This window comes from Haematospirillum sp. H4485 (assembly GCF_012102745.1).
In the GTDB taxonomy this organism is placed as follows: domain Bacteria; phylum Pseudomonadota; class Alphaproteobacteria; order Rhodospirillales; family Rhodospirillaceae; genus Haematospirillum.
This window is the reverse complement of the sequence record NZ_JAAVSY010000015.1, coordinates 1-57,671: the sequence shown is the minus strand read 5'-3', so window position 1 is coordinate 57,671 and position 57,671 is coordinate 1. Positions and strand designations below refer to the sequence as shown.

Genomic DNA, 57,671 nt, shown 5'->3' with positions numbered 1-57,671 from the left:
TCCGCTTCCGCGCTGATGGCCCCCACATATACCGCTCCGGAAGCAATGCGGTACGGGCCTCGGTTACCGTTATCTATCCGGAACATAAACACGATGCTCCGACCGTTTTTGATGTCAGCCTGCCATGGCCGGATAACGGTGAGGACTGGCGCATTGTCGGTAAGTTGCTTGAACGGGCCCATATCGAGGTACAGAACGGCGTGGACATGCGGCGGATCCTCTTTACCGGGTGCCCGCTCGATCAGGATGATGCCATCGAAAATCTGGAACAATACGTTCTTGAACACAGAAGAAAGAAGGGAAGCCCTGCCTTGCAGGTTCATGTCCTGCAACACCCTCTTCCGGGGCTATGCGTATTATGGCGGGGGAAACGGTTGAGCCCCCTCGACAAGGACAGCAGCCACACGGCATGGGACACGGCATACCGTCTGGCTCAGATGGCAGCAGACAACACCACCTCCCCTCACCTTGATCCTATAACAAGAGCGGAGTTGATGCAGATTGCAGGAACAGGTCCAACCCTGCACGCAGCCCTGGCGGCAGAGGCACTGACTTTGCACGACCTTCCCTCAACCCCATGCGGTATTTCGTGCAAGGATCCGGCTATTCGGTCAAGACCACGGACAGGGCGCGGCATCTTGTTTGAGGATCGAATTGATGTTGATGCATACGAAGCCTACGAACTGGTCCACCCCGCTTATGCCCGTCAGGTTCTGGCACTGGCCGGCGCTCTCCGGGCCGCAGGAGTTTCTCCACGCGCCCGTCTTCTGGATATAGGAACTGGCCCGGGCCTGCCTTTGGAGATGCTTCTACAGCTGATGCCGGATCTACAGGTTACAGCTCTTGATCCCAGCGAAACTGCTTTCCGGCACCTGCAAAAGCGCTTCTCGGGTCATTCCGGCGTTACCATGTTACAATGCGGCATTGACAGCTTTGAAAATACAGGGCCTGTCTTTGACGCTGCTATATCTGTGGGCGCGTCACACCATCTGGATACAGCCCTGTTCTTCCGCGCAACAGCCGATACCCTGGCCGAGGGTGCATCGTTTGTTGTAAGCGACGAAATGATAGCCCCGTTCAGAACGGTTGAGGAGCGACAGCTCAATCTGGTTGCGCATCACCTTTACTATATTGCTGACACGCTGGTCCCAATTCCGTACGCTCTTCTGTCTCCGGAAGAAGGTGAGGTTGTCCGTGCATTCCGCCGGCACGTACCAGTTTGCTTGTCCTTGGCAACTGCGCGGCTGTCCGGTGCTTTATCGTATGTACGGGATCTTTTCAGAATCGTGGACAAAATAGCCCTTCCGGAACCGGTCAGTCACCCGCTTATGGCTTTCTATCGCTTCCACATTCTGGAACTGCAGGCTCTGGTCGCAGGCCTTGACTACGAAGTTGAACAAAAAACATACGCACAACGCCTTGTCGCACTTGCTGACGCAGAAGGTCTCAGCTGTGTTCATCATCAACGGCTGTACAAAACACAGGGGAACGGAGAATGGGACGCAGGAACACATCTCTTCACATTCCGCAAGCAATGACGGGATATGATCACGCCTGGGTGCGTGGAGGGCGGGCATCTCTTCCTGTTGTGGTTGGCTACCTGCCGGTTGCCATGGCTTTTGGTACGGCAGGAACAGCTGCAGGGATTGAACCCGTTGTCACAACCTGCATCTCTGTACTTGTTTTTGCAGGCGCGAGTCAGTTCCTGATTCTCGCTGCCCTGACATCGGATGCATCCATTACACTTGTCATTGCACTTTGCACCGCCCTCAATGCCCGTCACCTTCTATATGGGTCCATACTGGCGCCCAGAATACCTGCCAGTCACCGAACTCATATGCTGCTGGCTTTCGGCCTGACCGATGAAGTCTTTGCCACAGCTATGAACGGTTCACATCGTGTAGATGCTGAACTGCGCAGTCGATGGCTTGCAGGACTGACATTGGGATCTTATGTCGCATGGGTTGGTGGAACGGCTGCGGGGGCTTGTCTGGGGGCTGCGCTTGAGTCCTTGGCCCCGCCGGTGGCAGAGGCAATGAGCTTTGCTCTTCCCGCTTTGTTTCTGGCTATTACAGTTTTGAATGTATCGCGAAATTCCGCAGGCCCGATGATGATATCAGCCGTAATCGCTGGTACAGCCGCTTGGCTGGATTATACAGCAGCAGGAATACTCTTGGGTACAGGGGCAGGTGCGTTAAGCACCTGGGTAAGAAAATGAGCTGGACAAACAATCAGCTATGGCTTGCTATCGCCATCATTGCAGTCCTAACATACGGCAGCAGGGCATTGCCCTTTGTATGGCGCAACATTTCGATCTTGCAGCCGACATCCCCTCTCGGACGGCGCTTGCCTGTTCTTGGATCTGTCCTGCTGGCCGCCCTAGCTGCTGTTACCATTACACCCGCCTTCCAGAATACGATTGACGGAGAACGGCACTGGATTTTTGTCTTCAGCATGGTCGTAACCTTAGCAACTGTCCTGCGATGGCGTGAGGCTGGACTGGCTGTTCTTGCAGGTGTACTTGCATTTCTTGCGTGCTTGACGGTTCCTATGCATGGAGAAGCCCTATACAGCTTGTTGCCCTGAATAAGGATCTAGCATGAGACTAATGAACGCATACGTAGAGATGTTGAGGTCATGAACATCGCGCGAATACACGTGGATTCTATGCGGGACGTACACGGCATGACTGTACCACTCACGAAAAACAGAACCATCATATAGCGATGATACATAAAGCATAAAATTTATAGCTGTACATATAATTTTAAGAGGCGTAGAGTCGCCAAACCTCATTTTACCTGTATCAAGAACAGGGAAAAGAGCATCCTGTCATTAATGGAGGAGAAAATGACACAGAGGTATCTTCCAACAGCAGCTAAAATTGATGCCACAGCTTATAGCGAATACGAAGCACAGGCAGCATCTGTAGGATCAGCATTTGATATCGAAAACCGCATTGTTCTGGATGGCTCTGACATAGAGTCTGATGACTATCTATATGAAATCTTCGGCTATCCGGATGATATAGATGAAGCGGCAGACACCGTACTTGTCGGCACCGCAGAGTTCTCAGGCGCTGATGTGTGCTGGCGTATTGATATACAATAATGTAGTACACTCAGGAAATCATTCGCAGGGCACAGCAACACCCTTGTGGGACGCAATCATGGATGCTGCTGTGTCCTGTTCTTGAGTAGAGGCATCAGGGGAACAATCACTCACGCTCGTCAAGCGCATAACCGGCCGATCGCACCGTACGGATCAGATTCACTCCGTTCCCCTTGTCCAAGGCCTTGCGCAAGCGTCGAATGTGAACGTCTACTGTCCTGACCTCGACATGAATATCTTGCCCCCATATCCGGTTCAGAAGCTCTTCACGCGAGAATACACATCCGGGGTTTTCCATCAGGAAGCGCAACAAACGAAATTCAGTCGGTCCCAGATGAACAGGCTGCCCTGATCGTTCCACCCGCAGTGAGACAAGGTCCATCACCACATCACCATACGACAAGGTATCGCGGCTGCGAGCCGGTTGTGCCCGCCGTAAAAGCGCTTTGGTCCGTGCCAGAAGCTCGGGCACAGAGAATGGCTTGGTCAGATAATCATCAGCTCCCGTATCAAGACCACGTATTTTGTCGGCTTCTTCCCCACGGGCCGTAATCATGATAACCGGAATATGTGCTGTTTCCGGGCGGCGGCGCAAACGACGACACACTTCCAGACCCGATAGTCCAGGCAACATCCAGTCCAGAAGGACAAGATCAGGCAGACCGGCACGAATAGCCGTCACAGCCTGTTCCCCGTCATAGGATTCGTCAACGGCATATCCTTCCTTCTCAAGATTGTAGCGCAGCATGGTCACAAGAGAAGGTTCATCCTCGACAATCATAATCCGGAACTTCATTGCCCTATGTGTCCCGGGAAGAACCAGAAGACTGAACCGGGGCTATAAATTCACCAGTCTGATCGCCCTTGGGCCGTGCCATGGGCAACACGCGCCCCACAGTCAGGAAATGCACGGTTTCGGCAATGTTCGTCGCATGGTCCCCGATCCGCTCTATGTTTTTGGCAACAAACATAAGGTGCGTGCACGCTGTTATATTGCGAGGATCTTCCATCATCAGAGATACCAGTTCCCGGAACATACTGGTATGAAGCTCGTCAACCTCCTGATCCCGGTGCCATACGCCCAAAGCTTTCTCGACATCCCGCTCGACATAGGCGTCAAGAACTTCCTTGATAATTTCCTGCACCAGACGCCCCATCAGGGGAATAGAGGCCAAGGCCGGAACAGGCGGCAATTGGTTGATGACCAGAACTCGCTTGGCAACATTGGCTGCATAATCCCCAATCCGCTCCAGGTCGGCTGAGATTTTCAGGGCGCTGACAATGGCCCTCAGGTCATCGGCCATGGGCTGGCGCAGTGCCAGGATACGAACCGCAAGCGCGTGGATATCCTGCTCCAGGGCATCAATACGATGATCTGCAACAATAATACCTGTCGCTGCCGGAGAATCTCGCCGGACAAGAGCCTGAACCGCCGCCGTAAGCTGCGCCTCGGCCATCCCACCCATCCGCAAAATAATATCGGATAATTGGTTCAGTTCGTCTTCAAAAGAGCGAACTGTGTGCATCTCGGTACCGGACATAGCTGTTTCCCCGCACTGTGGATACCGTGGTCTATCAACCAAAGCGGCCTGTAATATAACCTTGCGTCAACTTGTGTACCGGATTGGTAAAGACCTGTTCGGTATCGTTACATTCAACCAAGGTACCCAGATGAAAGAAGGCCGTTCGCTGTGACACACGGGCTGCCTGCTGCATGGAATGGGTCACAATAACGATGGTAAAGTTCTCACGCAGCTCATCGATCAATTCCTCAATCTTCGCTGTCGCAATGGGATCCAGGGCCGAACATGGCTCATCCATAAGGATCACTTCAGGACTGACAGCAATAGCACGGGCAATACACAGGCGCTGCTGTTGCCCCCCCGACAACCCGGTTCCTGGTGAATCAAGGCGATCCTTGACTTCATTCAGCAGACCCGCACGCTCCAGACTGGCAAGCACAATTCCATCCAGTTCGTCGCGCGTTCCCGCCAAACCATGAATGCGCGGACCATAGGCTACGTTCTCATATATTGATTTCGGAAAGGGGTTAGGCTTCTGGAACACCATGCCGACACGGGCCCGCAGCTGCACAACATCAACACGACGATCATAGACATCTTCACCGTCAAGGGTAATCAAACCCGAGACCCGACACCCGTCAATCGTATCATTCATCCTGTTCAGGGTCCGCAGGAATGTTGATTTTCCGCAGCCCGAAGGGCCAATAAAAGCCGTGACCTCGTTTTCACGGATGTCAAGGCTCACCCCATTGATGGCATGCTTGTCTCCGTAAAAAACATGAGCATCACGGGCCGCAACCTTGGCCACCTCCCCCTCCAAGGCCAAGGGAGAACCTGATGTTATATGGTTTTCAATCATGTCAGCCATAACCTACCAACGTCTTTCAAATTTCTTGCGCAGCAAAACCGCAGCTGCATTCATGACAATCAAGAAGCCAAGCAAAACGATAATAGCTGCAGATGTCCGCTCTACAAATGCCCGTTCGGGGCTGTCGGCCCAAAGATAGATCTGAACAGGCAGAACTGTGGACGGATCCGTGATCCAGCCCGGAACATCGGCCACAAAGGCCACCATCCCGATCATCAAAAGAGGCGCGGTCTCACCCAATGCCTGTGCCATCCCGATAATGGTACCAGTCAGCATGCCCGGCATAGCCAAAGGCAAGACATGATGGAAGATCATCTGCAATTTTGACGCCCCCATCCCCAGCGCCGCCTCTCGAATAGAGGGCGGAACAGACTTCAGAGCTGTACGCGCTGCAATAATGATGGTGGGCAAGGTCATCAGCGTCAGAACCAGACCCCCTGCCAAGGGAGCTGAACGCGGCAGACCGAAAACCTGAAGAAATACAGCAAGCCCCAACAAGCCGAACACGATAGAAGGAACAGCGGCCAGATTGTTGATGTTCACCTCAATCAAGTCTGTCCAGCGATTACGCGGAGCAAACTCTTCAAGATAAATCGCCGTACCAACCCCGACAGGAAAGCTGAGAGCCAACGTCACCGCAAGGGTCAGAAGGGAGCCAATCAAGGCACCCCGAATCCCCGCCAGTTCCGGTTGCCTGCTGTCACCGGCCGTGAAAAGCGTCTGATTGAAAACCCGCGCGATACGGCCCGTATTCGACAAGTGATCAAACCAAGCTATTTCCTGATCACTAACCCGGCGGGCACTTTCAGGAATATCACGGGCGATATTGCCTTTGGCCAGCATATCCATATCAGCAGAGGCCAGAACATCAACGCGCACCGTCTTCCCGATCAGCAGCGGATCTGCCAGAACCATATCACGAAGCTGGTAAGCTGCACCGGTTGAGACAAGCGAATACAACTCACGTCGGTCACGGCGGGCCTGAACATCCGGGAAAAGATCCCGCAAAGCGGTCTTGACCAAGGCGTCATAATCCGCGTCAGACAAAGCCGCGATATCAAGGGCCCCATCCGGATCAATCACAGGTGCATCAAACGTAATGTCCAAGGATATCCTGGTTTGCTGGAAGGCCCCGAGACCAGATCCCAAGATACTGGAAAACAGGACCCCCAACATGACCAATGACACGGCAACGGCCATCAAGCCACAAAGGCGGAAACGCATCTCAGCAGCATAGCGACGACGCAGGCCAGCATTGACAACATCGGCAATGCGGTGTTGTGGCAGCCTGCGCCCCATGGAAACACCCTGATCAGGTACAGTGTTGGACATACTCATCTACTCGTACTGTTCCCGGTACTTGCGTACCACGTGAAGGGCAACAACATTCAGGGCAAGGGTCATGACAAACAGGACCAGTCCAAGAGCAAAGGCCGCAAGGGTCTTGGGACTGTCAAACTCCTGATCACCGACCAGAAGTGTCACAATCTGCACCGTCACGGTCGTCACGGCCTCGAAAGGATTGGCCGTCAGATTGGCAGACAGACCCGCAGCCATCACAACAATCATGGTTTCACCAATGGCGCGGGATACAGCCAGCAGAATTCCGCCGACAATACCGGGCAATGCTGCCGGCAACAACACGCGCCGGATGGTTTCCGAACGTGTCGCTCCCAAACCATAAGACCCCTCGCGCATGGCACGTGGCACGGCTGTAATCACGTCATCCGAAAGCGAGGACACAAAGGGGACGATCATGATTCCCATCACGATCCCGGCAGCCAAGGCACTTTCCGATGAAATGGTCAGGCCGATGTCCTGCCCGATCCCACGAAAAAGAGGCGCAACAGTCAACGCTGCAAAAAATCCGTACACAACCGTGGGAATGCCTGCCAAGATTTCCAAGACGGGCTTGACCACACCACGAACGCGAGCTGGTGCATACTCCGACATATAAATGGCAGCCATCAAACCCACAGGGACCGCCACCAACATTGCGATCAATGAAATCAGCAAAGTGCCGGCAAACAGAGGAACAGCGCCAAAGCTTCCCGATGAACCGGCCTGATCCGCACGCATGGCGGTCTGAGGACTCCACTCCAGCCCAAAGAGAAAATCAACAGGGTCCACATGGCCAAAAAACCGCCAGCTCTCAACCAAAAGTGACAGGACAATACCCACCGTGGTCAGGATCGCAATGACCGAACAACCAATCATAAAAGCCTTTACGGCATTCTCAACGCGATTGCGCGCACGGAACAGGGGCGTAACCCATCTGAGCGCAAGAAAGCCGCTGATAACCCCTGTGGCAAGCGAGACCAGAATAACCAGTGCAAAGCTTATCTGCTTGAGGAAAGCATAACGCAGGGCTGCGGACTGAATCTCGGGGACAGGCGAGAACGCAGAAGCACCTGAGACAATATTGCGAATATCATTCAAGACCAGACTCACGCGGGCCGGATCGGGGCCACTGGCACCGGCCAAGATATCCGGCGACATTTCCGCCAGAACAAGGCTGGTTACGACCTTGTCTTCCGCAAAGAACCACGCGAGAAGCAAGAGCAGTGCGGGGATACCAACCCATAACGCCACATAAAGACCATAGTACACAGGCAGACTGTGTAGTCTGCGGGTTTCCCCACTGACCAGGCGAAGGGAACGTCGGCGCCCAAGCCAGAAACTGCTCAAGGACAGCAGGAAGATAATGAGAACCAGTATGAATATTTGCATGGAAGCCTTGTTTGCCGTTTGCGGGCACATTGACCGATAGCCCCGAAGGTCTACTCTCTGCCACAGAGTATCACCGGGAACAAGTGAACATACCCGCAAACGGCTTTCGCCTTGTTACTTTCAGAAACTGCTGATGTCGAGCTTGGTCAAAGACATAACCGAGGCAGCCCAGCGTGCGCGCTCTACATCAGGCATCGGAACCAGTCCCTTGTCACTCAGATACCCTTCAGGGCCCCATGCCTTCTCGGATGTAAACTCCTTGAGAAAAGCCTCGATCCCGGGAATGGTGCCGACGTGGGCCTTCTTCACATAGAACTGAAGAGGACGGCTGACCGGATAAGTACCAGACGCAATATTTTCAAACGTTGGTATCTGGCCATCAATCCGGGCACCCTGTACCTTGTCCCCATTCTCTTCCAGGAACGAATACCCGAAAATACCAAAGGCATCTGGATTAGCTCCCAGCTTCTGGACAATCAAGTTATCATTCTCCCCGGCCTCGATATAGGCACCATCCTCACGCAGCGCCTGACAAGCCGCTTTGACATCACGACCAGCTGCCTTCAGGGCGTGGGTTTCTGGTAGCTTCTCGCATGCCACATCCATGACGAGCTCAACGAAAGCATCCCTGGTCCCCGATGTTGGCGGTGGCCCCAGAACCTCTATGGGTTTTGCAGGAAGGGCAGGATCAATATCAGACCACATCTTGTACGGATTGGCGACCCAAGCTCCCTTGACCGGAACATCCCGCGCCAAGGCAAGAAACAGCTGTTCACGGGTTGCGGACAAAGGGGCGGAAGCCTTGGAGTTGGCCAGTACAATGCCATCATAGCCAATCTTGACCTCGACAATGTCTGTAACGCCATTGCGGGCACAGGCATCTATCTCGGATCGCTTGATCCGGCGCGAGGAATTGGTGATATCAGGATGCGATGGGCCAAGCCCCGCACAAAACAACTTGAAACCACCACCGGACCCCGTCGCCTCTATGATCGGTGTTTTGAAATGGCTCCTTTTGCCAAAGTTTTCGGCCACAACCGTCGAAAAGGGATAAACCGTGGATGATCCGACAATGCGGATCTGGTCGCGAGCAAAAGCTGTACCGGACAAGGTTGTCAAGGCTACAGCCGCAGCAACCAGAGCACGTTTTCCAGAACTCACAGGAGCCTCCTGAAATACACCCAAAACGCAAGGCCCGGTATCAGCAACAGCCTGTTTTTATTGGTATCACCGGACCTGCCCCACTATAGCGCCTGTCCGCGTCATATTCATGACAGGATCATGACAGTTTTGTTAAAGATTATTTAACTATTTAATATCAATGAATTAATATGAATATCCGGGCCGTGGGGAACGCCGGGGCATTTCACAGCTGTACAAAAACAATGTACTTTCTCGCAAATAGCACTTGATTCTGCCGCAGGGTTGGTCATGGTGCGCACCATGACTGACTTACCGAAAAATCGCTCTGTTGCCTTGGCCGTGTTCCAAGCTGTCCTGAGAGACAGCCGTCCCCTTGATGAACAGGCCGATGCGCTCAGCCAGGCTCTTGAATCAAGAGACCGGGCCTTTGTCCGCATGCTTGTTGCCACAACATTGCGGCGCCTGGGGCAGATTGACCTTGTCATCAATCAGTGCCTGGACAAACCCATGCCGTCCAAACTAGCTACGGTACGGGATGTACTCCGCTTGGGGGCAGCTCAGCTTCTGTTTCTGGAGACCCCGGTCCACGCCGTGGTGGATACATCGGTCGAGCTGGTCAAACGCGGGCGTTTCGCGCCTTATGCCGGCCTGACAAATGCAGTCCTACGCCGCATATCCAGAGATGGGTCCCGTATTTCAGACTCTGTCGACGCTCCACGCTTCAATACACCCAAGTGGCTCTGGCAGAATTGGAGCAAGACATGGGGAGAAGAAACAGCCCGCCAGATTGGGCTTGCACACCTGTCTGAAGCTCCCTTGGATATTACACTCCGTCCGGACCAGGATCAGGCCGTATGGGCAGAGCGACTGGAGGCGACCGTTCTGCCGTTTGGTACCCTGAGGCGTACCATGGGTGGCAATGTTGCTGACCTGCCAGGCTTCAATGAAGGCCAATGGTGGATACAGGATGCAGCCGCCTCGCTGCCCGCCCGTTTACTGGGTGATGTCCGTGACAAGACAATCATTGATCTCTGCGCTGCACCGGGTGGAAAGACCATGCAGTTGGCTTCTGCCGGGGCTACAGTCACCGCGGTTGACCGATCAGCACGCCGTCTTCGTCGGGTTGCCAGTAACCTGGAACGACTGGGATTGAGCGCAACGCTTGTCGATGCGGATGCAACCCAATGGAAGCCGGAAACACTGGTTGATGGTGTATTGCTGGATGCCCCCTGCTCGGCAACCGGCACCATCCGCCGTCATCCGGATGTTGCCCGCCATAAGCGGCCTGATGATGTGCAGAACTTGGTCGCAACGCAAACAGAATTGCTGCGTGCTGCGGTTGACATGGTTCGCCCCGGGGGGCTTGTTGTATACTGCACATGCTCCCTGCAAAAAGCTGAAGGGGAAGAGCGTGTCGTGCATGCCCTGTCAGCGGGCCTACCTGTAGAGGGTGTCCCCGTTACCGCCCAAGAGATAGGAGGGTTAAGCGCCCTGATCACGCCGGAAGGCTGGTTGCGAACCATGCCTTTCCACAACAGTGAGAACGGCGGAATGGACGGATTCTTTGCGGCACGGCTGAGAAAACTGGAAGCCTGAAATCCTCATAACAGCACTTACAGGACAATACGACCGTCCTTCATCGAGATTGTCCTGTGTGCCCGTTGTGCCTGCCGTTCATCGTGTGTGACCATCACGACTGTCTTGCCGCTGGCGACTATGCCCTGCAGCATATCGAGAATTTGTTCGCCATTCTGACTGTCGAGATTTCCGGTTGGCTCGTCAGCCAGAATAATGGAAGGGTCCCCCACAAGGGCTCGTGCAATGGCAGCTCTTTGCTGCTGTCCACCCGACAACTGGGCCGGGTAATGTTTGGCGCGGGCCTCCAGCCCCACAGCTTTCAGTACATCCAGACTGCGCTTGCGGCGTTCTGCCTTCCCGACACCCCGATAGACCAACCCCAGTTCCACATTCCGTTCGATACTGAGGTGCGGGATCAGGTTGAATGCCTGAAATACAAACCCGATGTGTTTCCGGCGCAGTTCCGTCAGCAGGCTGTCACGTTCTTTGCTGATCGTCGTGTTCCCGAACTGGATCATCCCCTCACTCGGGGTATTCAGAAGCCCGAGAATGCTGAGCAAGGTCGATTTTCCCGAGCCTGAAGGCCCCATAATCGAAACAAACTCACCACCTGCAATATCCAGGTTCACATTTGTCAGGGCCCGGGTTTCCATCTCCGACGTCCGATAGGTCTTTCCGACGTTTTTCAATCGTATCATGCTGCTGCTTCCTAGTTCAGGGTCAGGTTCCGGTAGTCGCCAAAACCTTGATAACTTGATGTTATGATGCGCTCTCCCTCTGCAAGCCCCTCAAGCACTTCCACGGCATCAACCGTCCGGCGGCCAACCTTGATATCCCTGCGGGTGGCCGTGGATCCGTCGACAACAAAGACCCAGTTGCCTCCGGTTGTTTCCCAGAAGGCTCCAAGGGGAATTGTCAAAATGCTGTCGTTATGCCGCGCCAGCTCCAGTCGGCCGGTCATCGCCTGCCCCAAGCCCCATAAAGAAACGTCTCTAAATAAAGCACAGCACTTAGTTACCGTATTATCAAAAAATGGCAGTGCTGTGGCGAGCACAGATACCTCCACCCACAACAGACTTGCCCCACCACAAAACAGGTGGAATCCTTCACAAGAGAAATGCCTTACCCGCCAACAATACGTGGAACAAGAACCGATGACTTCCTTGCAGGATTCCCTGTTCCAATCTGTTGTCACCGCGTTGGAGAAACAGCGACACCAGGAAGCCCTGCAATACCTGACAACGTTGATAGACAAGGAGCCACGGCACATAGAGGGGCGACGCCTTTTCGGCCTGCTCCTGTCCGGGTCAGGGCAACAGGAACAAGCACTCCCTTGGTTGGTAGGTGCAGCGCAGGATGCCCCAACCCATCCTGTCTTGGGATACGAAGCCGGCGAGCTTCTGCTGACGCTCCAGAAGCCGGAACAGGCCATATCCATGCTGGAAACATACCTGCAACACCACCCAGAGAATGCTGCCGCTCATTTTTCACTGGCCATGGCTTTGCGCAAGACCGGACAAACAGATGCTGCCATCACACACTACAATCATGTCCTGGCCCTGGATCCCGGCAGTGGTCATGCCTGGTTCAACATTGGCAATATCCATCACGAGGAAGGACACAAGGAAGACGCCATCAAAGCCTGGGAAGAGGCACTCCATGCTGCCCATCCATGTCAGGAGGCACTCTTCCACCTGTGTCTGGGGCTGATTGACGTGGGACGGATACAGGAAGCATCCTCCTTGCGCGGTACAATCAGCATACTGATGCCTGATCATCCCCTGTGCGAGCGCCTTGATGCCGAGCTTGCAGCAACACATGGTGACACGGTCGGAGCCATTGCTCATCTACGCCTCTATCTTCAAAAAGCGCCGGATACGCCGGAGGCTCTGATGCGGCTTGCCCGGCTGGAAGCAAAGGAAGGCAACCTTGACGGCGCCCGTGCGCAGGCCAAAACACTGATCAGAAAAGTGGGCGAGACGTGGCAGACGTGCGCGTTGACAGGTGAAATCGAGGCACACTTCGGCCATACCACACAGGCTAGGCTGGCATGGAAACGTGCAGCAGAGCTGCGACCCCTTGACTGGCAACTGTGGAGCAATGCCCTGTTCCTCAGTCTGCATGACAACAAAACAAGCCCCGAAGATGTGTTCCAAGATCACCGTAATTTTGGACAGTTCTGGGAACGGCAGATCACGCCCCTCCCCCACCACATGGCAGCAGGTCCCAAAAAGCGTCTGCGTATCGGGTATGTTTCACCTGATTTCTGCCACCATGCCATCAGCTTGTTCGTAGAACCGCTCTTTATACGACATGATCGCTCAAAGTTTGAAATTGTTGGGTTCCACATTCCACGCCGGAGTGATGAGACAACCCAACGACTGAGAAAGATGACGGACCAGTGGTACACTCTGCCACAAGACCCTGAAAAAGCTGCACGTTTGATACAAAGGCACAATATTGATATTTTGGTGGATCTTGCGGGTCATACTGCGGGTAACATACTGCCACTGTTTGCTTGGAAGCCGGCACCCCTGCAAGTCAGCATGATCGGTTATCCCGGAACAACCGGACTAACCCGGGTTGACAGCCGTCCTCTCTACGGCAATCCCCCCAAAAGGACCGACGAGCAGAAATACAGCGTGGAACGTCTGTGGGATCAAGCAGGACCATCCGAAATTAATGCACCAAAAGAGTGCTGGTGCCCGAGCCCCCTTCCTATGCTGCAACGGGGGTGGCCACTGTTTGGCTCCGTCAACAAATATCTGAAGGTTGATTCTGAAACCCGGCGCTTGTGGGGACGCATCCTTGATGCATGTCCAACGGCACGCTTAACCGTCATTGCTCCAGGAGCAGACAACCCGGAAACACGGAAAGTCATTCTGCACGACTTCGCTGCCGATAGCTGTCCTGTTGATCGGATAGACCTGCGCGAGGAAATGCCCCTAAAAGATTGGATTACATTCTGTCGAGGCATCGATGTTGTTCTCGACCCCCTGCACTATCGCGGCGGTACAACAATCAAACTTCTCATGGCAATGGGGATCAAGATTGTGCACCTGTATGAAGGTGATAATACAGAAGAATACAATAATCCTATCCATGCCAAAGATCTGGATGATTATGTCAGACTGGCCTGTGGGCTGGTATCGGATCCAGAAAAGCTAGCAAGGCAAAGATTGTACGATCAAGAGTGTGAAAAACGACATGGAGATGAATTACAGCGACTCTTTCTTTGGATCATAGAAACAGAATTCCTCAGAAGCTGGGAGCAATACCTCCGTACAGCTCCCAGCAACGTCTGAAGCTAATTCACAAGGCAGGCTCAGGCACGCCCGTCAAAACGGAATATACCCGCCCCCTCTTCCGCGCCACCAGCCAACTGTCTGAAGGGTGCAAACAGTTCACGCCCGGTACCAAAACGCTGATCCACAGGGGCAGATGGAATTGAGCGGGCATGCAGAAGAGATGGCTCAACCTTAAGCTCCAGAACACCGGCTACCGCATCCAGCCGAATGATATCGCCATCCTGGACATATCCGATCATACCTGAGTCCAGCGCTTCGGGCGTTACGTGAATGGCGGCCGGAACTTTGCCCGATGCCCCGGACATACGCCCGTCGGTTACCAGCGCAACCTTGTATCCAAGGTCCTGAAGAACCCCCAGCGGCGGGGTCAGCTTGTGCAACTCGGGCATGCCATTGGCCTTGGGCCCCTGAAAACGGACAACGCACACAACATCACGGTTCAACTCACCAGCCTGGAATGCTTGTAGCATCGCCTCCTGGGAATCAAAAACACGGCATGGAGCCTCAACAACACGGTTCTCAGGCTTGACAGCCGATGTCTTGATAACAGCGCGTCCCAAATTCCCCGACAGTACTTTCAATCCCCCATCCGGGGCAAAGGGACGCCCAACTGTTGTTAACACAGCCGGATCAGCGCTGTCACGGGCAAGATCCACATAAGCCAGAGCACCATCCCGGAGTGCAGGAGTCCGCGTATAGCGCTCAAGACCAGGGCCGGCAACCGTCATGACATCCCCATACAGCATCCCATTTTGAAGTAGCTCCCGGATCAAGAACGCCATTCCACCTGCCTCATGGAAGGCATTCACATCTGCCTCTCCATTCGGATAAACCTTGGCCAGAAGAGGAATAATGGCAGACAGGTCGGAATAATCCTGCCAGTCCAGAATAAGCCCGGCAGCACGGGCCATAGCAACAAGATGCAGGGTGTGGTTTGTAGATCCACCTGTCGCAAGCAGACCAATCAGGGCATTGGTGATAACTCTCTCGTCGATTATTTCGCCAATCGGAGCCGTTTCCTCACCACGGGCCATAGCAGTTACGCGCCGTCCGGCCTCTTCCGTCAGGGCATGTCGCAGCGCTGTTCCCGGGGCAACAAACGAAGCACCAGGTAAATGCAGGCCCATAATCTCCATCAGCATCTGATTTGAGTTGGCCGTGCCATAGAACGTACAGGTCCCCGGTGCATGATAAGCAGCCATTTCCGCAGCCAGCAGTTCATCGCGCCCGACGCGGCCCGCAGCAAACTCCTGCCTGACCTTGGCTTTTTCTGCATTGGAAATGCCGGAAGGCATAGGACCTGCCGGTACAAAAATCATTGGCAGATGGCCAAAGCACAAAGCACCGGTTACCAGTCCGGGCACAATCTTGTCACAAACCCCAAGCAACAAGGCACCGTCAAACATATCATGCGACAATGCCACCGCCGTGGCCATGGCAATGACATCCCGACTGAACAAGGAGAGTTCCATACCCGCCCGCCCTTGGGTAATCCCGTCACACATTGCGGGAACCCCACCGGCAACCTGGGCGAACCCACCGGCTGACGCAACAGCCGCACGCAGAATCTGCGGATAGGTCTCAAAGGGTTGATGGGCAGACAGCATATCGTTGTATGACGTCACAATGCCGATACCCGGAGCCTCTGGTGCCATCAGAACCTGCTTCTGATGGGACTCGCAAGCCGCAACGCCATGGGCAAAGTTGCTGCAGCCAAGCTCCATGCGTCCGGGACGGGAAACACCCCGGGCGGCACGCAGGCGCTGCAAATAAGCACGGCGAGTTTCCCGACTGCGTTCGGCAATACGCCGGGTAACAGAAGCAATACCAGGATGGATAGTCATAACGTCCTCTGAAACAACACCAGAACCATATGTGTCAAGGGCACCAAAGGACCGTCAACGGACAACGCACACTGGCCTGCAGGGCACCAATCGGCAAGGAAGCTGACGGACCACCCGCCTCCATATCTTCCCACAGGCGCCGTTTGGTTTCCCCTGTTGCAAGCACAACAACAGAACGGGCATTCACCAGACGCCCGAGCGTGAGCGAGATCCGCTCCGGACCACCAAGAATACCCATTGCAGGGACGCAAAACTGGCCTGCGGCGATGCCTTCAGCCGGATGTGGCCATGTCGGCTCACCGGGGAAGAGAGACGCAATATGACCATCTTCTCCCATACCCAAGACAACCATATCAAAGGCATCATCAAAAGCCCCAAGGGCACGGTCTACCGATGCAATGCCCTCAGCTGGGGAGCTTTCCCCGGTATAAAGAGGAACCAGGTGTGCACACCGGGCAGACGCTTTCAGGAAACTGCGACGGACCATGGCCTCGTTGCTGCCGGCATCATCAAGACCGACCCAACGCTCGTCTGTCAACGTGACAGACACACGATCCCATGGCAAAACGGCCGTAGCAAGGCACGACAGGAACTGTGCCGGCGTACGCCCCCCAGGCACAACCAAAGAAGCCCGGCCACGGGCCGAAACAGCATCGATCAGCGCATCAGCCACCAACGAAGCCGCTGATTCAGCCAATGACATTGCGTCCGGAAAAACAGCCAAAGCTGAAGTCATGGTGTTGCTCATCGGTGCATCTCCGCATCGTCATGCCAAGATCTTAGATCGCGTTCAATCATTGCAACAGACGCAGAAGGCCCCCACGTGCCCGCTGCATAAGGACGGGGAACCATGTCATGGCGGGCCCAGCCATCGAGAATGGGCTCAATCCATTGCCAAGCGGCTTCAACCTCATCACGCCGCATGAACAGGGTAGGGTTGCCGCGCACGACGTCCAGAAGCAAACGCTCGTAAGCATCCGGCGTTCTCTGCTTGAAGACATCGGAGTAACTCAGGTTCAGGGGCGTCTCGCGGAAGCGCATTCCACCCGGTCCCGGCTCCTTGGTCATCATGTGCAGCTTGATCCCCTCATTGGGCTGCACGCGCACGACAAGACGGTTCGGCTGCAGGTCACGCCCGGCTGCCCCCGGGAATATCGAATGCGGAACAGGGCGAAACTGTATGACAATTTCGGACGTCTTCACGGCCAACCGTTTTCCGGTACGCAGATAGAAGGGCATCCCCCCCCAACGCCAGTTATGAACCTCGGCCTTCAGGCTCACAAAGGTTTCCGTCCGGCTGTCGGCATCCACACCCGGTTCTTCCAGATAGCCCGGTACAGCAACACCGCCAATTGCACCCGCAGCATATTGACCACGAATGGTGCGGGTCAACACATCCTTGCCTTCAATCGGAGCCAGGGCACGCAAGACCTTGAGCTTCTCGTCACGCACAGCCTCATCGCTCATCCGGGCTGGCGGATCCATGGCAACCAGACAGAGAACTTGCAGCAAATGGTTCTGCACCATATCACGCAGAGCCCCTGCCCGCTCATAATACCCGCTGCGCCCCTCCAGCCCGACAGTTTCTGCAACCGTGATCTGGACATGGTCAATAAAGCGGCTGTTCCAGAGAGGCTCGAACAAGGCATTGGCAAAGCGCAGGGCCAGCAGGTTCTGAACCGCCTCCTTGCCCAGATAATGATCAATACGGAAAATCGCCCGCTCGTCGAAAACAGCTCCGACATCATGATTGATGGCAAGGGCGGATTCGAGATCGCGGCCAATCGGCTTCTCAAGCACCACGCGGGAATCCTGCGTTACAAGCCCTGCCCGGTGGAGATTCCGGCAGACAGGCCCAAAAAGGTCCGGTGATGTCGCCAGATAAAAAACCCGAATGCTGTTGGTGCTGTCGGCCAACAATGATACCAGCCCTGCCCAGCCAGCCTCGCCGGCTGCATCAAGTTCTACGTATGCAATCCGGTCCAGAAAAGAGGCAACAGCTGCACGATCAAGATCTACCTCAGGCAAATAACGCTGCAGGGCTTCAGACACACGGACACGATAGGATTCGGTTGAAAGCGCTGAGCGTGCCGATGCCACAATCCGGCTCTCAGAATCAATCAGGCCATTGAGATGACAATAGTAGAGTGACGGCAGGAGCTTGCGGAATGTCAGGTCCCCCGTACCACCAACAACAACGTAGTCAAAACCGGGTACCGTTGGTTTGCGCAACGTCTGACCAAATCCAGACCGCGAACTGGCCATATCGGAAGAAACGTCTGCGTTAGGGGGGCAGATTGAACCTGTTTTTGCCATATTTCTGCATCCTGCGTACATCCAGCACCACAAGCAGAACCCGCTCTTGCCTCGGCCCTGCCGAGGGTGAATGTAGGATTACTGCGCGACAAGAGCAAAAGAAATTGTCTCAACGCATGCTGTCAGGGTGAAAAACCAACGCCTTGCCACAATCTGACTGGCTGTGTAAACAAGCACTCAGGCTATCGTCATGCCCTGCCCGCACCCGAACACCAAGGATCCAATCGTGACAATACCCGCACAGAACATGGCTGCCAAACTGATCCCGGCCAGCGAGATCATCGCCCAATTGTCAGGCTTCGGCGTTGTACCCGTTATCCGGACCAGCACACCGGATCTCGCCTTGACCGCTGTTGAATGGCTGCGCGAGGCCGGAATCAGGACATTCGAAATAACCATGACAACGCCGGATGCCATTTCCGTGATCCGGAAGCTGTCTGTGGCGTACCCCGACCTGTTGATTGGAGCCGGTACAGTGATCTCTGCCGCTGCTGCGCATGACGTAATTGCAGCGGGCGCACGATATGTCGTATCACCTTGGGTCGTACCCGAGGTCGGGGCTGTATGTAACGAACACGGCATTGCCTGCCTGATGGGCACCCTGACCCCGACCGAAGTTGCAAGCGCGCTGTCTGCCGGGGCCACAGCTATCAAAATTTTTCCGGCCTCCAGCGTTGGCCCGGCTCACCTCAAAGCCTTGCGTTCTGTCTTCCCCGGCGTCCCCATGATGCCAACTGGCGGCGTTGACGCCAGCAGCATCGGTGAATGGATCAAGGCCGGTGCCATATGTGTAGGAGCCGGGGGTAAACTGGTTGACGAAGTCTTGGTACGCAAGGGAGATCGCGAGGCCGTCATGCAGGCTGCAAGACAGATCATGGCCGCGTGCGAACACGCCCGGAGTGAGTTGGCCAGCTGACCCTACGGGGAACGCTTGATACCATGTTTCTTGACCCAGCTGGCCAACTCGAAGAGCACCATGCCGACCAGCATGGCTGACACAAAATAAAGAGCATCTGTAAATCCGTAGCCTGCCAGGACAAGAGCCGGGCCTGGACATATTCCGGCCAAGCCCCATCCAGCACCGAATATAAGGCTTCCGACAACAAGAGGGATATCAACAGCCCGTTTTGTCGGCAGGGAGAGGGCACAGCCGGCCACTCCGGCCCCCCTACGCTCGACAAAACGGAAAGCAGGCCATGATACCGCAATGGCTCCAACCATAACCAAGACCAGCGATGGGTCCCAATTCCGGAAAATGTCAAGAAAGCCCTGCACCTTGGCGGGGTTGGCCATGCCTGATAAAAGAAGCCCGATCCCGAAGAGTATGCCCGACAGACAGGGCGCAAGGTAAGCCATGCTTCATCCCCCTCGCCCGATGGGATTCAGGAGAAAAACAACGGCCATACCCGCTCCTATAAAACAGGCTGTGGCCACCACAGAGCGAATAGAGCAGCGAGCCAGACCACAGACACCATGACCACTGGTACAGCCAGACCCAAGGCGCGATCCAAGACCAACCGTAAGGCCGGCGAGAAGAACAAGAAAAAGATTTTGTGAGGAAAACCGGGGATCAGGAGAATATCCAGATAAATCGGCTGCTAGGGCAGAAAACACAAGCCCTGCAACAAAGGCTGTTCTCCAGCCCAAGCCTCCCCGACGGGGAGGCAGAAGTCCGCCAATAATGCCGCTGATACCGGCAATGCGACCACTGAAAAGCAACAATACAGAGGCGCCAAGCCCAATTAGGACCCCACCCATCAAAGACTCCCACGGCGTGAAATGCTCCCAGTCCACAGCCAGCTCCCCCAAGAATCTTTCCTGGACTCTGGCTTACCCCTATTATGCGATATCGCATAATTGTACGGTCAGGCCAGAATTACCCCCATGATTATCATCACATCATCCATCACTCTTGATGAAGATGAAATACAAGAAACATTCATACGGGCAACAGGACCGGGTGGACAGAACGTCAACAAAGTAGAAACAGCGGTCCAGCTGCGTTTTGATATTGCCCACTCAACATCCCTGCCCGATTACGTGAAGAACAGACTCCTGGGCATGGCTGACCAGCGGCTGACCAGTCGCGGCGAACTGGTTATTACGGCACAACGTTACAGAACCAGGGAAAGAAACAGGGCCGATGCCCTGCACCGCCTGATAGAACTTATTCGCGCCGCTTCTGTTCGACGCGCAATCCGGCGCCCCACAAAACCGTCACGGACGTCTCAAGAGCGACGGTTGAACCACAAGACAAAACATGCCAACACCAAGAAATTGCGAGAGCGCATTGTGCCCTGAAGCATCGGGACACCGCACTAGGCTTCCTTGATTTCTCTTGTACCTCTAGCGACTGGAGACTGCATAACAGGTTGAAACAAACTTTCTTGTTACCAAGGATACTGCCATGTCTCCCATATCGTCTTCCAGAGCAGACCTGAAAATCATGCGGTTACGCGTAGGAGGCATGGACTGCCCGGGTTGCGCGGGAGAACTGGAACGGACCCTGACACGTATTCCGTATGTTGAAGACGTAAAGGTCAGCTTCAGCAACAGCTCTGTTACCATTGCATGCTGGGAGGGCAAAGGCCCGTCCCTGTCAGACATTGAGGCCGAAATACGCAATCTCGGGATGTTTGTCACGCCACAGGAACCTGGCACGGAGCCAACGTCATACAGCTGGAAAAACAACAGGAACGTTCACCTTGTGGCTATAACCAGCGCACTGGTCGGAACCGCTGCCCTTGTGGGAACGATCGTCCCTGAACTGGCAGACAGAGCATGGACAATTGCGGCCGCACTCAGCCTCCTGCCCTTTGTTCGCCAAGCCTTCTCCCTTGCCGGGGCAGGCAATCCCTTCTCGGTTCAAATGCTGATGACTGTCGCTGCAACCGGTGCCCTTGTTATTGGTGCTGCCAGCGAAGCTGCAACCGTTGTGTTCCTGTTCTCGATTGGCGAGCTTCTGGAAGGACTGGCCGCAGACAGGGCAAGACGCAGCATCCGTGATCTGGTGGCCCTGATACCGCAGACTGCCATCGTAGAAGAAGATGGCTCGCACAAGATCATTCAGGCCCACAGCCTTGTGCCGGGACAAATCGTCTTGGTCCGGACAGGTGACCGCGTTCCTGCAGATGGAATCATGTCCGACGAAGGGTCACTTTTTGACCAATCTCCCATTACCGGGGAATCTATTCCTGTTATCCGTAAGCATAATGCAGATGTTTATGCTGGCAGCATTAATGTCGGAAACCCTGTCCGTATACGGGTCGAGAAAACCGCACAGGACACAACGATTGCCCGGATCGTCCAGCTGGTGGAGGAAGCACGCAGCACCAAGGCTCCGTTTGCACGCCTTATTGATCGTTTCTCGGCACGCTACACACCAGCGGCCATGCTGCTGGCAGGCATTGTTATCACAATTCCGCCGCTTGCCTTTGGAGAAAGCTGGGAGACATGGATCTATCGTGGCCTATCCCTGCTGTTGATTGCCTGCCCCTGCGCCTTGGTCCTTTCAACACCAGCCGCTGTTGCTGCCGGCATATCAACAGCCGCACGGCAGGGGCTCCTGCTCAAGGGAGGCGCTGTTCTGGAAGCCATCGGCAAAACCCGTACGGTCGCCTTTGACAAGACAGGAACCCTGACCTCCGGTACACCACAGATCACAGATGTGGTTCCTGTACAAGAAAGCAAGGAAAGCATTCTGCGCTTGGCCGCATCCCTTGAAACCGGGTCTTCTCATCCGCTGGCTTCGGCCATCATCAAACAAGCAAAAGAAGAAAACCTGACCATACCGCAAAGCCGGAATATATCCGTGTTCCCCGGACACGGCGTACAGGGCAACATTGAAGGACGGTGCCTGACCATTGGATCAGCCCATATGCCCTTGGAAGAAAAAAGGATACCCTCAAGCATTATGGATCAGGTTGCAGCACTGGAAGACCAAGGGAAAACAGTTGCCATCCTTTATGGAGAGCAATCTGTCCTTGGGCTGATTGCTGCACGCGACGAGCTGCGCCCTGATGCCGCATCAGCCATCAAATCATTAAAAGATGCCGGCATCCATGTTGTCATGCTCACAGGGGATAGCCACAAGACAGCATCGGTCATTGCCAAGGAACTGGAGATCGAAGCAAAGGCTAACCTTCTTCCTGAAGACAAGCTAAAAACAATACGGGAGCTGGAAAGGATTGGTCCGGTTACCATGGTCGGCGACGGGATCAATGATGCACCGGCCTTGGCTGTTGCCTCGGTTGGTGTTGCCATGGGAAGCGGAACCGATGTTGCACTGGAGACGGCCGATGCAGCTCTGCTGGGAAATCGTGTTGGCGGTATCGTTGATCTCGTGACTCTCTCAAAGGCAACCATACGCAATATCTGGCAGAACATTGCCCTTGCCCTTGGCCTGAAGACTCTCTTCCTGGCCGGGGCAGTGACCGGCACGACCACGTTATGGATGGCCGTCTTTGCCGATACCGGCGCAACCATCTTGGTAACATTGAATGCACTGCGTCTGCTTGGATTTCAACCAATCCGGAATGGCAGCCAAGGGGCCGGCGAGAACCAACCCCATTCCCATCATCACCACAAACAGAACCAGGTAGCTTCTGTCTGAAAGACAGGTTAACGTGGAATGGGGTGGATCATGATCCAGGGGACGCCGCATGTTCAGAAAATTATGTTCAGCCATACTGGGGCTGTTTCTGGGAAGCGGAAACGCCGTGGCCGGGCAGGGCAGCGCTTGGGATTATACCTTCACTTCGATTGACGGAACCCCGATGCCATTGCAGTCCTATGCGGGCCGTGTTGTTCTTGTTGTCAACACGGCATCCCGCTGCGGATTCACACCCCAATACGAGGGCCTGGAGAAAATCTGGAATACGTACAAGGACCGTGGCAAAGGATTGGTGGTCATTGGCGTGCCATCCAATGATTTCGGGGAACAGGAACCGGGCAGTAACCCTGAAATCAAGACCTTCTGTGAAACAACCTTTAACGTCTCGTTTCCACTGACAGAACGCAACGTTGTCAGCGGCGACAATGCCCATCCGTTCTATCAATGGGCCGCGCAACAAACCGGAGCAGCGGGAATCCCGCGCTGGAATTTCCATAAATATCTGATTGGTCCGGACGGACGCCTGCTGGACTGGTTTTTGCCAACCACAAAACCGGATGATCCCAAAATTACCGGCGCCATAGAAATGGCCTTGGACAACGCAGATCGAAATTAAAGCACCACGCGGGAGCATGACAGTAAAGCAGGCCGCATCACATGCCCATGACCGACTTGTCAGCCGCCGTCCTCCTGCTCACGGAGCTGGGCTTTATCTTCGTGATGCTGGTCTATATGGGCTCCAATCTTGATGACCTGGTCATTGACATTATCTTCTTCGGGCGCTGGATCTACAAAAGCCTGTTTGTCTTCCGGCGCTCCAAGCCAATGGCCATAGAGGTTCTACACCGCGCACAGCAACAGCCTGTAGCCTTGATGTTCCCCTCATGGCAGGAATCCGGGATTATTTACTCCTCGCTCAGCAATATGTTCCGCACACTGGACTATTCAAACTTCCATGTTTTCGTCGGAACCTACCCCAATGATCCGGATACCGGGAAAGAAGTTGAAAAGCTGTGCTCTACGCTGGGGAATGTCCATCACATCATCACTCCATTACCAGGACCAACCTGCAAGGCTGATTGCCTGAACTGGATTGTCAAGGGGATTACAGAATACGAGCAAGCCAACGGAATGCGCTTCGAGGTTATCGTCATGCAGGATGCAGAAGACATCGTGCATCCGCTCAGCCTGAAGCTTTTCAACTTCCTGATCCCGCGCTTTGACCTGGTACAAACGCCGGTCATCTCTCTGGAACGTCCATGGCATGATCTGACCGGCGGCCACTACATGGACGAGTTCGCCGAGCTTCACAGCAAAGAAATCATTGTCCGTGAATTCCTGGCCGGGGTTGTTCCGGGGGCAGGGGTGGGAACAGCCTACTCCCGACGGGCCATGGATGCCGCACGGACAGAACAGGGAGAGGTGTTCAACACCGGCACGTTGACCGAAGATTACGAATTTTCGCTCCGCCTCAAGAAAGCAGGCATGAAGCAGATTTTTGCACGCGTGCCTTTTGTCCGTACCGTATCACGAAAACAATGGCTGACCGGGAAAGAACAGCTGGTCGCAATCGTTGACTACATCTGCACACGTGAATACTTCCCCAATTCCTTCTGGGCTGCCGTACGCCAGAAGAGCCGCTGGACAATCGGCATTGCCTTGCAGGGATGGCGCAACTTCGGATGGGATGGATCCTGGGCAATCCGCTATCTCCTGATGCGGGACCGGAAAATGGTGGTGCTGAGCCACGCTGCTCCGTTCGGGATCTTTGTTGTACTGGTGCATCTTGGCATTGTTCTGTGGACATGGTCCATGGAAGACAGTTACCAACCGGCTCCTGTTCTTCCTGATGACAGCCCGTTCTGGCTTGTTGTGTGGATTAACCAGGTGCTGCTGGCCTACCGTCTTTTCCAGCGCCACTACTGGACACACAAATACTATGGATGGTCTGCCATCCCCATGGTTATCCCGCGCTATTTGTGGGCTATCGCCATAAATTATTGTGCCGTAATACGGGCCCTGCGCATGTTCGGCCAACACCTGCGCACAGGGGAAAAGATCGGCTGGGACAAAACATCACATGAATACCCTGATGAAGCACACCTGAAGCTTTATCGGCGCCGGATCGGCGACCTGATGATCGAGCGCCAGTTCATTACCCCCGCCCAACTGGAACAAGCCTTGGCCATGCAGAAGGAAAAAGGGGGTACCATCGGCAATATCCTGATGGAAATGGGGCTGGTGAACCAGGACCAGTTTCTGGAAGTTCTTGGCATGCAGGTCAGGCTGGAGGTGCGCGCTATCGATCCCTTCAGCGTACCCGATACCATTTTGCAGCGTTTCCCGGCTTCTCTGGCCAAACAGTTCAGCATGTTCCCCGTTGGCTTGTCCGCATCAGGGAACCTTATGGTGGCCGCCCTGTCTGTTCCCACGCAGGAACAGGTTGAGACGGTTGAAACAGCGATTGGCGGGCGAGCCGAATTCTGTCTGGCTGTATCCAGCGAAATCCTGTTTGCCATTCACCGACGTTATGGCGGTATCCCCGAAGATGCTGCAAAGGGCAAGGGAGCGGCGGGGCCACCGCTGGGGCAACGCTTGGTCGAAGCGGGCGTTATCACAGCTGAAATGCTGGCCGGTGCCCTGCGTGAACAAAGACGCTCCTATAAACCGATGGGGCAGATCCTTCTGGATCTGGACCTGCTTCCCTCACAAGCCGCGCTGGATGATGCTGTCAAGAAAGCGGCAGCCGCTGGTATTCCTTTGGGTCGCTGGCTAGCAGAAAACAATATCTGCTCCACTGATGACGTAGAGAAGGCTTTTGCCTTGTCCAAGAAAAGCGAACGACCTGTCGGGGTCATTCTGGTTGAGCAGGGGCATATCTCGGAACAAATGCTGAAAGACTTCCAGGACCAAGGCAACAGGCCAGCATGATAAGGCAAGGACACATACCGGGCTGGATTCTGGCCAGCATGATCGGAAGCTGCCTGCTGTATGGACCATGTGCTCAGGCCCAGCAGGCACCAACAGCCGAGAAACGGCTGATACAAATGCTGCCGGAACAAAACTTCATGGAGCGTGAATGGCTGCGACACCGGACCTTCCCGTACGAAGAAAAGGCTCGAGCCCTTATCCAAGGTGATCGCAAGGAGGAAGCCCTGCAGGAGTTGGAAAAAGGACTGACCCTTATACCGGAAGCCCACGTCATGCGCTGGCGTGCGACTGTCCTGGCTGCAGAGCTACAGAAACCAGCCGATGTTTTGCGGCTGAGTACACCGTTGACGGAAGTTGTGCCTGATTTCAGCCTGCTACGTTTGTTTCGCGCAACAGCCCTGCAAACCTTGGGGCACCGTGAAGAGGCCGCGGCGGAACTGACACAGGCCATGGGGAGCGCCACGCTGAGTGTGGATGAACAACTACGGGCTCTGGAGCTACAGACGCGCACGGCACCGAACAGTGTCGGACTACAAAAAGCAATGGATGATCTGGAAGCACTCACGCATAAAAGAGCATTGACCCCACAGGAGCAATTGGCAGCAGCCCGGATCCTGGTTCTGGCCAAACGCGACCGGGAAGCAGCCGAACGCTTGCTCCAACTGACCCGGAACCAGGATACGGAACAGTCCATAGGGGATGCCGCAGCCGTAGACCTTGGCTTTCTCCTGCTACGACAGGACAAGCCAGAGGAAGCCTACGCGCTTGTCTGGCCAAGACGGGAGCGCCTTGGGCATTCCCCCGCTGTCCTTGGCCTTTTGGCGGAAGCTGCCAGCCGCAGCGACCACCACGAACAAGCCATTGAACTGTACAAACCACTTCGGAACAGCAGTAATCCATCTGACTTGCAGGTATTGGCTGATCTCTTGGCCCGGGGTGGCCTTCGGGAAGAAGCGGCACAGACCCTTGAAGCTGTGGCAGGGCTTCGCCTTGGGGCAGCAGACCGGGCCCTGTCACTGAAACGGGCAGCCTTCATCCGTCTGGATGCCGGACAAGAAGAACAAGCGCTGGAACTCTTTATCAAGGCGCTGGAGCTGGACCAAAGCCCGGATACACTGAATTCTGTGGTTCTGACCGCGATCTCGTCCAAGCGTATCAAGGACGCCGGCCTGGTACTGCAGCGGGTCGAACAGGAACAAAACCTTCAGACACCGAACCGGGCTGATGTCATCAACGCACACCGCCTGTCCCTGTGTGCAGCACATCTTGAACAGAATACCCCGGAAGAGTCCGTGCGCTGTCTGGAGGAACTCCGGCACACCATCGGTGATACGCCCGCACTTCTGCAGCTTCTGGCAGAAGCGCAAAGACGGGCAGGGGACACCTCTGCACGTACAAAGACACTTGAAACCTTGGCACAACTGCAATCCGACAAGGACACGCTGGTCTCGCTGGCCGATGCACGGTGGGCCGAGGGCAATATCCGCGGATCAGCCGAGGCGCTGGAGCAGGCCGCCCATCTGGATCATGAAGCCGCCGCAAGAACAGCTATCGAAGCGCTTGTTCGCTGGAAAGGGGCACAGGAATGGTCGTCGGTAGAGCGTGTTGCGCGCCGCATTCTAGAAAAAATCAGCCCGGAGAACGAAGCTGTACGCCAAGCCCTGACGGCACTGGCTGAAAGCGGGACCGCCACACAAAAAAACCAGCAACGCAAGAAAGCTCTGCAAGACCTGTACCATCGCGGACTGATCTCTGTTGATCAACGGCTGGATCTTGCCTTCGTCCTTCTGGAAGACAAGGAAACGAAGGAAGCCGTCCGGCTGATGTGGGAAACATTGCAGCACGAACAAAGCCCCAGGGTTCATGTTCTTCTGGCAACAGCACTGGACAGGGCAAACCGCAAGGGACCTGCTGCTGATTTCTACGAAAGATCCCTGCTGGATTCTTCTGGACCCCGCAGCCTCTCGACCGGAACAAGAAACCTGGTCAACGCGTCGCTGGGCTACCTGTACTACGATACGGGACGACCAGACTTGGCCGCCAGTCACTGGAAAAAGGCCCTGTCGGGGCAATATGACCCCGTTCTACAGTTACGGCTGGCGCAGGCTCTGCTGGGGGCAGGGGAGGCTGAAAGCGCCCTGCAACAAATTGATGCACTTGAAGCCGCAAAACTACCCGATGATCTGAAACCCGTGCATCTGGAAACGTGGGCCAGGGCGCTGGCCGCAGCCGGTCGGGACCAGGAAGCGATACAGGTATACCAGACCTTGAACACAACCAATCCAACCAGCGGCCGACGTCTGGAGCAAGCCGTAGTCGAACGACGGCAGGGCCAGCTGGAACAGGCATTTCACACCCTGGAATCAGCGTATCAAGTCACCCCGGACAACGAAGCCCTGGGTCTGGCCTATGCCTATGCGGCCCGTGACATGGGCGATCACGAACAAGCAGAGCCCTTGCTCAGTCATATTACCGGTGTGAATGCGGACCAGCTCTCCGCGCGGGAGGATCTGGGTTATACCCGTGCGGCTCTTGGTGATACTCAAGGCGCGCAGGATGCTTTCTCCGATGTTATAGAGGATGAGCGCCTGTATGCAGCCATGCGCCAATACACACCCGTTCAGAACCGCGCCCATATTTGGGGGCTAAGGCGACAAAACAGCATTTTGAACGATAATCTGGCGTTACAGGGCTATACTACAGTCTGCCCACAAGCCAGCTCATGCCGGCGCACAACAAGCCCGGTCGGCGATGCCCTGAACGAGGCACAAGGCGGCGTGGAACTAGCATGGAGACCTCCCTCTGTTGGCTATCGCGACGGACGCACCCTTGCCATCACCGGACGCCTGTTCTGGGGGACCATAAACGGTGCCTCTCCCGTGCCTGATAAACACACCACACAGGCCGGGGCGGGCCTACGCTGGAAGCCCCTGCGCGAGCATGACTTCAACCTGGCAGCTGAACGCCTGTTTTCCATCGGATCCAAAACAGAAGACAACACGCTGGTTCGTGTAAGCTATGGCCTGAGCAGCAGCATGGACATACCACCCGATGAACCTGCCTGGACACCGTATTACAGCTTTTATGTGGATGCCGGACGGTTTCTGGAGAAATCGAAGGCTCGGCTTGTCAGCAGCGAACTCCGGCTGGGAGGAAAATGGCGCATGGGCACACCTTATATAGCAGCACCGTTTGCCCTGATCGGAGGATCTCACACCGGGACAAGCACCTTGGACGACACCATTGCCCGCAGTGGTATCGGGCTACACTGGCGTCTATGGTATAATGATTCCGCAAGCCATGCGCATCAGTCCTATATCGATGTCACGCCACGCTTGACCCGTGACATAACAAAAGACGGGCAGGGAGGCAGGCAAACACGCTTCATTGTCTCCGTTCTGGCACGGTTCTAGAGATGCGTAAGCGCCTTGTCATCTTTGTGCTATGGATGGTCTTGGGGACAGGCCCTGCCCATGCTGTCTGCGGACTAGCGGGGGCCCCGGATGCCACCTTCTACCAGCCACTGGCCATCCACGGTAACCGTAGCCCAGAAGACTGGGATACCATCGGGCGGTCACTGAAACGGATCGGTATTCAGACCATCTACGTACAGTGGTCCATCCTGAACAGCATTGCCTTGTTTCCCCTGTCAGCCGCCGTCGGGAAAGAAATGTATGCGAGACATATCAGTCCGCTACCAAACCCGCCCTTGCCGGGTCTGCTGGCCATGGCCGAAAGAAACGGAATTGGCCTGTGGATAGGCCTGGATCTTGATCCGTCCTTCTTTCAGGTTCACGAGCGAAATCCGGATCTGCTGCGGGTCTACTTCCTGCGTCGGGAACTGGCTCTGGAAGCTCTTCTGCCAGATCTGGGGAAACTGATTGCAACCAGTCCAGCTCTGCGGGGCTGGTATATTACGGATGAACTTGACGACCTGCATTGGCAGGACACAACGCGACTGGCTTTACTGACGGAACACTTGGCCAAGGTTACCGAGCTCCTGTCCTCACTGGCAGAGCACCCTGTACCCGTAGCCATATCGGGGTTTTCAAATGGTCGAACCAGCCCATCTGTGCTGGCTGAATTCTGGGATACGGTCCTGACAAAAGGCCGCATCGACCGCCTTTTGTTTCAGGACAGCATCGGGGCCGGCAAACTCAGCGTGCAGGAAAGCACCCTTTACCGCGACGCCTTGGCCAAAAAACTGGGCCAACGGGTCCATATGGTTGTGGAGGCCTTTTCCGTACAGTCGCAAAGTCAGGATGGAAGTCAGTTTTCTGGTATTCCGGCTTCCACGACAGAAATGCACGAAAGGCTGCGCCTTGCCATGGGAGCGACCATGGCAAGGCCCGTCCTGTTCAGCGCACCGGAGTATCTTCTACCATCCGTAGCGGGAGAAATGAGTCAATCCGGGAACATATCAACGGCAGATCGTGACCGACGCGCCAGGGCGCTATACGATCTTCAGGCCAAGGTCGCACAGCAATGCATGACCAGCCTGCCCGGCGTACAGGGTGTGAACAGCAGATGAGTCTGCATGAAAACACTTGTTGTCATCGGAACACGTCCTGAAGCGATCAAAATGGCCCCGCTTGCCAGAGTACTGTCGCGTGACAAGGCATTATCCTGCCGGGTTGCTGTAACAGGGCAGCATCCGGACTTGGTGCCCCCAATACTGGATTTCTTCGAGGTTCCCGTTCACCACAACATGTCATTGGCGCGCTCACGCCAAGGGCTGGCTCATCTGCATGCCGGCATTCTGGACCAGATGGAGGCCATGATTGAGCAAAACCGTCCGGATCTTGTTCTGGTGCATGGTGATACAACCAGTGCATTGGCTGCCGCCGAGGCTGCTTTTTACAGTGGCGTACCCGTCGGACACGTCGAGGCCGGGCTTCGCAGCCATAATCTCCGCAGCCCCTGGCCGGAGGAGATGAACCGTATCGCCATAGATCAACTGGCAGATCTCATGTTTGCACCGACAGAGCAGGCCAGAACAAACCTGCTGAATGAGGGGCGAACCGATGATACGATCACCGTGACAGGAAACACTGTGGTTGATGCCCTGTTATGGGTTTGCCACAAACTCGACAGTGATGCCGCTCTGACAGCGCGCATTGTAGCAACATTGCCGCGCCTACCCGACGACCGCCGGATTATTCTGGTTACAACCCATCGCCGGGAAAACTTCGGCCCCCCCTTGGCACGGATCAGCCAAGCATTACACACACTGGCAAACCGCCCCGACGTGTGTATCGTCTTCCCCCTGCACCCCAATCCAGAAGTCGGCATGAGGATGAAAGCCTTTCTGGCCAGTCACCCCTTTATCATCCTGACCCATCCTCTGGACTATCTTCCCTTCGTCTTGCTGATGCGTCGCGCCGCCGTCATCCTGACGGATTCAGGCGGCATACAGGAAGAAGCGCCATCTGTAGGAACCCCAGTCCTGGTCCTGCGGGACCTGACAGAAAGACCAGAAGCCTTGGACAGCGGAGCCATTCGCTTGGTCGGAACCCGAACAGAGTCCATTGTAGAGGCTGCCTCCGAGATTCTTGATGCGTCATCCCCCACAGCACACCAACCTGCAGGAAACAACCCGTTTGGTGATGGCAAAGCATGCGAGCGGATTTGCCACACCATAAAAAACTGGAAACCACCGGGTAAAAAACGTAAAGCCCCCGCCTGATAAAGGGCAGGGGCCAACGATACCGTCACACACCATCAGGCGCTGTAATACATCTGATACTCAATCGGATGAGGGGTGTGTTCAAACGCATGAACTTCCTGGAATTTGAGATCGGTATAGGCATCAAGAAAACCGGGTGTAAATACATCACCCTTCATCAGGAAATCCCGATCCGCCTTCAGGGCATCCAGAGCCTCCCGCAGGGAACCACATACTGTGGGAACCTGTGACAGTTCTTCTGGCGGCAAATCGTACAGGTTTTTGTCCATAGGATCGCCAGGATGAATCTTGTTCTGGATCCCATCCAAGCCCGCCATCATCATCGCTGTGTAAGCCAGATAGGGATTAGCCGTCGGATCAGGAAAACGTACCTCTACCCGTTTCCCTTTGGGATTGGAAACATAGGGAATACGACAGGATGCAGACCGGTTCCGCGAAGAATAAGCCAGAAGAACCGGCGCCTCAAATCCCGGAATCAGGCGCTTGTAAGAATTGGTGGACGGATTTGTGAACGCATTGAGCGCCTTGGCATGCTTGATAATGCCACCAATATAGTAAAGTGCCATGTCAGACAGGTCTGCGTACCCGGATCCTGCAAACAACGGCTTGCCATCCTTCCACAAGGACTGATGGACATGCATGCCAGACCCGTTGTCCCCAGCCAAAGGCTTGGGCATGAACGTGGCGGTCTTGCCGTACGAGTGGGCGACCATGTGCACAACGTACTTGTATATCTGCATCCAGTCCGCCGACTGCAACAAAGTACCAAACCGGAACCCCAGTTCGTGCTGTGACGAGGCAACCTCGTGATGATGCTTCTCGACATCAACCCCCATATCCAGAAGGGTTGAGGTCATCTCGGCACGCAGATCAACACCGCTGTCAACGGGAGGAACTGGAAAGTATCCTCCCTTGATACCAGGACGATGTGCCCAGTTCCCCTGATCAAACTCCTTGCCACTAGCCCAGGGGGCGTCGCCGGCATCAAGCTCGAAGGACACCTTGTTCATATCCACCGTATAACGGACATCATCAAAAACAAAAAACTCTGCCTCGGGGCCAAAATAGGCCATATCAGCAATGCCGGTGCTTTGCGCATAGGCAAGACCGCGGCGTGCCATACCGCGGGGACAGCGATCATAAGACTGACCTGTTGCAGGATCCACAACGTCGCAAAACACAACAAGCTGCGGTTGGGCCGTAAAGGGATCCATAATGGCCGTCGAGATATCCGGCATCAGAATCATGTCGGACTCGTTAATTTCCTTCCAGCCAGCAATCGATGACCCATCAAACATAATACCGTCGGCCAGCAGATCATCCGTCACGGTCTTGACATGCTGGGCTGTGTGCTGCCATTTGCCACGGGGATCCGTAAAACGGAAATCAACATATTTGACGTCATTTTCCTTGATTTTTTCGAAGAATGTAGCGGTATCAGACATGAATACTTTTCCTTGTCCTGAATGGTTACCGTCCCTCGGTCCCATTGCGTATGCCACACAAAACCACACATCACTCAGACAGCGTCCGGCCCACGTTCCCCGGTCCGGACACGAATGGCATCATCGACCGGCAGAATAAAAATCTTGCCATCACCGATACGTCCGGTCCTGGCCGCCTGTTGAATAACAGTAATTGCCTGCTCAACACGGCTTTCCTCAAGAACCATCTCTATTTTGACTTTTGGCAGGAAATCCACCACATACTCGGCTCCCCGATACAGCTCTGTATGGCCTTTCTGGCGTCCAAACCCCTTGACCTCTGTCACCGTAATCCCCTGAAGGCCGATATCCCCCAAAGCTTCACGCACTTCATCCAGTTTGAAGGGCTTTATGATGGCTTCGATCTTCTTCATCATGTTTTCATCACACTTCAAACCAGAATGCAGCCAACAGACAAACGCTTAGGCATGAAAGATCTGCGACCACATAAATAGAAAATACATGTCGCTACCACAACTTTCAATCCTTGCAATAGGACAATGCCTGACAGCACCATCTTATGCGATATCGCATAGGGGCGATTCATGCCCAGCTGGGTCAGGAAGAGTGCCCAGAAGCTGATCCAGAGCATCACGCAGGGCATGCAAGCGCTGGATATCCTCGCAATCAAGGGATCCGGGGCTAGCCTGAAGTCGGGCAATCTGCTTCAATGCCGGAAGCAAAACCTTGGTTGCCGAAGCTGTAGCGACTTCCCTGACGCTCTTTTGCTCCGGCTTTGCAGACGGAGTATTCAGGTCGGTTTTCAACGCCCGAAGTTCACTGACCGTCATTCCTGTCGTAACAATCTTGCCCCAAGCAACACGCGCGGCCTGTTCATCCCCAAGGTCAGCAAGCGCAAACAAAGTGCTTTTGCTGATTCTGTTCGAGACCGAGGGCACCGCCTGCAGAATATCCTCCGGCAAAGAGAGGATGTTCAGGGTGCGACTGATCTCGGACTGTGAACGACCGAGGATCTCGGCAACCTGCCCTTGGGTATAGCTATGCCGGTTCATCAACCGCTCGCAGCCACGGGCCAACTCCACCATATCCAGATCAACACGGACAACATTTTCGACCAACGCTATTTCCGCCGGATCTCCGGAAATAATGATGGCCTTGATTTCGTGATGCCCCAGCAGACGACAGGCCCGCCACCGACGTTCCCCCGCATACAGGATATGTTTCCCGTCTGGACCAAGCGCCGAAACCAGTACCGGCTGCAGCAACCCAAGACGATGGATGGAAGAGGCCAGCGCTGCCAGATCATCATCATCAAAAAACGACCGCGGCTGATCCGGGTTGGGAACGATGGACGTCAGGGCAAGGGTACTGACCCTGCTTTCCCCGGAAAAGAATGACGTCATCAAGGACGAAACGTGACCCGTTGTTGTACGGGGCGGCATCTTGCGCGACATGGACTCAGGTCTCCGCAGGAACAGGATGAACCGGAACAGACGGTATGGAAACATGACGGGCCGCTGCCAACGCAATCAGTTTCTCCGCCAGATCCGCATAAACAGACACGCCACGTGCACCGGGATATAACTCCAGAATCGGTTGCCCGGCAGCAGCAGCGTGATTGTAGTATGTGGTACTGATAACCGGATCAAGGATCGGAACAGCCGAACCAAAGATGTCATGCAGCTCTTGCATGGTCTCCCGATCCTGAACAAGACGGGGGTCAACCCGTGTCGGCAGGATCCCAAGAATTTCAAGTCCCGGACGGATGCGCCGGCGGATACGGTCTATGGCCCTGAGAATCAGGGGAATCCCACGCGTGGACCATGGCGTTGGGTCTGACGGTATCAAAACGTAGTCAGCAGCGGTCAGGGCGTTGACGGTTGTGGGGCCCAAATGGGGACCACAGTCAATCACAATGAAGGAAAAACGACCGGCAAGCGGGGCCAGTGTTTCCTTCAGAACCCATTCACCACCAATTTCACGGGTCAGAACAAGATCAGCCTCGGCCAAACGGGACCCACCGGGCAAAAGGAAGAGCGGAATATCATCACGCACACGCACCAAGGCATCACTGACCGGAAGGTTATCCAGCATCACGGATGCAATGGTCCGCCCCGATGCATCCAGTTCATAGTTATTCAGCCCCAAGCCCGCCGTAGCATTGCTCTGATGATCAAAATCAACCAACAGCGTTGCATGACCGGCACGAGCCAAAGCCCACGCGATATTGATGGAGCTTGTTGTCTTGGCAACGCCACCCTTCTGGTTGGCCAAGGCCAACACCAGAGGCTGCTCGCACACCGGTTCCTGTACCGTTGCAGAGCTGCCAACCAGAAACAAGCGCACGATGGAGGGAACCGGTTCCTTTCCCTGCTCCCACCGACTGATCATCGGCGGGGAATAATTGCGGCTCAGCTCCTTGTTCAGGAAGGCCGCAAACTCGGCCTGGGTTTGTCCTCTACGTTTACGAATATCGCGCAGGACATCGGCACTGAGGTCCATAAGATCCCCCGGGGTTGATGTTTTCATCAATATGTCTGGCCAGATAAAGACTGGCAACCATCAATTTAGAAAAAATACAGTGGCTGGCAGGTTGCCCGTTCACAACAGGCGGCAACTTTCACCGGAACAGCAAGGGCGCCAGGCAAAATGTGCCGACCGGGTCCGATGCCTCATCCCCACTGGCGCAGACAAAAGATTTGGCACAAGACGTGCTTGGGGAAAGAACGTGCCTCAGGGACCGGGAGCCTGCCATGCCCTTTCTAAACGTTGCCGACCTGCCTGAAACCTCCTTTACCACAAACAAGACACGCCCCGCTTTTGACTTTGCAAGACATCATGATCGATCTCCCATAAGCGCAAAGTTGTTTGCCAGAACCGTCGGCGAACAGTGCCACGATGCCAACCGTCAACGTATAGCCTCCCTGATCGGGGTTGTACGCCCTGAAGAAATTGACGCCTTGGTACACCGGGCGGCTGATCTGAAGGCTCGCTACCTGTCTGCTGTTCTGGATTCAGGAAAAGCACGGGGGGCACCCCGCCCGGGGCAACACGACGAGCTTGGACATTTGCGGAGCGCCCTTGCCGAGGCTGAACAGGGGCTGGAAACAATCCGCAACAGCATCATGCGCGGGGAACTCTTTGTTGATGGGGTTAATGATGGCTTTCCTTGACAAACAAAACGGCAGGGAAGGGCCCCCGAAAGATCCATTGTGCACTGAACAAAAGAACAATCTGCTTTATCAGACTTACATAATGAGCAAAAACAGGAAGAATACTGACAAACTTGACCGTTCTTTCTGACACCTCCTTGGTCCACAATGAAAGCATCGTGGTTCCTTGGAGACTTATGCATGCTGAAAAATATCACCCCCGCCCGCACACTGTTCCTAAGCGTCGAGGGTGTGGCCGCCATCATGAAAAAGAAGGGGGCGGCAGCGTGCATAGAAGGGATTGCACAGTACATCAACGAAGACTTTCTGCGGTGGGAGGACTTTGACAAGACCGCCCGGGTTGCCAGCCACTCCGATGATGGCGTCATTGAGCTGATGCCAATTGCCGACAAGGAAACCTACACCTTCAAATACGTTAATGGGCATCCCCGGAACAGCCGTTTCGGGCTTTCAACGGTTATGGCTTTTGGCGTCCTGTCCGATGTGGAAACCGGAGCCCCGGAGCTGCTGAGCGAACTGACGTTGACGACGGCCATGCGCACGGCAGCCATGTCAGCTGTTGCCGCAAAAGCATTGGCAAAGCCAGAACCCAAAAGCATGGCCCTGATCGGCAACGGCGCCCAGAGCGAGTTTCAGGCTTTGGCTTTCAGCCACCTTCTGGGGGTGAAATGTTTTCATCTGTACGATATTGATCCATATGCAACGGCCAAACTGCAACGCAATCTGGAGCAGCTTGGCCTTGAGAGTCAGGCATTTTCATCTACACATGATGCTGTACGGGGCACAGATATCGTAACAACGGTTACAGCCGACAAAACAAAAGCCACAATCATAGCGCCCGATATGATTGAGCCCGGCATGCACATCAATGGTGTTGGCGGTGACTGCCCGGGAAAAACGGAACTGCACTGCGATGTCCTGAGAAATGCTCGTGTTTTTGTGGAGTATGAACCCCAGTCCCGTATTGAAGGTGATGTGCAGCAGATGCCACCGGACTTTCCGGTGACGGAAATATGGCGGGTTCTGGCGGGTCACGCGCTCGGTCGGCAATCACCCGACGATGTAACCATTTTCGACTCCGTTGGTTTTGCGCTTGAAGATTTCTCGGCATTGCGCTTCATGCGTGACGTCGCAACCACCCTGGATCTGTGTGAGTCTATCTCGCTTGTTCCTGCTCTTGAAAATCCACGAAATCTTTTTGGTTTTGCATATGAAAAAAGTGCTGGTCAAACCCATCCATTGCGTGACGTTGTGGCATATTGAAATCGGAGTCGGCCAATGAGTCACCTTTTCTTGCCTGACGTCAGCCTGATTGGTACCCCAACTGATGTTGGCGCGGGCGTGCGCGGGGCATCCATGGGGCCAGAAGCTCTGCGTGTGGCCGGACTTGTTGAAAAACTTGAACGGTGCGGGGTTGATGTAAAAGACTGCGGCAACCTACAGGGACCACCCAATCCGGGATCTCCTCCTGTCGGTGGCTTCAGGCACCTGGAAGAGGTGATTGCCTGGAACAAGATCCTGCATGAGGCCGTCTACAAGGAAATACAGGACGGGCGTATGCCGGTTGTACTGGGGGGCGATCATTGCCTGGGCATTGGATCAATAAGTGCTGTTGCCAAACACTGCCGTGAAACAGGCAAGGAACTGCGTATCCTGTGGCTGGATGCTCACGCCGATTTCAACACCGCAGACCTGACACCTACAGGCAACATCCACGGTATGCCGGTGGCCTGTCTATGTGGCTACGGACCAGACGAGCTGACCGGCATCGGGGGACAGTCACCGGCAATCCGGCCAGATCAGGTTCGTCAGATCGGGATACGCAGCGTCGATGACGGAGAAAAACATTTCGTCCGCAGTGTCGGACTGGAAGTGTTTGACATGCGCTGCATCGGCGAAATGGGTATGCGCCATGTCATGGAACAAGCCCTGAGCGGTATCGACCAGCACACGCATATACATGTCAGCTTTGATGTTGACTTTCTGGATCCCGACATTGCGCCCGGCGTTGGAACAACCGTTCGTGGCGGCCCCAACTACCGTGAGGCTCGCTTGTGCATGGAAATGATCGCTGATACAGGGCGCTTGGGATCACTTGATATTGTCGAGCTGAATCCTGCCCTTGATCACCGCAACATGACCGCAGACCTAGCGGTGGATCTCGTCGAAAGCTTGTTCGGCAAAAGCACCTTGGTACGCGTTTCTCGTACAGGAAAGCAATACTTCGGAACACGGGCTGCAGCAGAATAAACAAGAACATACAATGACACATAACAAATAGATCCCGGATCAATCCGGGATTTCTTATAGGTAAGGTGCCCATTATGATTACCCTTGTACAGATGAGAAAAATTCTCTTGCTAATACATAGCATGTAACACTACCACCCGCCGATGATATATTGATAATATATCATTCTTTATGCAGCAATATGGCGGTTAGTTTCATGAGTTCAGATAGAGCCTCCATGGCCCCCGAAATCGATGGCGCAATGTACGGCATCAAGCGGTTCTCATACAGCAAGGAATGGGATTTCAAGCCCTATAACCAGCCGCGCAACACATGCAACCAACTGCGCGTCAATTCCGATTTCTACGTCTATCGTGAAGCGTCGCATGGCTTTGATGGTATCTATGCCGTATATTGCGAAAGCGGCCTTCTCAGCCCGGGTGATGCTTATCATTCATCAAGACGCTACACTGAAGGCCCCTTCCAATATGGGTTTGAAAACGCCATTCAGGTTCTGAACCCAGAAACAGGCAGGCCTTTTGATTCCGGTGTCAACTGGGTCAAAAGCTCGCCCAGCACAGTCAACCAAGTCCATGACAAGCAAGACATGACGGTTACAAGTGTTGACGACACAATCAGCATCGGTGTTGGTGCCAGTGCGTCAGCGCAAGGCCCCGGAGGCGGGGTCAATCTTGGATATTCGCATTCTGAATCCTTTCAGTTATGGAAATCAGACAGCTACTCGATCAAAGACTGGGGTGTCGAGGAACGGACAGAGCCCGTGTCCAACACCGGGCGCTGGTTCTGGCATCAACAAGCCCCTTATGACGTTACCAGCCTTGAGGCTGATAACTTCACCTGGTGGCAGCAAGCCTATGAAAGCGATTGGCCCCCATGCCTGTGCAAAGAAACGGCCATGCTTTCCAGAAGCACCATGCAGTACAACACCGCCATTGCTTGGCGCTTTGATCTGTCTCTGGTGAAGAAAGGGGCATTGCCCGTGCGTTTTGTCCAAAGCCTGAACTGGAAATGTGCACTGATCGCCCAGCCGGACTGGGCCCCGACAGAAGGGCACCATCAAATCTGGAGCGAAACCTTCCCGTCAAGCGTAACCTATGACCTTGACTTGGCTGCAATCATTCGGGGCAGCGTCATACGCCCAGATGCTCCCACAGCCCAACCCGTACACGACGTCTCCGAACAGGTCCAGACAGGAACAGGAACAGCTTCTGTTCAGAAACGGCCAACCTTAGTTGAAACCAACTGATCAGACTATGTGAATGGAAGTGTTATGCCCTCTATATGGAATGGTTTTGATACAAATCCCCACACGTTACCGGATGCATGTGTTGTATGCGCAGGAGGCGTTGGCGGCAATTTTCTCCGGCTACCCTGTAAGCATGGCGGCCCGGAAAGTTACCCTTTGCACGTCGAATGCATGATTCGGTCCCTCGTGCCTGTCGAGCGTGGAACACCGCAGCAAGCCCCGCGATGCCCGGTCTGCAGAGGAGGCATTGATACAGAAACCCTGACGGAGGTCGCTGACTACATTCGCCAGGACAAGCTAGTCACCTTCCCAAGCGAAGATGGCATCGCAATCAGCCAGCCTCTGTGCCAAACGCCAGAACAAAAGGCAAGCTTCCTGTCCCTTATTACCACAGCTCACGAAGCAATTCATGGTGGCGAACTGGAACCCAGCGATCAAGAAACAAGCCCCGCCTACTACGACCACTTATCACAAATTGCAGAAGAGCTCATAAATAGCATCAATAACAGTATCGAAGAACATAACTACACCTTGGAAGAAATTGACCAGAAGATGCTCGAGATTCAAGATCTTGATGCTCATCTTCTGGAGCGGTCAGGACGGATAGCGCTCCTTGATCATGTGGGCTGGGCCATTGCTGGCGGCGATTTCGGAGAGATCTATGACAGGCTCGTCAGCCTCAGGACACAATTGGAACGATCTCGCGAACAACTGACAGAAGAACGCGAACAAAAACAGCGCGAGGCTGAAGAGCAGGATCACGCCCATCACTTTGCTTAAAAAAACAACACTATCTTGCGCAAAGGCTACACAATGAAGAGAATATGGAACGGTTTTGACACGACACCCCATACACATCCGGACGAATGCACCATCTGCATGGGCGGCAGTGGTGGAGAGTTCCTCCGGCTGACTTGCGGACATGGTGCGCACGACCTCTACCCCATCCACGTTACATGTGCTGTACTGTCATTCTCCCCCGTCGGGGATGACTATAAGCTACCTCCAAGGTGTCCTGTTTGCAGGGCAACCGTCGACGCAGATACGCTTCTGGACGTTGCCAACTACGTTCAACAAAACAAAACCATTACCTTCCCCGGCGATGATGACGAAAGCGTGGAGCAAAGCGTCTACCAGAGTGAGGCAGAGAAAGGGACACTCCTGTCCATTCTTTCTGATGCCCATGACATGGTTCCGGATGTCGAGATATTGGATCCATCAAATGAAGAGCTAAGCCTGAAGTATTATCAGGATATGATCAATGAAGCGGAGAATATGACACGGGAAATACAGAGTGGCATTGAGGAAAGGGAATACACTCTGGAAGATCTTGAGCAAAAAGAGCAGGACATTGCCTTTATAGAAGATAAAATAGAAAGAATGTCAGGAAGGCTTGCTCTCTTCGCCCACCATAATTGGGTTTTCTTTGAATTCAATTTCCAAGATCTTTATGCACGCCTGATAGCAAGCAAGGACAGTCTGGAGGCAACAACCAAAAAGATACGCATTGAGCGGGAAGAGAAACAACGAGAGGAAGAGGAAGAGCACCACCATAATCTGGTGCCCTGAGGCTTATTGCCCCCCAAGAGGTCCCCGATCCTCTTGGGGGGTGGGCATATTGTTCAGAAAGTCCAGCGCACCTTTATTGACGCCGACTGACTTGAAAAGCCACCACGATACTCGCTGTCATAGCGCCCGGTTATTTCCATGCTTTCATCCGTTCTATAGCGCATCCCCAAGCCTGCCGTTGTCACCCAAGGAACGGCAGGTGTTCCTTGGGTGATAAAGGAAGAACCCGGCTCTCCTGCAAATGTAGCCGTAATCGATGAACGCTCGTTAAAGGCATCATATCCCAGACCTAACTGCCCCGTCAGCGTTACAGAATCACTGACATGATACGATATCTTGCTGTCAGTACTCATCAGGAATGACTTCGCACTGCGCGACTTTACATCCAGATTCAGAACCCCGGCGCCGGTTTCCAGATAAGAGCTGTCACGTATCCAGGTATAGTCAGCACGAACAGATGGACTAAAAGACCACCCCGCCCCAACGGGGTAAGACCGACCAATACCTGCACCCGCATGGGCAACCTGGCTCTGGTAGGAAGAAGATGCCTGGGAGGCCGTAAACTCTATCGCCCTGTTTCCCTTGTTCCGGTTAAGACCGATATCTGCCTGAACATTTAGTTCTGTTCTGTGATCAAGATTATAACTTCCGTAGGCCACCAATTGGTGAGTTGCAATGCCCAGTTTCTGGGGAGCGAGAATTCTGTTGTTCTTGATTCTTACATCCGCATAGGCAAAGGCAAGCCCAAGGCGCAAGGCAGGTGAGACAGCACCATCAATTCCAGCAACCAAACCACGTGCATCCATCCTGTATCCGGCAACGCCCTTATGGTCATTTTGACGTGCCCACGAACCGAACGGCTTCATCCAGATGTAACGATCTTCAAAAAAACCATCCCCCGAAGACAGCCCTCTATTACCGTCAATACGCGCCTGAATAATCTTGTTAATCCCGGATAGAGAAGACTGCGTTGCCATAATGGAACCACCTGTCAACAGAGGCAGGGTTTGGGAAACAGCACGAACAACCTGCTGATTGGTTGTAAAACCAGAAACAACAAACAAGGCCTTCAACTTTGTACTGCGTTCAATAACCTAGGCAGCTCCAAGAGCAGGCGAACTGCCTTGCCCCGCCAGAACGTCGGACAGAGAAGGAGAGGAGCCTCCACCTCCTGTGCTGCTCGAACCACCGCCAGAGCCAGTGGAACTGCCACCACCCGTGCCTGTCGAACCACCGCCAGAACCACCGCCAGAACCACCACCGATGCCAGGGTCAACAGGAACCTCACCACCAACACCAACAGGCTCACCATACACATAGAAGGTAATAGGAGGCGGAATAGACGTAGCAGCTGAATAGGTTGTTACAACAACGGTATAGTGCGTACCCTGCAAAAGATCCTGTGTAAGCTGCGGACACGTTGTCGCTTGATCACCACAGGTCATGATGGTTACGCCATCTGGCCGCACACCATCATAATCATCATTCAAGTCCAGGGCATTACTAATTGCGTTTGAAGAATTAAAATCTCCTTGATACAGAACCAGAACCGTATCAATAGGAGCAGATGACATACCAAATATATACGTACCACTTAATGATGGCTCAAAGAATTGAGACATATAGTAAAATGTATTCCCAGAACCAGATAAGTTATTAATATTCTGTAGCGTTGAACTACCTATTGAGAATGCTCCTGATTGAACCCCGGCGACACCATTATCAAGAGTAAATACAGTAACAACATTTGCCCCATAAGCGCAGGAAGACCCTACAGCCAAAAAGGCAGCAAAAACACATCTTGCCCTGAACACACACGCCCCCTTTGTGTCTTCTTTTCAGCACCAGACGGGTTGCTCACACCGTAGCTACCCAACCCCAAGCAGCACTCTATGGTAGATATGTCTGGAATGAAACACTTAAGAGTGTAATTGAACTCAGCAAGAATGCGGAAATAAACGCACAAAAATGATACGAACAGCCCTTGCTCTTGCAAGACAATGGGCGACTGATCCGCAACATATAAACAGCGTGCCAGATAGAGACCAGGCAGCATAAAAACGCCCCCATCACTGCTAGAGAACAGAGGATGGGGGCACAAAACCTAAGGACCGTTATTTCTCGACCATTGCACGTGTCATGGAATCACGCAGCGGCCTGATAAAATAATCAAGAACCGTACGTTCCCCGGTCTGGATCAAAACCTCAGCGGGCATACCGGCTTGAAGACGGTTGTTGCCCAGCTTCACCAATTCGGTATCCGGAACTTCAACACGCACAGTGTAGTAAGGGATCCCCATCCGCTCATCAATCAAACGGTCTGCAGAAACAGTCAAAACAGTCCCCGTAATGGTCGGAATGGAACGTGACTGGAAGGACGAGAAGCGAACCTCGGCCTCCTGTCCTGCATGAACGGAGTCAATGTCAACCGGGGAAACCTCAGCATCAATAACCAAGCGGTCTTTCTCCGGAACAATTTCCATCAGGGTCTCCCCTGGACGCACCACCCCGGCAACCGTATGTACCTTCAGATTCTGGACAACGCCATCTTGGGACGCCTTGATCTCTGTACGCCCCAAGATATTGGTTGCTACGGTGCCACGTTCTTTCAGATCAGCAAGCTGCTGCTGAATGTCCCGCAGCTGAGCAACAGCCTCCTCCTTGAACCGCTGCCGGGTTTGTATAATCTGCAGCTCGGCTTCACCAATACCCTTCTCTGCACGCGCGACAGAGGCCACTTGGGCGCCAATATCACCCTGAAGCCGCGCAACTTCGCGCTCCATGGACAAAATGCGGGTGCGCGGATACCACCCTTTCTCATACAGCTCACGCAAGCCAACAAGCTCATCCTTGTAAATAGCCACCTGCCGGTCACCAGATTTCTTCTGTACTTTCAAGCCCTCAATTTCCTGATGGTACTGTTCAATACGAGCCTGAAGAATGGAAACCTGATTATCGAGAGAACGGCGCCGTTCATCAAACTGGCGCACCTGACCATCAAGAATTCCCTGAATAGATGATTGCTGCCACGCTACTGACAAGAGGTCCGCCGGAAATTCGATCCGTTCATGCCCTTCCAACTCGGCCTGCAAACGGGCCTCAACCGCACGATGGTTGTAGTACTGGTTCATCAGCATGTCTGCATTGGCTTTGGCCTGCGTTTGCTCCAAACGCAAAAGGACATCCCCACCCTGCACCACATCGCCATCGCGCACCAGAATTTCGGATACAATGCCACCTTCCAGATGCTGGATTGCCTTACGATTGCTTTCGACCACAACCGTACCTGGGGCAACCACAGCAGAAGCCAAGGGTGCAACCGCACTCCATGTTCCTAGAACACCAAAAAACAGGCCAACAACAATCCAGCCGATTCTGGCTGGTTGCATAGGCGTCTCAAATGCGTCCATCACATCCCCGGAACCACCCCCTCCCGGAGCAGCAACCACGGGCACGGGGGGAGGGGCCTCCAAAGCAGGCACGGGTGCCGGGCCTGCTTGTTCTTTAGGTGGTACAGGGCTAGGGTTGTTCACGGCATTCATGTGTTATCAAGCCAAAGATGAAGCGGATGAAGCCGCATTGGGGGGGACAGCCGTCGGCCGCACAAAGCGCGCCAGGACTTCGGAACGGGGGCCCATCATTTCAACAGTGCCACCGCGCAATACCAACACCTTGTCCACCACTTGGAGGACAGATGGCTTGTGCGTAATGATAACCACAGTTTGGCCAGCCTGCTTCATGACCTGAATGGCAGCCATCAGAGCAGCTTCTCCATCATTATCCAGGCTGGCATTGGGTTCATCCATCACAACAAAAGCAGGGTTGTTATACAGGGCGCGGGCCAAGGCAATTCTCTGCCGTTGCCCGCCGGAAAGAGCCATACCACCGGTCCCGACAGGGGTATCATAACCCTCCGGCAGTTTCTGGATCATTTCATGAACGCCCGCACGCGTTGCCGCCTCGATCACGCGCCCGGAATCGATGTCTCCGAAACGCGCAATGTTCTCAGCGACAGAACCATCAAACAGTTCAACATCCTGTGGCAGGTATCCCAGATGTGGCCCAAGCGCTTCCTGGTCCCACGTACGAATATCATTGCCATCCAGACGGACCGTTCCCTGCTGGGCCTGCCACACACCAACCAGAATGCGGGCCAACGTTGACTTTCCAGCTGCCGACGGCCCGATCACTCCCAGAACATCACCGGGATCAAGATCAAAGGAGACACCACGCAGAACCGGCTGGCTGCCCCCCGGAGGCACCACAAATACCCCCTGCAGGGACACCCGGCCATCCGGACGGGGAAGCGCCATACGTTCCTTGTCTTCGGGAGTAGAGCGCAACAGGGTCTGAACACGGTCAAAGGCAGATCGTGCGTTCAGGAATCCTTTCCAGTTGGCTACCGCCAGTTCGACAGGCGACAGGGCACGCCCCATGATAATCGAAGCAGCAATCATCATACCGGGGCTGATTTCATTCTGTATGGCCAACCATGCCCCAACGCCCAGGATCGCGGTCTGCAACGCAAGACGAAAAGCCTTTGATACAGCCAGAAGAGCCGATGCGGCATCGGATGCACGGGCTTGGCAGGACAAGACACCACGGTGCTTGACCAACCAGCGATCCAGGAGCGGGCCAAGCATCCCCATGGCCTGCAACACTTCAGCATTGCGCAACGACCCGGAGACAAAGCGACTGGCCGCAATCGACTGCGCAGACGCATCCCTGAGAGGTGTCCTGGTAACCAGATTATTTGCCAGCGCCAACCCAAAAATAACGATGGCACCAAAAAGGGCAACCAAGCCAATCATCGGGTGCATGACAAAACAAAGCCCAAGAAACAGGGGAACCCAAGGCGCATCACAAAAGGCGAGAAGCCCGGGGCCTGTCAGGAATTCCCGCAAACTGTCAATATCACGCAAGGCTTGCGATTGACTGCCTTCGGGATGACGCACGGTATGACGGAAAACAGATGCAAAAACCCTTCTATTCAGGGCCCGGTCAATTTGCAGACCTGTACGAACAAGAACACGTGAACGAATGGCCTCAAGAACGGCCATCACCACAAGCGCAAAAAGAGCAGCGAGAGTAATCATGACCAAGGTGGGCGTCGACCGACTGCTCAGGACGCGGTCATAAACCTGAAGCATATAAATGGGTGAAACAAAGAGAAGCAGATTGATAAAAAAACTGAACCCCGCCGTAGCATAAAACCCGCCACGAGCACTTCTCAAGGCATTGTCAAGATCTGTTGCCGGTGCCTTGCCGCCAGAAAAAGGTAACCGCGCTGAAAAATCCACAGGACGACACTCCGCACACTGCCTCATCTCTGAAAAAAGGCATAAGTACAAATACAACTCCTGGGCCTTGCACCGGGAGCACAATCTAACACAGGTAGTTAAATGAAGCCTAATAACGTCTAAGATTGCAAGACAAAATAGAACGTAAGCATCTTCTGGTCGCGATCAGATAGAGTGCTTACAATTGAAATGCCTGATCACTCAGGCGCCTTTTGCGACAATATCCGCAAGATATTGTCCATAACTGCTACCCCCAAGCTCACGCGCCAGACGATTGAGTTGCGCGGAGTCAATATAGCCCATACGGAATGCAACTTCTTCCGGACAGGCAACCTTGAAGCCCTGCCGTTTATCGATCGTATGAACATAGGAGCTGGCCTCCAGCAGACTCTCATGAGTCCCGGTATCGAACCACGCGTATCCTCTCCCCATGGTTTCAACAGCCAAGGTTCCATCACGCAGGTACCACGTATTGATATCTGTTATCTCAAGCTCACCACGAGAGCTTGGCTTGAGCGTTGAAGCCACATCAATCACCCGGCTGTCATAGAAATAGAGCCCCGTGACAGCCCAGTGGGACTTGGGCTTGGATGGCTTCTCTTCAATTGAAATAGCTTGGCTATCTCCATCCATGGTAATCACGCCGTAACGAGACGGGTCTGCAACGTGATACGCAAAGACTGTTGCCCCGTGAAGACCATTGAAGGTTCTGTCAACGGCACGGCGCAGCATGTCACCCAGTCCATGGCCATGAAAAATGTTATCACCCAGAATCAGGGCGCAATTGCTGTCGCCAATAAAATCCGCCCCAATCAAGAAGGCTTGCGCCAGCCCGCCGGGCTTTTCCTGTTCAGCATACTCTATCGCGATGCCCCACTTCTTTCCATCGCCCAGAAGAGCACGGAACAACCCTGAGTCTCGCGGAGTTGTGATAACCAGGATCTCACGAAGCCCCGCCAGCATCAATGTGCTGAGTGAATAATAGATCATCGGCTTGTCGTAGACAGGCAATGCCTGTTTGGAAACGGCTTTTGTTGCCGGATAAAGCCTGGATCCGGTCCCCCCTGCCAGAATGATCCCCTTCATGATTCCCCCCGTGCCACACCATCCGGGTCGTCCTGCATCCACCGCATCAACCCGACAAGGAAAAGAAACAGTACACACGAAAACGGCAGGGCTGCCAGAACAACCGTCGCCTGCATAGCCACGAAGTCACCGGCAAACAACAACCCCAAGGCCACCAACGTTACGACCAAAGACCAGAACAGACGAAGCCACATCGAAGCGTCGCGCCCTATTTGTCCGCCCAGACGGGACAAGTCCGCCAACATGATGGCACCTGATTCGGCAGGCGTCAGAAAAAGGACAAAGCATGTAACAACAGCAAAGAAAATCATGGGGCCTGAGAAAGGGTAATGCTGCAGAAAAACATACAAGGACATATCCGCCTGTTTCAGGGCAACAGAGGCCAGCCCATCAGCCCCACTCATAACAAGATCCAAAGCCATGTTGCCCAGAACAGCATGAAAGGCAAATGTACAAATCAATGGAATGGACAGTACCCCCAACACAACCTCACGAACCGTACGCCCCCTTGAAATACGGGCAATAAACAGGCCAACAAAAGGAGCCCACGACATCCACCAAGCCCAGAAAAAAACCGTCCAACGGCCAACCCATCCATCGTCCCCGTACCCTTCTACAGGTTCTGCATAGGCATACAGATCAAACGTCTTGAGGAGAAGACCATCCAGATAATCGCCCATATTCTGGACAAAACGCCCCAGAATCATGGCAACATCACCGTGCAGGAGCACAAGTCCAAGCAGGACAAGAAACAGAACAACATTAAGATTCGAAACCCGCGAGATACCCCTTCGTACGCCAACCACAGCAATAAACGCTGCACACCCACTCATAAGCAGAACAATGGTCGTCAACATGGTCCGGGAAGGATCCATCCCCAAAAGATAACCAGATCCGGATGCAACCAACATCGCGCCAATAATCAGATTGGTGACCAGACCGGGGATTGTGACCAGAATACCAAAAGCATCAAGTAAATGACCACCCCAGCCGTTGGAGCGGGCCTCCCCAAGCACAGGGATCAGGGCCGTGCGCAAGGCCAGTGGGTAACGGTGACGCCAGACACCATAACCAACAGCAATACCAACCAGTGCATACATGGCCCAGCCATGCAGACCCCAGTGCAGAAACGTCAGTTGCATGGCCTGTCGCGCAGCCTGCGGCGTTGATGGCATCCCCTCGGGCGGTCTAAGGAAATGGTCAACAGGTTCGGAAACGGCAAAGTAGAGCAGTGACACACCAATTCCGGATGAAAATAACATACCCGACCAAGAGAAAAAACCGAACTCGGGTTCTTCTCCGTCACGCCCCAGACGAAGCCCCCCAAACCGGGAGCAGGCCAACCAGAGAACAAAGAAAAGACACGTTGCTGCGACCAGCATGTAATACCAGCCGAAAGTCTTACAGACCAAAAGGCGGATCTCTTCCATCAGAAGACCAGAGCGCTCCGGAAACAGCAGGAGGAAGAGAACAAAAACACCTGTCAGGACTGAAGCACCAGCGAAAACAGGTATATTGACACGGGCCGTCAGACGCGCTTCAGCGGGAAAGACACCGCTCATCAAGTCCGTTTCCTCTTTTGCTGTCCTCGAAGGCAGGTACAACGACCCACACAGAATTACGATTTATAGTTGTCAACGCTAATTGCGTTCTCGTAAATAATCAAGGACCTCCTTGGCTGGATATCTCGATGACTGCCGTTAAACGCCACAACACGCCGTCTGCTTTCCGCTTCGGAGAACACGGCCTCTATATCAACGGACGCAACGGCACAGAGGGATCCGGACAACGGATCATCACGATATGCCCTGCTGATGGCGAACAGCTCGCTGCTGTTCATTGCGCTGACCGCCCTGACGTGGACCGAGCTGTACAATCCGCCGTAGAAGGGCAAAAGGTATGGGCTGAAAAAAGTGCAGCGGAACGGACCCGTGTCCTGATGCGTGCAGCCAGCATCCTGCGTGACCGAAACAATGATCTGGCTTTGATCGAGTCACTTGATACAGGACGCCCCCTCTCAGAAACACGCACGGTTGACATTGCAAGCGGTGCTGAGGTTCTGGAATACTATGCCGGGCTGATACCCGCCTTGGAAGGTTCCCAAATCCCCCTGCGGCGGGACAGTTTTGTTTATACACGACGGGAACCCTTGGGCGTTGTTGCCGGCGTTGGTGCGTGGAATTACCCTTTGCAGATTGCTGTATGGAAGTCTGCCCCAGCCTTGGCTGCAGGCAATGCCATGGTCTTCAAGCCCAGCGAGCTGACACCGCTTGGTACCCTTCAGCTTGCCTCTGTCTATACCGAAGCCGGCCTCCCCGATGGTGTCTTCAATGTCGTGAACGGTACTGGACCGGATGTAGGGCAATGGCTGGTAAGACATCCTGCCGTTGCCAAGGTATCCTTTACGGGTGGAACCAGAACCGGACGAACCGTTATGGCTGCGGCTGCCGCAACCCTGAAAGACATCACCATGGAACTGGGCGGCAAATCGCCCCTGATTGTTGCTGGCGATGCAGACCCTGATCTGGCCGCCGCCATTGCTGTGACTGCAAATTTCTTCAGCAGCGGGCAAGTCTGCACAAACGGAACCCGTGTGTTTGTCCCTCGCTGTCTGAAGCAAGAAATCGAATACCGAATCCTGGATCGTATCCGCTCCATACGCCCCGGCCACCCACTGGCACCGGACGTAAACTTTGGCTCCCTGATCAGCTTGGAGCACATGGAAAAAGTTCTGGGGTTGATCAACAAGGGGCAAGAAGAGGGGGCGCAGCTTCTATGTGGAGGCAACCGTATGACGACCCCTCCCTTCGACCGTGGCTTTTTTGTCGAGCCAACCGTTTTCACGAATGTTGAAGATACAATGACCATAGCCCAAGAGGAAATCTTTGGCCCGGTCATGAGCATCCTGACCTACGACACCGAAGAAGAGGTGATAGGTCGTGCGAATGCAACACCCTATGGTCTTGCTGCCGGTGTCGTAACACCAGATCTTACGCGTGCTCACCGCATGACCCATGCTCTGGAAGCCGGGATTTGCTGGATCAATACATGGGGAGAGTCCCCGGCGGCTATGCCCGTAGGTGGTTTTCATCAATCCGGCATTGGTTCCGAAAATGGACTGGAGACACTGTTGCGACACACACGTGTCAAATCGATTCAGGTTGAGATGGGGCGCTTCAACCCGGCTTTCTGAAGCACGGTAATCATACGGGGAAGGGGGCTCATGCTCGACGAGGTTGACGACATCATTATTGGCGCTGGTTCCGCCGGTGCCGTACTGGCAGCCCGCCTCAGCGAGGACAGCAACCGTCAGGTTCTTTTGGTTGAGGCAGGAGGACCAGACTGGCGCATGGATATCCGGACCCAGATGCCGGCAGCACTGGCCTGGCCCTTGCAGGGAGACCGCTACAACTGGGGCTATAGAACCGACCCGGAACCATACATGGAGGGCCGCCGCATGGATTGCAGTCGCGGCAAGGGTCTGGGGGGATCATCCCTGATCAATGGCATGTGCTATATCCGGGGCAACCCCATGGATTTCAATACCTGGGCCAGCCAGCCGGGTCTGGCTGACTGGTCATACCAACACTGCCTGCCGTATTTCCGCAAGTCCGAGACCCGCGATACAGGTGCCAATGACTACCACGGTGACGCAGGCCCCCTGCATGTCACCACGCCCAAGCCTGACAACAATCCCCTGTTCGCCGCCATGGTAGAAGCTGCTGTACAGGCAGGATATCCACGAACAGATGATCTGAACGGATATCAGCAGGAAGGCTTCGGCCCAATGGACCGGACCGTAACGGCTCATGGCCGACGCTGCAGCACATCCCGGGGCTGGCTGGACCAGGCACGCCACCGCAGGAACCTCCACATCATGACCGGAACACTGGTCGACCGTATCCTGTTTTCCGGTCAACGGGCGATGGGCATTCAGCTGCTACACAAGACGAACCCCACACCTGTTACCATAAGGGCACGGCGTGAGACGGTTGTATGTGCCGGCGCTATTGGATCCCCCCAAATCCTGCAGCGATCAGGTGTTGGCTCCTCTTCCCTGCTTGATTCCATCGGCATTCCGGTTGTGGAGGACCTTCCCGGCGTAGGGGAAAATCTTCAGGATCATCTTGAGATATACATGCAATACAGCTGCACCCGACCCATTTCGCTGTACCCGGCCCTGCAATGGCGTAACTGGCCGGGCATCGGTGCACGCTGGCTTTTCATGGGGGACGGGATCGGTGCCAGCAACCACTTTGAAGCCGGGGGTTTCATACGCTCCAGCACCAGGTTCCTGTGGCCAAACATACAGTACCACTTTCTGCCCTTGGCCATCCGCTATGATGGCCGCAGTGCATTCAAGGCACACGGATTTCAGGCCCATGTCGGCTCCATGCGCTCTCCCAGCCGGGGCAGGGTATACATTACGTCCAAGGATCCGGCCGCCCCGCCCGGAATTGTTTTCCACTACATGAGTTCAAGACAGGATTGGGAGGAATTCCGTGATGCTATACGGATCACCCGCCATATCATGAGCCAGTCGGCACTGGATTTCTGCCGGGGCGAAGAGATAAGCCCCGGACCCGGCGTTGACAACGACCGCTCCATGGATGATTTCGTGCGCAGAAATGCTGAAACCGCCTATCACCCGTGTGGGACCTGCCGTATGGGCAATGATGATCTCGCAGTGGTGGATGGGCAGGGCAGGGTGCATGGTTTGCAGGGCCTGCGGGTTGTCGACGCATCGATCATGCCACAGATCATCACCGGTAACCTGAACGCAACCACCATCATGATGGCGGAAAAGATCGCCGACAGTATGCGGGGGAAAACAGCTTTGCCCGCAAGCAAGGCCACATTCCACACCTGTCCCGAACTCAGAAAGGCGATGGATGGATCTGCAAGGTCCAGCGCTCCAGAGCCCGCCGGAACCGCTCAAACATCACATCCAGGTCATCCGGGGATATAACCAGCGGCGGACAAAACGCAACGATATCGCCCGCCAAAGCGCGCAGGATCAACCCTTCCTCCTGACACGCATCAACCAGAGAGGCAGCCATCGCCCGGGCAGGGTCGAAAGGTGTGCGGGTTTCCTTGTCCGCAGCCAGTTCAAGGGCACCAATCAAACCAACACCCCGGACGTGACCAATCAGGGGATGATCCGAGAAGGCGTGCAGATGGGCAAGAAAACGGCCTGAAAGAGAGCCAACACGCTCAAAGATACCGTCCTGCTCATAGATATCCAGTGCTTCAAGCGCAACGGCTGCTGCAACGGGGTGCCCCGAATATGTGAAGCCGTGGCCAAAGGTACCAATCTCTCCGGCACCGCGTTGCAGGGGCTCCCAAACTTTCTGGCTGACCATGACGGCCGCTATAGGCATCCACGCCGCCGACAGCGCCTTGGCCGATGTGATGATGTCGGGCTTCAGATCAAAAGTTTGGCTGCCCCACGGGTTCCCGGTACGGCCAAAACCACAGATAACCTCGTCAGCAACCAGCAAAATATCGTACTTGTCGAGAATAGCCTGGATTCTGGGGAAGTATCCAGCCGGCGGAATAATAACGCCGCCAGCACCCATCACAGGCTCGGCAAAGAAGGCCGCAATGGTATCCGGCCCTTCAGACTGGATCATCTGCTCCAGCTCCATCGCCAGCCGCTCGACAAACCGGCCTTCATCCTCGTCAGGGGAGGCCTCGCGGTAAAAGTGCGGGCACGTGACATGCAAAACACCGGGCATAGGCAGATCAAAAGCCCGGTGATTGGCGGGCAGGCCGGTCAGACTGGCGGATGCCAGTGTCACACCATGATAGGCACGATGACGGGATATAATCTTCTTCTTGTGCGGACGTCCCATGACATGGTTGATGTAGCGAACAATCTTGACAACCGTATCGTTGGCCTCGGAGCCAGAATTGGCAAAGAAAACCCGCGCCATCGGCACCGGAGCCATGGCAACCAGGCGTTCAGCAAGACGGATACCGGGGGGATGGGACTTGGATGCAAACTGATGGAAGAAGGGCAGGGTATCCATCTGGCGCATGGCTGCATCACGAAGCCGGGGCTGGGTAAAACCCAAGGAGGCGCACCATAACCCCGACATTCCCTCAATATATTCCTTCCCCGCCTCGTCAAACACGCGGACACCCTCGCCACGGACAATGACAAAGGGACCCTTCTTTTCATGTGCAACCAGATTGGTATAGGGGTGCAGAACGTGACGCAGATCCGCATCACGCAAGGTATTCGAAATCATGGCAGGTCTCCCTGGCCCTGTAAGCCGCCAAGGCAGAGGTACTTGACCTCCATGAATTCATCCAGACCATAACGCGACCCCTCACGCCCGATACCAGACTCTTTCATGCCGCCAAACGGTGCGACTTCGGTCGAGACAATCCCCTCGTTGATACCAATGATACCGTACTCCAGAGCTTCGGACACACGCCAGATGCGCCCGATATCGCGAGTATAAAAATAGGCTGCAAGCCCAAAGGGCGTATCATTGGCCATGCGAATGGCCTCCACCTCGTCCCGGAACCGGATCAGAGGGGCAACAGGCCCGAAAATTTCCTCGGATACAGCACGCATGGAAGGCTGGACATCACCCAGAACGGTAGGCTCGAAAAATGTCCCTCCCAAGGCATGGCGCGCACCACCAACCAGAACGCGGGCCCCTTGAGCCTTGGCTTCATTGACCAAGCCTTCAACTTTCTGCAAGGCTTCCATCGTAATCAGAGGCCCCTAGGATACTCCCTCTGCCGCACCCGGGCCGACACGCAAACCCGCAACAGCCTTTGCAAAGCAGTCCGCGAAAGCTGGATAGATCCCTTCCTGGATCAGGAAGCGGTTTGCACACACACAGGTCTGGCCTGTATTGCGATACTTTGATGCCAAGGCACCCGCCATAGCAGCATCCAGATCCGCATCATCAAACACGATGAACGGAGCATTTCCACCCAGCTCCAGCGATACCTTCTTCACTGTCTCCGCACACTGCTGCATGAGGATCTTTCCAACCCTGGTCGATCCCGTAAAAGACAGCTTCCGCACGCGAGGATCGCGGGTCAGGACGGCCCCGATCTCGGCACTACGCGAAGAGGGGAGAACATTCAGGACGCCGGGGGGGAAGCCAGCCTGCTCAGCCAACACAGCTAACGCCAGTGCTGACAGGGGTGTCTCACCGGCAGGCTTTATCACCACAGAACATCCGGCTGCCAAGGCCGGCGCACATTTGCGGGTTATCATCGCAGCCGGAAAATTCCACGGTGTAATGGCGGCCACAACACCAACCGGTTCCTTCAAGACAAGAAGGCGCCGATCACGCAACGGGGAGGGGATAACATCACCGTAGGCCCGGCGCGCTTCCTCTGCAAACCATTGGACAAAACTGGCAGCATAGGTCACCTCACCCCGCGCCTCGGCCAAAGGCTTTCCCTGCTCTGCCGTCATCAACAAGGCCAAATCGTCGCGAGCACAAGTGATCAGTTCAAACCATGCCCGCAACACGTCAGCACGCTCGGCAGCCGGGCGCTGCTTCCATGCCTCCTGCGCATTATGGGCGGCGGTGATGGCGTCAAGCGCATCCTGGCCCCCCATATCCGCGACCTCAACCAGAACAGACTGATCTGCTGGATCAACGACAGGAAACACACGACCACTGACCGAAGGCTTCCAGACCCCACCAACAAAGCCTTCATGGCGAAACAAGTCTGGATTATGAAGAGCTGAAATCGCCATGAGCTTTCTCGTCTACCGGAACAAACACTGGCCCATCCGGGGCACCAAGATTGGTTTATACATCCAGAGAGTGACGGAACCAGTCTATGGTCTCCCGCAACCCATCCTCAAGAGATACCGTAGGCTCCCACCCCAGAATGTTTCGGGCCCGCGTAATATCAGGCTGACGACGGGTAGGATCATCGGGGGGCATGGGACAAAAAACCAGACGCGAACAGGAACCGGTAAGCTGCAGGACCCGCTCTGCCAGTTCAGCGACACTGATTTCCTCTGGATTACCCAGATTGAAGGGACCCGTGACATCCACCGGCATTTCCATCATCCGCACCAAAGCCGTTGTCATATCCGAGACATAACAAAAGCTGCGGGTTTGCGATCCATCACCAAACAGCGTCAGATCATCTCCCCGCAAGGCCTGAACAATAAAATTAGACACAACCCGACCATCATCCGGACACATACCCGGACCATAGGTATTGAAAATGCGTCCTACCTTTATGGGAAGGTTGTACTGACGAAAGTAGTCAAAGAATAAGGTCTCCGCACACCGCTTTCCCTCATCATAGCAAGACCGGACGCCAGTTGGGTTGACATTCCCCCAATATGTTTCATCCTGGGGATGCTGCCGGGGATCACCATAGACTTCAGATGTTGATGCCTGAAAAATACGGGCACCAGACTGGCGTGCCAACTCCAGCATATTCATTGCCCCCAGAACACAGGTCCTGATCGTGCGCACAGGATCGCGCTGGTAATGAACAGGCGAAGCAGGGCAAGCAAGATTGTAGACCTCGTCGACATCAACAGACAGAGGCAATGTAATGTCATGGTCCATAACCGTGAAATGCGGATCACCCAGAAGATGATCCATAGCAGGGCGGTGCCCGGTCAGAAAACTGTCTACACACAAGACCTCGCAGCCTTGTCGCAACAACTGTGTACACAGATGCACCCCCAGAAATCCGGCTCCTCCGGTTACCAGAACCCGTTTTGCTCCGACACGACGGACCACTCGCATCTTTCCTTATTTTGTATCAGCACAATAGCGCAATTATAGTAACGCGAATGTAACCATACGTCTCTATCGGAGATCATGAAGTTTGTCGTTCTTTGAGGCCAGATAACTCGTGTAGAATGTTGATACGGTACATCACCATCAACCCACTGCATTTGCCGGAATCACCATCATGCACCAATCCCTGATCCCGCTTAGCGTCGAGAACCACAAAAACCTGGGACTGATTACAAACAGGGGGTGGTCCTTTGCGGCCAGCAGCCCGATCCTGACCATTGTCAGCGCCGAGGCACACCGCTGCGCCGCCTTTTTTCCTGTGGCCATCATGCAAGTCTCAGCCAAGGATGCGCCTGAGGACCAACAAGAGTTTGAACTGGTCAGCATTCATTCCGTATCGGCAGGAGAAAACTGGTTTGTCGCCCCGGATGGGCGATGGCTGGCCGGCTATATCCCCGCTGTCTTGCGCGCCGTACCCTTCCGGTTGATGCGCGCCCCGGACGCACAGGACCAGTTGGTTTTATGCATTGATGAAAACAGCCCACTTCTGACAGACACCACCAAGGATCCCAAGGCACGCCCGCTGTTCGAGAATGACGGCAGCTTGTCGGCCGACATGAAGACGCGCCTTGAATTCTTGACGGCAGTTGCAAACGATCACGGCAACACACGGGCCAAGTTATCCGCCATTGCCAAGGCCGGACTTCTCAAACCCTGGAGTCTTACAATCAATAAAAATAACAAGCCTCTGCACATGAAGAACCTGTATCAGGTTGATGCCGAGGCCCTTGATGACCTGTCAGACGAGACATTCCTCAGTCTGCGCAAGGTTGGCGCATTACCGCTGATCTACAACCACTTGGCCAGTCTTGCACAAACCGACAACCTGCAACGCGCCGCAACCATCCAGGACCAGATGGAACGCCAACAAGCCAAAAAACCAAAACTGGAAGACATGCTGGACATGGGACAAAATCAGGATGTCGAATTGAAGTTCTGAAGAGACCAAATAACAACGGGGATGCCTCGTTGCAAGCCATGCAATGAGGTCTCTCCGCACCTCCAATAAATCAATTATGCTCCAGCCTTACTCATATCCAGAATGCGAGGAGGGTTGCGAGAGCGACGTCGGAGAGGAAGTTTCTGTCGAGTTTGTCATAGCGGGTTGCGACGCGGCGGAAGTCCTTGATGCGACAGAAGGCGTT

The 57,671-nt window shown here is 54.5% G+C and carries 48 protein-coding genes and 2 pseudogenes (1 of these 50 running past the window's edge); 23 read left to right on the top strand and 27 right to left on the bottom strand.

The features are described 5' to 3' along the window. The 4 genes from HEQ61_RS10160 to HEQ61_RS10145 all read left to right on the top strand — a co-directional run. On the top strand, positions 1-1,538 hold the 3' portion of the coding sequence (locus tag HEQ61_RS10160; protein WP_168021238.1) for a methyltransferase domain-containing protein. 451 nt of this gene lie to the left of the window's left edge; 1,538 of the gene's 1,989 nt are visible here — the last part of the coding sequence; its start codon lies beyond the left edge, outside the window; it ends in the stop codon at positions 1,536-1,538. Next, entirely contained in the window at positions 1,496-2,218 is a 723-nt protein-coding gene (locus HEQ61_RS10155) for an AzlC family ABC transporter permease (protein ID WP_168021236.1), read from the top strand. The genes HEQ61_RS10160 and HEQ61_RS10155 overlap by 43 nt, the downstream gene beginning before the upstream one ends. Next, positions 2,215-2,586 carry an AzlD domain-containing protein gene (locus HEQ61_RS10150; RefSeq protein WP_168021235.1) on the top strand — a complete coding sequence of 124 codons (372 nt, stop codon included), beginning with the start codon at positions 2,215-2,217 and terminating at the stop codon, positions 2,584-2,586. Before HEQ61_RS10155 ends, HEQ61_RS10150 begins: the two co-directional genes overlap by 4 nt. Before the next feature lie 252 nt (positions 2,587-2,838). Beyond that, positions 2,839-3,111 (top strand): hypothetical protein, encoded by a 273-nt coding sequence (locus HEQ61_RS10145; RefSeq protein WP_168021234.1) that lies wholly within the window; start codon positions 2,839-2,841, stop codon positions 3,109-3,111. A gap of 106 nt (positions 3,112-3,217) precedes the next feature. On the opposite strand, the gene phoB is transcribed toward HEQ61_RS10145, so the two are convergent. From phoB to HEQ61_RS10115, 6 genes are all read right to left on the bottom strand, one after another. After that, entirely contained in the window at positions 3,218-3,907 is a 690-nt protein-coding gene (gene phoB, locus HEQ61_RS10140) for a phosphate regulon transcriptional regulator PhoB (protein WP_168021233.1), read from the bottom strand. Between the two features lie 4 nt (positions 3,908-3,911). Beyond that, entirely contained in the window at positions 3,912-4,652 is a 741-nt protein-coding gene (gene phoU / locus HEQ61_RS10135) for a phosphate signaling complex protein PhoU (protein WP_168021232.1), read from the bottom strand. Positions 4,653-4,686: 34 nt separating this feature from the next. Beyond that, on the bottom strand, positions 4,687-5,493 hold the full coding sequence (gene pstB / locus HEQ61_RS10130; RefSeq protein WP_245183252.1) for a phosphate ABC transporter ATP-binding protein PstB: 807 nt from the start codon (positions 5,491-5,493) through the stop codon (positions 4,687-4,689). A gap of 12 nt (positions 5,494-5,505) precedes the next feature. Next, positions 5,506-6,840, bottom strand: coding sequence for a phosphate ABC transporter permease PstA (gene pstA / locus HEQ61_RS10125; RefSeq protein ID WP_168021230.1), 1,335 nt, complete (start codon positions 6,838-6,840; stop codon positions 5,506-5,508). Continuing rightward, positions 6,841-8,232: a phosphate ABC transporter permease subunit PstC gene (pstC, locus tag HEQ61_RS10120; protein ID WP_168021229.1), complete on the bottom strand. Its 1,392-nt coding sequence runs from the start codon at positions 8,230-8,232 to the stop codon at positions 6,841-6,843. A 120-nt stretch (positions 8,233-8,352) separates the two neighbouring features. After that, complete coding sequence (locus HEQ61_RS10115; RefSeq protein WP_168021227.1) at positions 8,353-9,393, bottom strand: PstS family phosphate ABC transporter substrate-binding protein; 1,041 nt, start codon at positions 9,391-9,393, stop codon at positions 8,353-8,355. Between the two features lie 282 nt (positions 9,394-9,675). Here HEQ61_RS10115 and HEQ61_RS10110 point away from each other — a divergent pair, with 282 nt between their 5' ends. Then, positions 9,676-10,971 (top strand): RsmB/NOP family class I SAM-dependent RNA methyltransferase, encoded by a 1,296-nt coding sequence (locus HEQ61_RS10110; RefSeq protein WP_168021225.1) that lies wholly within the window; start codon positions 9,676-9,678, stop codon positions 10,969-10,971. Between the two features lie 17 nt (positions 10,972-10,988). Here the strand turns inward: HEQ61_RS10110 and HEQ61_RS10105 are convergent, their stop codons facing one another. Both HEQ61_RS10105 and HEQ61_RS10100 read right to left on the bottom strand, forming a co-directional pair. Further along, on the bottom strand, positions 10,989-11,651 hold the full coding sequence (locus tag HEQ61_RS10105; RefSeq protein ID WP_168021223.1) for an ABC transporter ATP-binding protein: 663 nt from the start codon (positions 11,649-11,651) through the stop codon (positions 10,989-10,991). Positions 11,652-11,662: 11 nt separating this feature from the next. Beyond that, a complete protein-coding gene (locus HEQ61_RS10100) occupies positions 11,663-11,914 on the bottom strand; it encodes a hypothetical protein (protein ID WP_168021221.1) in 252 nt (83 codons plus the stop codon). A 193-nt stretch (positions 11,915-12,107) separates the two neighbouring features. On the opposite strand from HEQ61_RS10100, the gene HEQ61_RS10095 reads away from it, so the two are divergent. After that, complete coding sequence (locus tag HEQ61_RS10095) at positions 12,108-14,258, top strand: tetratricopeptide repeat protein (RefSeq protein ID WP_168021219.1); 2,151 nt, start codon at positions 12,108-12,110, stop codon at positions 14,256-14,258. A 20-nt stretch (positions 14,259-14,278) separates the two neighbouring features. On the opposite strand, the gene edd is transcribed toward HEQ61_RS10095, so the two are convergent. From edd to zwf, 3 genes are read right to left on the bottom strand one after another with little or no spacing between them, the layout of a single operon-like run. Further along, on the bottom strand, positions 14,279-16,099 hold the full coding sequence (gene edd / locus HEQ61_RS10090) for a phosphogluconate dehydratase (RefSeq protein ID WP_415877259.1): 1,821 nt from the start codon (positions 16,097-16,099) through the stop codon (positions 14,279-14,281). A 40-nt stretch (positions 16,100-16,139) separates the two neighbouring features. Beyond that, positions 16,140-16,853, bottom strand: coding sequence for a 6-phosphogluconolactonase (pgl, locus tag HEQ61_RS10085; protein WP_168021217.1), 714 nt, complete (start codon positions 16,851-16,853; stop codon positions 16,140-16,142). After that, positions 16,850-18,370 (bottom strand): glucose-6-phosphate dehydrogenase, encoded by a 1,521-nt coding sequence (gene zwf, locus HEQ61_RS10080; protein WP_168021251.1) that lies wholly within the window; start codon positions 18,368-18,370, stop codon positions 16,850-16,852. The genes pgl and zwf overlap by 4 nt, the downstream gene beginning before the upstream one ends. Before the next feature lie 277 nt (positions 18,371-18,647). Here zwf and HEQ61_RS10075 point away from each other — a divergent pair, with 277 nt between their 5' ends. Beyond that, positions 18,648-19,337: a bifunctional 4-hydroxy-2-oxoglutarate aldolase/2-dehydro-3-deoxy-phosphogluconate aldolase gene (locus tag HEQ61_RS10075; RefSeq protein ID WP_322099247.1), complete on the top strand. Its 690-nt coding sequence runs from the start codon at positions 18,648-18,650 to the stop codon at positions 19,335-19,337. Between the two features lie 2 nt (positions 19,338-19,339). Here the strand turns inward: HEQ61_RS10075 and HEQ61_RS10070 are convergent, their stop codons facing one another. Both HEQ61_RS10070 and HEQ61_RS10065 read right to left on the bottom strand, forming a co-directional pair. Further along, positions 19,340-19,777: a DUF6691 family protein gene (locus HEQ61_RS10070; protein ID WP_168021216.1), complete on the bottom strand. Its 438-nt coding sequence runs from the start codon at positions 19,775-19,777 to the stop codon at positions 19,340-19,342. Positions 19,778-19,780: 3 nt separating this feature from the next. Next, positions 19,781-20,230 (bottom strand): YeeE/YedE family protein, encoded by a 450-nt coding sequence (locus tag HEQ61_RS10065; RefSeq protein WP_280730283.1) that lies wholly within the window; start codon positions 20,228-20,230, stop codon positions 19,781-19,783. Between the two features lie 75 nt (positions 20,231-20,305). Between HEQ61_RS10065 and arfB the strand changes: the two genes are divergently transcribed. The 7 genes from arfB (at position 20,306) to wecB (ending at position 31,650) form a co-directional block, all read left to right on the top strand. Continuing rightward, positions 20,306-20,722: an alternative ribosome rescue aminoacyl-tRNA hydrolase ArfB gene (gene arfB, locus HEQ61_RS10060; protein WP_168021215.1), complete on the top strand. Its 417-nt coding sequence runs from the start codon at positions 20,306-20,308 to the stop codon at positions 20,720-20,722. Between the two features lie 106 nt (positions 20,723-20,828). Next, positions 20,829-23,033 carry a heavy metal translocating P-type ATPase gene (locus HEQ61_RS10055; RefSeq protein WP_245183247.1) on the top strand — a complete coding sequence of 735 codons (2,205 nt, stop codon included), beginning with the start codon at positions 20,829-20,831 and terminating at the stop codon, positions 23,031-23,033. A 49-nt stretch (positions 23,034-23,082) separates the two neighbouring features. Beyond that, positions 23,083-23,649, top strand: coding sequence for a glutathione peroxidase (locus HEQ61_RS10050; RefSeq protein ID WP_168021214.1), 567 nt, complete (start codon positions 23,083-23,085; stop codon positions 23,647-23,649). A gap of 41 nt (positions 23,650-23,690) precedes the next feature. Then, a complete protein-coding gene (locus HEQ61_RS10045; RefSeq protein WP_168021213.1) occupies positions 23,691-25,964 on the top strand; it encodes a glycosyl transferase family protein in 2,274 nt (757 codons plus the stop codon). Next, the gene (locus HEQ61_RS10040; protein ID WP_209315723.1) at positions 25,961-29,377 is read left to right on the top strand and encodes an NfrA family protein; all 3,417 of its coding nucleotides are present in this window, start codon (positions 25,961-25,963) and stop codon (positions 29,375-29,377) included. Before HEQ61_RS10045 ends, HEQ61_RS10040 begins: the two co-directional genes overlap by 4 nt. Positions 29,378-29,379: 2 nt before the next feature. Continuing rightward, a complete protein-coding gene (locus tag HEQ61_RS10035) occupies positions 29,380-30,495 on the top strand; it encodes a DUF4434 domain-containing protein (RefSeq protein WP_168021211.1) in 1,116 nt (371 codons plus the stop codon). Between the two features lie 6 nt (positions 30,496-30,501). Beyond that, positions 30,502-31,650, top strand: a complete 1,149-nt coding sequence (gene wecB / locus HEQ61_RS10030; RefSeq protein ID WP_168021210.1) for a non-hydrolyzing UDP-N-acetylglucosamine 2-epimerase — start codon at positions 30,502-30,504, stop codon at positions 31,648-31,650. A 35-nt stretch (positions 31,651-31,685) separates the two neighbouring features. On the opposite strand, the gene glnA is transcribed toward wecB, so the two are convergent. The 4 genes from glnA to HEQ61_RS10010 all read right to left on the bottom strand — a co-directional run bounded on the left by glnA (position 31,686) and on the right by HEQ61_RS10010 (position 35,624). Next, entirely contained in the window at positions 31,686-33,095 is a 1,410-nt protein-coding gene (gene glnA, locus HEQ61_RS10025) for a type I glutamate--ammonia ligase (RefSeq protein ID WP_168021209.1), read from the bottom strand. A gap of 74 nt (positions 33,096-33,169) precedes the next feature. Further along, positions 33,170-33,508 (bottom strand): P-II family nitrogen regulator, encoded by a 339-nt coding sequence (locus HEQ61_RS10020; RefSeq protein WP_168021246.1) that lies wholly within the window; start codon positions 33,506-33,508, stop codon positions 33,170-33,172. 144 nt (positions 33,509-33,652) lie between these two features. Next, positions 33,653-34,549, bottom strand: coding sequence for a ParB/RepB/Spo0J family partition protein (locus tag HEQ61_RS10015; RefSeq protein ID WP_168021208.1), 897 nt, complete (start codon positions 34,547-34,549; stop codon positions 33,653-33,655). 4 nt (positions 34,550-34,553) lie between these two features. Beyond that, positions 34,554-35,624 (bottom strand): AAA family ATPase, encoded by a 1,071-nt coding sequence (locus tag HEQ61_RS10010; protein WP_168021207.1) that lies wholly within the window; start codon positions 35,622-35,624, stop codon positions 34,554-34,556. Between the two features lie 224 nt (positions 35,625-35,848). Between HEQ61_RS10010 and HEQ61_RS10005 the strand changes: the two genes are divergently transcribed. From HEQ61_RS10005 to HEQ61_RS09980, 6 genes are all read left to right on the top strand, one after another. Beyond that, a complete protein-coding gene (locus HEQ61_RS10005) occupies positions 35,849-36,268 on the top strand; it encodes a hypothetical protein (protein WP_168021206.1) in 420 nt (139 codons plus the stop codon). 180 nt (positions 36,269-36,448) lie between these two features. Continuing rightward, the gene (locus HEQ61_RS10000) at positions 36,449-37,531 is read left to right on the top strand and encodes an ornithine cyclodeaminase (RefSeq protein WP_168021205.1); all 1,083 of its coding nucleotides are present in this window, start codon (positions 36,449-36,451) and stop codon (positions 37,529-37,531) included. Positions 37,532-37,546: 15 nt separating this feature from the next. Beyond that, a complete protein-coding gene (rocF, locus tag HEQ61_RS09995) occupies positions 37,547-38,518 on the top strand; it encodes an arginase (protein WP_168021204.1) in 972 nt (323 codons plus the stop codon). A 196-nt stretch (positions 38,519-38,714) separates the two neighbouring features. Next, a complete protein-coding gene (locus HEQ61_RS09990; protein WP_168021203.1) occupies positions 38,715-39,764 on the top strand; it encodes a hypothetical protein in 1,050 nt (349 codons plus the stop codon). A 186-nt stretch (positions 39,765-39,950) separates the two neighbouring features. Beyond that, complete coding sequence (locus HEQ61_RS09985; protein WP_168021202.1) at positions 39,951-40,544, top strand: hypothetical protein; 594 nt, start codon at positions 39,951-39,953, stop codon at positions 40,542-40,544. Between the two features lie 33 nt (positions 40,545-40,577). Beyond that, positions 40,578-41,333, top strand: coding sequence for a hypothetical protein (locus HEQ61_RS09980; protein WP_168021201.1), 756 nt, complete (start codon positions 40,578-40,580; stop codon positions 41,331-41,333). A gap of 53 nt (positions 41,334-41,386) precedes the next feature. Here HEQ61_RS09980 and HEQ61_RS09975 read toward each other — a convergent pair whose 3' ends face one another. The 6 genes from HEQ61_RS09975 to HEQ61_RS09950 all read right to left on the bottom strand — a co-directional run bounded on the left by HEQ61_RS09975 (position 41,387) and on the right by HEQ61_RS09950 (position 49,281). Continuing rightward, positions 41,387-42,406, bottom strand: coding sequence for an autotransporter domain-containing protein (locus HEQ61_RS09975; protein WP_168021200.1), 1,020 nt, complete (start codon positions 42,404-42,406; stop codon positions 41,387-41,389). 21 nt (positions 42,407-42,427) lie between these two features. Further along, the gene (locus tag HEQ61_RS09970) at positions 42,428-42,907 is read right to left on the bottom strand and encodes a hypothetical protein (RefSeq protein WP_168021191.1); all 480 of its coding nucleotides are present in this window, start codon (positions 42,905-42,907) and stop codon (positions 42,428-42,430) included. A 540-nt stretch (positions 42,908-43,447) separates the two neighbouring features. Continuing rightward, entirely contained in the window at positions 43,448-44,788 is a 1,341-nt protein-coding gene (locus HEQ61_RS09965; protein WP_168021199.1) for an HlyD family type I secretion periplasmic adaptor subunit, read from the bottom strand. Between the two features lie 93 nt (positions 44,789-44,881). Continuing rightward, positions 44,882-46,633, bottom strand: coding sequence for a type I secretion system permease/ATPase (locus HEQ61_RS09960; RefSeq protein WP_322099246.1), 1,752 nt, complete (start codon positions 46,631-46,633; stop codon positions 44,882-44,884). Positions 46,634-46,834: 201 nt separating this feature from the next. Beyond that, positions 46,835-47,719 carry a glucose-1-phosphate thymidylyltransferase RfbA gene (rfbA, locus tag HEQ61_RS09955; protein WP_168021198.1) on the bottom strand — a complete coding sequence of 295 codons (885 nt, stop codon included), beginning with the start codon at positions 47,717-47,719 and terminating at the stop codon, positions 46,835-46,837. Next, entirely contained in the window at positions 47,716-49,281 is a 1,566-nt protein-coding gene (locus HEQ61_RS09950) for a BCCT family transporter (RefSeq protein ID WP_168021197.1), read from the bottom strand. Before HEQ61_RS09950 ends, rfbA begins: the two co-directional genes overlap by 4 nt. 128 nt (positions 49,282-49,409) lie before the next feature. On the opposite strand from HEQ61_RS09950, the gene betB reads away from it, so the two are divergent. After that, positions 49,410-50,912: a betaine-aldehyde dehydrogenase gene (betB, locus tag HEQ61_RS09945; RefSeq protein WP_168021196.1), complete on the top strand. Its 1,503-nt coding sequence runs from the start codon at positions 49,410-49,412 to the stop codon at positions 50,910-50,912. A gap of 30 nt (positions 50,913-50,942) precedes the next feature. Then, positions 50,943-52,688, top strand: a complete 1,746-nt coding sequence (betA, locus tag HEQ61_RS09940) for a choline dehydrogenase (protein ID WP_168021195.1) — start codon at positions 50,943-50,945, stop codon at positions 52,686-52,688. On the opposite strand, the gene HEQ61_RS09935 is transcribed toward betA, so the two are convergent. The 3 genes and pseudogenes from HEQ61_RS09935 to HEQ61_RS09925 all read right to left on the bottom strand — a co-directional run bounded on the left by HEQ61_RS09935 (position 52,597) and on the right by HEQ61_RS09925 (position 56,466). Next, positions 52,597-53,973 carry an aminotransferase gene (locus HEQ61_RS09935; protein WP_168021194.1) on the bottom strand — a complete coding sequence of 459 codons (1,377 nt, stop codon included), beginning with the start codon at positions 53,971-53,973 and terminating at the stop codon, positions 52,597-52,599. The two genes, betA and HEQ61_RS09935, sit on opposite strands and share 92 nt — an antisense overlap. Continuing rightward, positions 53,970-55,454, bottom strand: a pseudogene (locus tag HEQ61_RS09930) (NAD-dependent succinate-semialdehyde dehydrogenase). The gene HEQ61_RS09935 and the pseudogene HEQ61_RS09930 overlap by 4 nt, the downstream one beginning before the upstream one ends. A 55-nt stretch (positions 55,455-55,509) precedes the next feature. Continuing rightward, entirely contained in the window at positions 55,510-56,466 is a 957-nt protein-coding gene (locus tag HEQ61_RS09925; RefSeq protein ID WP_322099245.1) for a UDP-glucuronic acid decarboxylase family protein, read from the bottom strand. A 175-nt stretch (positions 56,467-56,641) separates the two neighbouring features. On the opposite strand from HEQ61_RS09925, the gene HEQ61_RS09920 reads away from it, so the two are divergent. After that, complete coding sequence (locus tag HEQ61_RS09920; RefSeq protein WP_168021192.1) at positions 56,642-57,466, top strand: SapC family protein; 825 nt, start codon at positions 56,642-56,644, stop codon at positions 57,464-57,466. Between the two features lie 91 nt (positions 57,467-57,557). Here HEQ61_RS09920 and HEQ61_RS09915 read toward each other — a convergent pair. Then, a pseudogene (locus HEQ61_RS09915) lies at positions 57,558-57,671 on the bottom strand (IS5/IS1182 family transposase); the annotation flags it as partial.

What these genes read in the sequence shown, in the direction of transcription:
- HEQ61_RS10155 (WP_168021236.1), top strand. Translation starts at nt 1,496, where the DNA reads ATGGGACGCAGGAACACATCTCTTCACATTCCGCAAGCAATGACGGGA.
- HEQ61_RS10150 (WP_168021235.1), top strand. Translation starts at nt 2,215, where the DNA reads ATGAGCTGGACAAACAATCAGCTATGGCTTGCTATCGCCATCATTGCA.
- HEQ61_RS10145 (WP_168021234.1), top strand. Translation starts at nt 2,839, where the DNA reads ATGGAGGAGAAAATGACACAGAGGTATCTTCCAACAGCAGCTAAAATT.
- phoB (WP_168021233.1), bottom strand. Translation starts at nt 3,907, where the DNA reads ATGAAGTTCCGGATTATGATTGTCGAGGATGAACCTTCTCTTGTGACC.
- phoU (WP_168021232.1), bottom strand. Translation starts at nt 4,652, where the DNA reads ATGTCCGGTACCGAGATGCACACAGTTCGCTCTTTTGAAGACGAACTG.
- pstB (WP_245183252.1), bottom strand. Translation starts at nt 5,493, where the DNA reads ATGATTGAAAACCATATAACATCAGGTTCTCCCTTGGCCTTGGAGGGG.
- pstA (WP_168021230.1), bottom strand. Translation starts at nt 6,840, where the DNA reads ATGAGTATGTCCAACACTGTACCTGATCAGGGTGTTTCCATGGGGCGC.
- pstC (WP_168021229.1), bottom strand. Translation starts at nt 8,232, where the DNA reads ATGCAAATATTCATACTGGTTCTCATTATCTTCCTGCTGTCCTTGAGC.
- HEQ61_RS10110 (WP_168021225.1), top strand. Translation starts at nt 9,676, where the DNA reads ATGACTGACTTACCGAAAAATCGCTCTGTTGCCTTGGCCGTGTTCCAA.
- HEQ61_RS10105 (WP_168021223.1), bottom strand. Translation starts at nt 11,651, where the DNA reads ATGATACGATTGAAAAACGTCGGAAAGACCTATCGGACGTCGGAGATG.
- HEQ61_RS10100 (WP_168021221.1), bottom strand. Translation starts at nt 11,914, where the DNA reads ATGACCGGCCGACTGGAGCTGGCGCGGCATAACGACAGCATTTTGACA.
- HEQ61_RS10095 (WP_168021219.1), top strand. Translation starts at nt 12,108, where the DNA reads ATGACTTCCTTGCAGGATTCCCTGTTCCAATCTGTTGTCACCGCGTTG.
- pgl (WP_168021217.1), bottom strand. Translation starts at nt 16,853, where the DNA reads ATGAGCAACACCATGACTTCAGCTTTGGCTGTTTTTCCGGACGCAATG.
- zwf (WP_168021251.1), bottom strand. Translation starts at nt 18,370, where the DNA reads ATGGCCAGTTCGCGGTCTGGATTTGGTCAGACGTTGCGCAAACCAACG.
- HEQ61_RS10070 (WP_168021216.1), bottom strand. Translation starts at nt 19,777, where the DNA reads ATGGCTTACCTTGCGCCCTGTCTGTCGGGCATACTCTTCGGGATCGGG.
- arfB (WP_168021215.1), top strand. Translation starts at nt 20,306, where the DNA reads ATGATTATCATCACATCATCCATCACTCTTGATGAAGATGAAATACAA.
- HEQ61_RS10055 (WP_245183247.1), top strand. Translation starts at nt 20,829, where the DNA reads ATGTCTCCCATATCGTCTTCCAGAGCAGACCTGAAAATCATGCGGTTA.
- HEQ61_RS10050 (WP_168021214.1), top strand. Translation starts at nt 23,083, where the DNA reads ATGTTCAGAAAATTATGTTCAGCCATACTGGGGCTGTTTCTGGGAAGC.
- HEQ61_RS10045 (WP_168021213.1), top strand. Translation starts at nt 23,691, where the DNA reads ATGCCCATGACCGACTTGTCAGCCGCCGTCCTCCTGCTCACGGAGCTG.
- HEQ61_RS10040 (WP_209315723.1), top strand. Translation starts at nt 25,961, where the DNA reads ATGATAAGGCAAGGACACATACCGGGCTGGATTCTGGCCAGCATGATC.
- HEQ61_RS10035 (WP_168021211.1), top strand. Translation starts at nt 29,380, where the DNA reads ATGCGTAAGCGCCTTGTCATCTTTGTGCTATGGATGGTCTTGGGGACA.
- wecB (WP_168021210.1), top strand. Translation starts at nt 30,502, where the DNA reads ATGAAAACACTTGTTGTCATCGGAACACGTCCTGAAGCGATCAAAATG.
- glnA (WP_168021209.1), bottom strand. Translation starts at nt 33,095, where the DNA reads ATGTCTGATACCGCTACATTCTTCGAAAAAATCAAGGAAAATGACGTC.
- HEQ61_RS10020 (WP_168021246.1), bottom strand. Translation starts at nt 33,508, where the DNA reads ATGAAGAAGATCGAAGCCATCATAAAGCCCTTCAAACTGGATGAAGTG.
- HEQ61_RS10015 (WP_168021208.1), bottom strand. Translation starts at nt 34,549, where the DNA reads ATGTCGCGCAAGATGCCGCCCCGTACAACAACGGGTCACGTTTCGTCC.
- HEQ61_RS10010 (WP_168021207.1), bottom strand. Translation starts at nt 35,624, where the DNA reads ATGAAAACATCAACCCCGGGGGATCTTATGGACCTCAGTGCCGATGTC.
- HEQ61_RS10005 (WP_168021206.1), top strand. Translation starts at nt 35,849, where the DNA reads ATGCCCTTTCTAAACGTTGCCGACCTGCCTGAAACCTCCTTTACCACA.
- HEQ61_RS10000 (WP_168021205.1), top strand. Translation starts at nt 36,449, where the DNA reads ATGCTGAAAAATATCACCCCCGCCCGCACACTGTTCCTAAGCGTCGAG.
- rocF (WP_168021204.1), top strand. Translation starts at nt 37,547, where the DNA reads ATGAGTCACCTTTTCTTGCCTGACGTCAGCCTGATTGGTACCCCAACT.
- HEQ61_RS09990 (WP_168021203.1), top strand. Translation starts at nt 38,715, where the DNA reads ATGAGTTCAGATAGAGCCTCCATGGCCCCCGAAATCGATGGCGCAATG.
- HEQ61_RS09980 (WP_168021201.1), top strand. Translation starts at nt 40,578, where the DNA reads ATGAAGAGAATATGGAACGGTTTTGACACGACACCCCATACACATCCG.
- HEQ61_RS09970 (WP_168021191.1), bottom strand. Translation starts at nt 42,907, where the DNA reads ATGTCATCTGCTCCTATTGATACGGTTCTGGTTCTGTATCAAGGAGAT.
- rfbA (WP_168021198.1), bottom strand. Translation starts at nt 47,719, where the DNA reads ATGAAGGGGATCATTCTGGCAGGGGGGACCGGATCCAGGCTTTATCCG.
- HEQ61_RS09950 (WP_168021197.1), bottom strand. Translation starts at nt 49,281, where the DNA reads ATGAGCGGTGTCTTTCCCGCTGAAGCGCGTCTGACGGCCCGTGTCAAT.
- betB (WP_168021196.1), top strand. Translation starts at nt 49,410, where the DNA reads ATGACTGCCGTTAAACGCCACAACACGCCGTCTGCTTTCCGCTTCGGA.
- betA (WP_168021195.1), top strand. Translation starts at nt 50,943, where the DNA reads ATGCTCGACGAGGTTGACGACATCATTATTGGCGCTGGTTCCGCCGGT.
- HEQ61_RS09935 (WP_168021194.1), bottom strand. Translation starts at nt 53,973, where the DNA reads ATGATTTCGAATACCTTGCGTGATGCGGATCTGCGTCACGTTCTGCAC.
- HEQ61_RS09920 (WP_168021192.1), top strand. Translation starts at nt 56,642, where the DNA reads ATGCACCAATCCCTGATCCCGCTTAGCGTCGAGAACCACAAAAACCTG.